Genomic DNA, 55,922 nt, shown 5'->3' with positions numbered 1-55,922 from the left:
AGCTGTCGAGCGGGTGCAACTACAGGACGAGCCTCGACACGCCGAGCGAGATTCCGCCCCTGTCGGCCTACCTGCCGCACATCGCCGAGGGCATCGCGGAGTCGGCGCGCAACGAGTTCCGCTGCCTCTCCGGTGAGGGCACGGGCAGCCAGCAGCTGCTGGCGTCGAACACGGCCATCATCCACGGCATCGGTCTCACGGCGGCGGACATCGCCAAGATGGCCGCGAAGGGCACGGGCCTCATTTGGTCGCCGCGCTCCAACATCTCCCTGTACGGCGAGACGGCCATGGTCACCGCCTACAAGCAGCTGGGTGTGAACATCGCGCTGGGCACGGACTGGCTGCAGTCGGGCTCGATGAACATCCTGCGCGAGCTGCGCTGCGCCAGCTACCTCAACGAGGTGCACTACTCGCGGACCTTCACCGACGAGGAGCTGTGGCGGATGGTCACGGCGAACGCCGCGGACCTGACGGAGACCTGGGAGAAGATTGGCCGCATCGCCCCCAAGAAGGTGGCGGATCTGGCCATCTTCAAGCTCAAGACCTTCGCCTACTCCCCGCACCGCGCCGTCATCGAGGCCCGGCCGGACGACGTGGTCCTCACCGTGCGCGGCGGCAAGCCGCTCTTCGGCGACAAGGCGGTCGTGGCCGCGCTGACCGTGGGCGCGACGGAGCCCTGTGAGGACCTTCCCATGTGCGGCAGTGCCAAGGCGGCGTGCGTGAAGTCCGAGACGGGCAAGACGCTGGCCGAGCTGAGGGAGGTCAACAAGAGCGCATACGAGCTGTTCTTCTGCGCCGATGTGACCCCGACGAACGAGCCCTCCTGCGAGCCGCAGCGCACGGCCACCGCCCCGGTGGCCGCCTCGCAGAATGGCTCCACCGTCTACAGCGGCATCCGCCGGCTCGCCGACTTCGATGGTGACGGCGTCGCCAACGCCGAGGACAACTGCCCCATCGTCTTCAACCCCATCCGCCCCCTGGACGACCGCAAGCAGGCGGATACCGACGGCGACGGCGTGGGTGATGCGTGCGACCCGTGCCCGCTGGAGGCCGGTGTCTCCACCTGCACCGCGCCCAACCCGGCGGACGAGGACGGTGATGGCAAGTTCAGCCCCGGTGACAACTGCCCCGGTGTGGCCAACCCGGAGCAGACGGACACGGATGGCGATGGCCGCGGTGACGCGTGCGACGCGTGCCCCAACGCCAACCCGAACGACGTGCTCTGCTCGGTCTCCCTCTACGACGTCAAGCGGCCGGTGTCCGGCGCCATCCCGCTCATGGGCTACACCGTCACCATTCCCAAGGCGGTGGTGACGGCCATCGCGGGCAACAGCTACTACGTCCAGATTCCCACGGCGGAGCTGACCTCCGGCCCGGACTGGTCCGGCGTCTACGTCTTCTCCTCGTCCTCCACCGCCGCCAAGCCCGCGGTGGGCGATCTCATCGAGATCAAGACGGCCCTGGTGAAGGACTACTTCGGGCAGCTCCAGCTCAACAACGTCACCTTCACGAAGCTGGGCACCGCCCCGCTGCCGGCGCCCGTCGCCGTCTCCCCCTCCGATGTGAACACGGGCGGCTCGCGCGCCGCGGCGCTCGAGAGCGTGCTGGTGGAGGTCACCAACGTCTTCGTGTCCAAGCAGGAGCCCACCCCGGGCACGGCCGACTACGCGCCCACGTACGAGTTCGTCGTGGACACCCGGGCGGATGGCACGGAGACGCAGGGCCTGCGGGTGAACGATCTCATGTACCGCCACCCCATGCCCGAGGTGGGCACGGAGTTCCGCCGCGTGCGCGGCATCCTCGAGTGGCGCAATGGCAACTCCAAGCTCGAGCCGCGCAGCGCGGACGATCTGCTCCTGCCTCCGCCGCCCCTGGCCTCCTTCGGGCTGCCCTCCACCCCGTTCATCCGGGTGAATCCCGCGTGTGACCCCAACGGGTGCTCGATCATCGGGCCGGCGAAGCTCCTGGTGTCGCTGCCGGCGGCCTACGGTGAGGACGTCGAGGTCACCGTCACCTCGTCCGACACGGCCAGCCTGCGGGTGGCTCAGAGCGGCAAGGTGATCATCCCCAAGGGGCAGCTCAGCGCCGAGGTGAAGCTCATCCCCGTGGCCATGGCGAGCAGTGTGACGCTGAAGGCCACGATGGGTGCCTCCTCGAAGGAGACCACGGTGCGCGTGCTGGGCGCCGCGGAGCAGCCCAGGCTCACCACGCTCGCCCCGGGCCGCATCGTCACCGCCGCGTCCAACGACGTGACGCTCCTGGCGACCCTGGATATCCCGGCTCCGGCGGGCACCACCCTCGAGCTCGAGGTGTTGCCCACGGAGCTCGGCACGATCGATCCAGTGACGGTGGGCACCGACAGCCTCCTGGTCCCCTTCACCTTCAAGACGTCCGCGGCGCCTGGCACCGGCCCGGGGACGCTCACCGCCCGGGTGGCGGGCACCACCGCGTCCCAGAGCTCCACCATCGAGCTGGCCACCGCCAGCCTCCCGGAGATCGTCAGCATCACCCCGAGCCCGGTCGCCGTCTTCCAGGGCACCACCCAGCCGTTCACGGTGACGCTCAGTGGGGCGGCTCCGGGAGACATGCTCGTGCGGCTGGTGGCGACGCCTCCCACGGCGGGAGCGGCCTTCGGGACGGTGCCCCTCACGGTGCCGGTGGCCTCGGGGGCCAGCACGGCCGTCTTCGACTTCACCGCGGATGCCACGGGCAGTGGCACGGGCACCATCAAGGCCTCGCTCGGCGCGAAGGAGGTCACCGCCAACGTGACGGTGCGTCTGCCCTTCCCGAGGATCGCCAGCATCACCCCCGCCCAGGCCAAGCTCGTTCCCAAGGCCTCGCGCACCTTCACCGTGACGCTCGACAAGGCGGCCGAGACCGACGGCTTCACCGTGCTGCTCGCCCTCACGCCTCCTGAGCTGGGCACCCTCAACGCGGCGACCGCGACCATCGCCTCGGGCGCCAAGACGGTGGATGTGACGTTCACCGCGGGCGAGCAGGAGGTGACGGGCAAGCTCGTGGCCTCCAACACCCTGGGCGCGGGCAGCTCGGCCACGGCCAACATCGAGGTCGCGGCGCTGCCTCCGCACGTGGTCATCAGCGAGATCTCCGCGCGCGGCGGCCCCACGAGCACCAGCCCGGACGAGCAACAGGACGAGTTCGTGGAGCTCTACAACCCGTCCAGTGAGCCCGTGGACCTGAGCGGCTGGAAGCTCCAGTACAAGAGCGCGGGCGGGACGACCTACGGCAGCTCGAACACCTACACCATCCCGGACGGCAAGAGCATCCCGGCGTATGGGTACTTCCTGCTCGCCAACGGGAACTACCGTGGCGCCGTCACCCCGGATGCGACCCACGCGCTCAACATGTCGGGCTCGGCGGGCGCCCTGCGCATCGGCAAGCCCGAGGTGGGCGCGTCGCTCGATGACCCGAACGCGGTGGATACGCTCGGCTACGGCTCCACCGCCGTGGGTTCCGAGACCAGGTACGGCCCCGCGCACCCGTCTCCGGGCGGCAGCCTCGAGCGCAAGGCGCTCGCCACCTCGACGGCCGCCACGATGGCCACGGGCGGCGCCGACGCGGCGAAGGGCAACGGCTACGACTCCAACGACAACTCGGTGGACTTCCTGCAGCGCACCACGCGCGATCCGCAGAACTCCTCGAGCCCGACCGAGCAGCCCTGACGGATGCCGGGCCCGTCCGCCTCCACCGGGGGGCGGGCGGGGCCGGTGAAGTCCCAACGCCCTCCGTGTCACGCAGTCCGGGTGACGCGGGGGGCGTTGCCGTTTCAGCGCGTGACGGTGCCTTCCACCAGCAGCTGCGCCAGCGCGGTGTGCATGCCGTCGTACGGCACCGACTCGCGGAACAGGTTCTGATGCAGCATCGCGCCGATGAAGGCGCCGATGATGCCGTGCGCGGCATGCTTCGCGTCCACGTCCTGGCGGAACTCCTTCGTCTGCTGCTGGCCGTGGAGGATGATGTTCTCCACCGCCGTGACGTAGATGCCCAGCTTCTCCCGGAGGGCCTCCGCCACCCGGTCGTTGTTCTCCGCCGACTCCGCCGCCACCATCCCGAAGAAGATGCCGTACTCGCGGTGGCTGCGCAGGAACTGATGCGTGCGCTCCATGAACGTCTTGAGCCGCACGCTCGCCGGAAACGTCTGCTGCTCGGTCAGCACCGGATCGAACTCGGCGTAGTAGCGCCCGTGCAGCTCGTCGATGGCCGCCAGCAGCAGATCCTCCTTCGTGGGGAAGTGCCAGTAGAGCGCCCCCGGCGTCATCCGGATGGCCTTGGCCAGCTGGGCCATCGTCGTCGCGAGGATTCCCCGTCGCGCGAACAACGTGATGGCCGCCTCCAGGATTTCCACTCGCGTCCGAGCCGCGCGCTCCTGCTTGATCTCCCGCTTCTCCGCTGCCTTACGCATCCAGTTAGATATCCTACCCAGGCTCGAGATGTGGCGTCACGTTCGTGTCACGCCAGGAGCGTCACCTTGACGATCTCCGGCGGGGCGGCCACCCGGAGCGGCGGGCCCCAGAAGCCCGTGCCGCGGCTGACGTAGATGTGGCTGTCGCCCTCGCGGAACAGGCCGGCGTCGTGCTCCCAGATGGCGGAGACCACCAGGTTGAAGGGGAAGAACTGCCCCCCGTGGGTGTGCCCGGACAGCTGCAGCCCCATGCCCGCCTTCAGCGCGTGCTCACGCCAGCCGGAGGGCTGGTGCGCCAGCAGCACCGCGGCTCGCGACGGGTCTCTCCCCGCCGTGGCCGCCGCCAGGTCATAGCTGCGCTCGCGCGGATAGCCCGAGCGGTGCGCGCCCCAGTCATCCACGCCCACCAGGTCGAACGAGGCCCCCGGCTCGCCGATGCGCACGTGGCGGTTGCGCAGCACCGTCACCCCCATGCGCGTGAGCGCCTCGGCCCACTCCTCGTCCCCCGAGTAGTACTCGTGGTTGCCCGTGACGAAGTACGTGCCGTGCCGCGAGCGCAGGTTGTTCAGCGCGCCCACCCCGTGCGCCAGCTGCGCCACCCGGCCGTCCACCAGGTCCCCCGTGATGCACACGAGGTCCCCCTTCAGGGCGTTGCACTGCGCCACCACCGCGTCCATGAAGCGGCGCTGGATGAGCGGCCCCACGTGCACGTCGCTGAGCTGGATGATGCTGAAGCCGTCCAGCGCCTTGGGCAGGCCGGGCAGCTTCACCGCCACCTCGTTCACCACCGGCGGGTGGAAGGCGCGCCACACGCCATAGCCGGCCATGCCTCCCGCGGCCGCCACCGCCACCCCCGCCGTCGTCCGGGCGAGGAACTGCCGCCGCGCTTCATCCACCACCGGCTCCACCACCGGGGCGGCCACGGGCGTCTCCTCCACGCGGCGGCGCTCCAGCCAGCCGGAGAGCGTGCGCAGGCCTCCCAGCGACAGCACCGCCAGCAGCAGGTAGGTGGCCACGCCCATCCAGAACCAGTTGAGCTGCGAGAGGACGGACGCCGTCTCCTGGGGCAGCAGGCGCGGCACGAACCACCAACTCGTCATGAGCGTGGCCAGCAGGCCCATCAGCACCACGCCCGCCCGCCGCCAGTGGGGGTGCTTCGCCGTGTCCCGGAAGAGCCGGCGGTACAGGTAGACGTGCCCCAGCACCACGATGAGGGACATGGTGCCGAAGAAGATGAGCGACTGAAGGGTGAAGCGCATGGTGGTCCCAATACTCACCGGCGCTCCGCGCGCCGCAACCCCATCGTACGTGAAGAAACGTGAAGCCGGGCCCTCACCCCACGAGCGTGCGGAGGGCCTCGGACAGCTCGGGGTGCTGGAAGCGGTAACCGGCCTCGAGCGCGCGCCGGGGCAGCACCCGCTGGCCTCCCAGCACCACCTCGGACATCTCCCCCAGCGCCGCCTTCAGCGCGAAGCCGGGCACCGGGAGCACCGCCGGCCGGTGCAGCGCCGCCCCCAGGGCCCGCGAGAAGTCCGCGTTCGTCACCGGCTCCGGCGCCGTCACGTTCACCGGGCCCGTCAGCTCCGGCTGCTCCAGCGCGAAGAGCAGCAGGCCCAGCGTGTCGTCGCGGTGCACCCAGCTCATGTACTGCTGCCCCGAGCCCATCTTCCCGCCCAGGCCCAGGCGGAAGGCGGGCAGCATCTGCTTCAGCGCGCCGCCCTCCGGGTGCAGCACCACGCCGATGCGCGCCACCACCGTGCGGATGTCCGCCGCGGCGGCCCGCTGCGCCTCGGCCTCCCAGTCCCGGCACACCCGAGCGAGGAAGTCCTCTCCGGGGGCGCTGCTCTCCGTGAGGGGCTCCGCGCCCCGGTCTCCCCCGTAGTAGCCGATGGCCGAGGCCGATACGAAGTGCCGCACCGTGCCCGCCGCCTGCATGGCCTCCACCAGCAGCCGCGTGCCCACCACCCGGCTGTCGTGGATGCGCCGGCGCGCGCTCTCCGTCCACCGCTGCGCCACCGGCTCGCCCGCCAGGTGCACCACCGCGCCGGCGCCCCCCAGCGCGTCCGGCGGCAGCGGCGTGGACGCGTCGAAGAAGGCGCCGCTCACTCCCGCCGGCAGCCCCTTCAACGCGCGCTCCACGTCGCGCGCCAGCACGTGCACGGCATGGCCCTTGTCCAACAGCCGCCGCACGAGCTGGGGACCGAGGAAGCCACTGGCTCCGGTGAGGGCGACCTTCACGGGTGCTCCTCCTCGGGAATCTCCCGGCCGAGCAGCCCACCGAGCGTCTGGAAGAAGGCCCTCTGGTCCTCGTCCCCCATGCGGCCGGAGTACCGGTAGACGAGCGCTCCGTTCCCATCCAACAGCAACACCGAGGACGTCTTGGTGGGCAGGTTCCACGGCGAGGCCCCCAGCGTTCCCTTCAGGTCCACCAGGATGGGAATGCCCCACTTCTTCTCCTCGTCGCGCACGTAGGACAACGCGATTCCCCGCGCGGGGAAGAAGTCGAACGACTCCAGGTTGGCCACCGCCACCACGAACGCCGCGTCCAGCAGCCCCATTTTCTGACCCTTCGAGAAGAGGGCCTCCTTCAAGGGCGAGTTGAGTGTCGTGGAGTGGCGATCCTCATAGAAGAGAATGACGGGTTTTCCCCGCCATCGGGAGATCGCCACTTCCTTTCCATTGGAGCCCCGCAAGGTTGCGTCCATCGGTCCAACCTGTGGCTCGGCGGCGCGCGATGGACTCGCGGCCAACAGAGCAGCCGTCAGCATGCCAGCAATCCGTGCAGTCATCGGGGCCTCCTGTGAACGAAGCTTGTACGAACCTTGAACATAACCTTGACAGAGCCTGGACACAAAGGTTACCTCCAGGACAGTCGTCATCCATCCGCCGGGAGGAAGGTTGTATGGGGCTCACGCCCTTCATCTCTGCAGCGCCCATGCCGGCTCCCTCGGTGGAGCAGGCGTGGCTGCAGTTGGTGCAGGCCCGGGTGGATGCGTCGCTGGCGGAGCTGTTGGAGCTGCCGGACGAGAGCAGGTTGGACATCCGTTGGACGGAAGCCCTGGGACACGTCCGCGAGTACGTGTCGCGCCCCGCCTGGAGGATGCGCCCGGCGCTGCTGCTGGCCGGCTACTGCCTGGCCCGGGGCTCGGCGTCCGTGCCGGCGGGGCTGTGGCGCTTCGCCGCGGGCGTGGAGCTGCTGCACGCCTTCGCGGCCGTCCATGACGACGCGACGGAGCAGTCGGTGCTGCGGCGCGGAGGGCTGACGCTGCACCACCTGCTGGGGCCGGGCGCCACGGGCCAGCACCTGTCCGTGGTGGTGGGGGATCATCTCTTCGCCCGCGCCATGGAGACGCTGCTGGGCTCGGAGCTGCCGGGCGCCACGCAGGCCAGCCAGTACTACCTGAAGCTGTGCCGCTACTCGGCGGTGGGCCGCTACGTGGAGCTGGAGCGCGGCGGCGAGTGCCTGGGCCCCGGGGGCGTGATGCGGGCCTGGCGGCTGGCGCGCATGCAGGTGGTGCGCGAGGGCCTGGCCCCGGCGCTGGTGTGCGGGGCGATGCTGGCGGGGGCGGACGCGGGGCTGCGGCTGCGGCTGGCGCGCGTGGGCTGCCACGTGGGGCTCGCCTACGAGCTGCGCGAGCAGGTGCTGGGCCTCTTCGAGGACGGCCGGGTGGGCGTCCGGGCCCCGCGGTGCGACTTCCTCCGGGGCCGGCGGACCTTCCCGGTGGCGGCGGCCTGGTCGCGGGCGTTGCCCGAGGTGCGCCGGGAGCTGGAGGCGCTGTGGGCCCTGCCCGTGGAGCGCAGGGACGAGCTCGCGCTCGGGCGGGTGCGGCGGCTGGTGGAGGAGGGCGGGGGGCGGAGCGCCACGGAGAATCTGGTGACACGGGCCTCGCACGGCGCGGTGCGCGCGCTGGCCGAGCTGCCCAACCCCAACGGTCTGCGCGAGCTGGTGCAGTCCCTCATCGGCCAGCTGGCCCACCGTATCGTCTGAGAGGAGCCGTACCGTGAGCCGTGGCAAACGACAGGCGGTGGTGGTGGGCGCGGGCGTGGGTGGGCTCGCGGCGGCGGCGCGGCTGGCCCACCAGGGCTTCGACGTGCAGCTGTTCGAGAAGACGGGCGGCCCCGGCGGGCGCTGCAACCGCCTGCAGGTGGACGGCTTCACCTGGGACATCGGCCCCACCATCGTCCTCATGCCCGAGGTGTTCCAGGAGACGTTCGCCTCGCTCGGCCGGCGCCTGGAGGACTACCTCACGCTGCTGCGGTGTGACCCGAACTACCGCATCCACTACCGCGACGGCTCGGCCATCACCTTCACCTCCGAGCTGTGCGCCATGGGGCGCGAGCTGGAGCGGATAGAGCCCGGCAGCTACGCGCGCTACCTGGCCTTCCTCGCGCAGGGCCGCACCCAGTACCGCACCAGCCTGGACCACCTGGTGGGCCGCAACTACGCGGGCATCTCCGACTACTTCGCGCCCTCGGTGCTCAAGAAGATCTTCCAGGTCCGCGCCCACCGCCGCATGTACGCGGACGTCAGCCGCTTCTTCCAGGACGAGCGGCTGCGCGCGGCGATGACCTTCCAGACGATGTACCTGGGCGTGTCGCCCTTCGCATCGCCCGCGGTGTACGGGCTGCTGCCCTTCACGGAGCTGGGCGTGGGCGTGTGGTTCCCCAAGGGAGGCCTGTACGCCATTCCCCTCGCGCTGGAGAAGGTGGCGCGCGAGGAGGGAGTGCGGCTGCACTACAACACGCCCGTCCAGCGCATCCTCACCGACGGCGCGCGCGCGGTGGGCGTGCGGCTCGAGGACGGGCAGGTGGTGAAGGCGGACGTGGTGCTCTGTAACGCGGATCTGCCCTACGCGTACGAGAAGCTGTTGGACCCGGGCGTCACCCGGCTCAAGCGCGCGAAGAAGCTGCGCTACACGTCCAGTGGCTACATGCTCTACCTGGGACTCAAGCGCCGGTACGAGGGGCTCCAGCACCACAACGTGGTGTTCGGCAGCGACTACAAGGGCTCGTTCGACGACATCTTCGAGCGCTTCCGCGTGCCCGAGGACCCGAGCTTCTACGTCAACGCTCCGGCGCACACGGATGAGAGCCTGGCGCCTCCGGGCAAGGACTCGCTCTACGTCCTGGTGCCGGTGCCTCATCAGCACCCGGGGTTGGACTGGAAGGTGGAGGGCCCGAAGGTGAGGGCCAAGGTGTTCCGGCGCCTGGCCGAGCTGGGCTACCCGGAGCTGGAGCGGGACATCGAGGTGGAGCGCGTCTACACGCCGGATGACTGGGCGGCCACCTTCAACCTGGCCCGGGGCAGTGCGTTCGGGCTGGCGCAGAACTTCTTCCAGATTGGCCCCTTCCGCCCCGCGAACCAGGATGCCCGGGTACGGAATCTGTTCTTCGTGGGGGCCTCCACCCAGCCGGGCACCGGTCTTCCCACGGTGCTCATCTCCGCGCGGCTGGTGGTGGAGCGTATCCTGGAGTGGTCGGGCGCGGCGCAAGTGGTGAAGGAGCCCGGAAGTGACGGGCGCGGAGCAATCGAGGAGGCGGCATGAAGAAGTCGGACAACATCCTGGTGACCCGTGGTTACGACATGGCGGAGCGCGTGACGCGTCATCACGCCAAGAGCTTCTTCTTCGCCTCGTTCATGCTCTTCGGGCTGCGGCGCAAGGCGGCCTTCGCGCTCTATGCCTACTGCCGGCGCCTGGACGACATGGTGGACGTGGCGGACGGCGCGGACCGGGGCGCGGTGCCCGAGGACCTGGGCGAGCGGTTGAGCCGCGCGCGCCGGGCGGTGGCCGAGCTCTTCGTGGACGTGCCGGAGCTGGGAGACCCGCGCATGCCTCCGCCCTCCACGCGCGCCAGTGGGGGCGATGGCCCGTGGGATCCGGCCGAGTTCGCCGCGCTCCAGGACGTCATCCGCCGCTTCCGCGTCCCCGAGCAGCCCATGCAGGACCTCATCTCCGGCATGGAGATGGACCTGACGAAGCGCCGCTACGAGAGCTGGGCCGAGCTGGACCTGTACTGCTACCGCGTGGCCGGCGTGGTGGGGCTGATGATGGCGCCCATGCTGGGGTGCTCGGCGGAGTGGGCGCTCGGGCCGGCGGCGGACCTGGGCCGCGCCATGCAGCTCACCAACATCCTCCGGGACGTGAAGGAGGACCTGGACCGCGACCGCGTCTACCTGCCGCGGGAGGAGCTGGAGGCCTTCGGCCTCACGGTGGACGACCTGCGCGCGGGCGTGGTGGATGACCGGTGGCGCGACTTCATGCGCTTCCAGATCGACCGGGCGCGCGCCTACTACGCGCGGGCGGCGGCGGGCATCCCCGCGCTCACCGGCTTCGGCTGCCAGCGCATGGTGAAGCTGATGGGCTCCATCTACGGGGACATCCTGCGCGTCATCGAGCAGAACGACTACGACGTCTTCAAGGGCCGGCTGTCGGTGCCGGGCAAGCGCAAGCTGGCGCTGGCCTCCACCATCCTGGTGCGGCCGGCGGCCGTGCTGCCCGCGCCGCCGACGCCCGAGGTGACGGTGCCTCTTCTTCCCAGGGGGGTCACCACGGGAGTGAGGTTATGAGCGACGACAAGGTACAGACGTTGAAGGTGAAGCGCTCCTCGCGCCTGTCGGGTTTCTACCGGCAGTCGCCGGAGCGCCGCCGGACGCGGCTGGTGGAGTCGCGCTGGCTGGCGCGCGAGCGCGTCTACCGGCCCGAGCGTGCGCGGGAGATCCTCGCCGAGGAGGCCCGTCGGAAGGGGACCGTGCGATGAAGACGATGCGTGTCGCGGTGGTGGGCGGCGGAATCGGGGGGCTGACGGCCGCCGGGCTCCTGGCGAAGGAGGGCCACGACGTCACGCTCTTCGAGGGAAGCCCCACCCTCGGAGGAAAGGCGCAGTGCGTGCGGGTGGACGGGCTCCGGCTGGACACCGGGCCCACGCTGCTCACGCTGCCGGACGTGGTCAAGGGGCTGTTCGAGCGCCTGGGCGGTGCGGACCTGTTGCCGCCCATCGCCGAGCTGGAGCCCCAGTGCACCTATCGCTTCGCGGACGGGTGCGGTTTCGTGGCGTACAAGGACGTCGAGCGCACGGCGCAGAGCGCGGGTGAGATGCGGCCCAGCGAGCGGCGCGGGGTGCACGGCTTCTATGAGGAGGCCGAGGCCATCTGGCGCGCCGCGGGCGAGCCGTACCTGGAGGCGCCCTTCGAGGGCCTGGCCGGCTTCATGACGCGGGTGGCGCGGCGGGGCGTGACGGCGATGGCCAAGGGGATGAAGCTGGCCACGCTGGATGAGCTGGCGCGGGCCCACTTCAAGACGGACCACATGCAGCAGTTCGTGGGCCGCTTCGCCACGTACGCGGGGGCCTCGCCCTACGAGGCGAGCGCGGCCTACGCCCTCATCCCCCACATCGAGCGCGCGTATGGCGTGCACCACGTACAGGGCGGCATCGGCGCGCTGGTGGATGGGCTGGGCGCGGCGGTGAAGCGCCAGGGCGTGAAGGTGCACCTCAACGTGCGGGTGGGCTACACGCGCGACGCGCGGGGTTACCGCGTGGGGCCGCCGGGCGGCGAGGAGCGCTTCGACTCGGTGGTGGTGAACGCGGATCCGCTGGACAAGCTGGGGCGGGGAAGCGAGCCGCTGTCGCTGTCGGGCTACGTGCTGCTGCTGGAGGTGGATGGCCGCCCCGCGCTGCCGCACCACACCGTGCTCTTCGGCCGGGACTACCGCCGCGAGTTCGACGAGCTCTTCGGGGGCCAGCTGGCCAATGATCCGACGGTGTACTTCTGCAACCCCTCGGCGACGGACCCGACGGTGGCACCGCCGGACAAGACGGGCCTCTTCGTCATGGTGAATGCCCCGGCGCTGCCGCGCGAGCCGGCCGCGTACGAGCGGGCGGCGGCCGCGTGGGAGCTGCAGGCCGAGCGGGTGAAGACGCAGATGTTCGACAAGCTGCTGGTGCACTACCCGGAGCTGCGCGGGCGCATGCGGGTGGTGGGGCAGCGCACGCCGGTGGACCTGGCGGCCCTGGGCGCGCCGGGCGGCTCCATCTACGGCTTCCTGCCGCACGGGAAGTTCGGCCCGTTCCGCCGTCCGCGCATCCGGGGCGGGACGCCGGGGCTCTTCTTCGCGGGCGGAGGCACGCACCCGGGCGGCGGGGTTCCGCTGGTGATGCTGTCCGGCCGCTTCGCCGCGGAGATGGCGTCCGAGCACCTGCGGAGGAGCGCATGAGGCGCATGGACTTCGCCGTCCCCGGCTCGCCGAAGGGGTATGCGTGGCGCGACGCGCTGCCGCCGCTGCCGGACACCCCGGGGGCGTACCGCTGGTTCTACGCCGACGTGACGGCGGGCGAGTACAGCGCGGTGTGCATCTTCATGGTGGGCTCGCTCTTCTCTCCGCGCTACTCGGCGGGGGTGAAGCGGGGCGCGCTGCCGTTGGAGCACTGCGCGGTGAACTTCGCGCTGTACCACCGGGGCACGGGCCGGCGCTGGGTGCTGAGCGAGTACCCGCACGCGGCGGTGCAGGTGCAGCGGGGAGGCCGGGCGCTGCGCGTCGGCGGCTCGCTGCTGGAGTACGGGCTGGACGGCGCGGTGCGCATGGAGGTGGACGAGCGGTGCGCGCCCTTCGGTGGGCCGCTGCGCGCGCGGCTGGAGCTGGAGCCCCAGGTGACGGCGGCGGAGGAGGTGCAGCTGGTGCCGGGGCTGCCGCACTACTGGCGGGCGCTGGCGCCGCGGGCGAAGGCTCGGCTGGAGGTGTCCTCCGAGGGCGTGGTGGCGGAGGGAATGGGCTACCACGACACCAACCATGGCGAGGAGCTGCTGGGCGCGCGGCTGCCGGGGTGGCACTGGGCGCGGGTGCACGGGCTGGAGGAGACGGTGGTGGACTACCACCTGCCGGGCGGGGTGGCGCCGCTGCGCGTGACGGCGGGCGCGCTGGGCACGAAGGCCGAGCGGAGGCCGCTGCTGGCCGAGGCGCGCGACACGAGCCTGACGGGCTGGGGCTTGCGCGTGCCGGCGAAGCTGTACGCGGGCAACGAGGCGGTGGGCGCGCCGAGGCTGTTGGAGTCCTCGCCCTTCTACGCGCGGGTGGAGGCGCGGCGGGACGGGCTGGACGTGATGGGGGAGGTGGCGGACTTCCGCCGTTTCCACTCGCCCTTCATCCGCTGGATGGCGCACTTCCGCACGCGCGTGGAGCGTGGGGCATGAATGCGCTGGTGGCCATGGGCCTGGGCTGGGTGGTGCTGGCGGGAGGCTTCAGCGCGGTGGCGCTGGGGCGCCTGTTGAGCCAGCGCCGCCGTGCGCCCGGGTCCACGCGGGTGCCGGTGCTGCTGCTGCGTCCGGTGGACGCGCCCACGGAGCGCGAGCTGGAGAACCTGGCGAGGCCCATCGACTACGCGGGGCCGCTGACGCACGTGGTGCTCTCGCCGCAGCGGCCGAGGCTGCCCCAGGACGTGCTGTGGCTGAAGAGCGACCCGGTGGCGCCGAACCGGAAGGTGGGGCACCTGCTGTACGCGCTGGAGAAGCTGCCGCGGGACGGGCGGGTGGTGCTGGTGGTGGACGCGGACGTGGCGGTGACGGGAGCGCTGGTGGAGGGCCTGGCGGCGCCGGTGGAGGCGGGAGCGGCGCTGAGCACGGCGGTGCCGACGCCGGTGGGCGAGCGGGCGCTGGCGGACCGGGCGGTGGCGGGGCTGCTGCGCCGTACGCACCACAGCTTCCGGGCGCTGCACGTGATGAGCGCGGGGGCCAAGGCGGTGTGCGGCAAGGCGCTCGGGTTGAGCGATCGGGCGATCGCGGAGCTCCGGCCGCTGGAGGACCACATCGGCGAGGACCTGGAGCTGTCCAAGCGGTTGCACGCGAAGGGGCTCGAGGTTGAGCTGTGCGAGGTGCCCGCGCTGGTGCCGATGGCGCCGGGCACGTGGAGCGCGGCGCTGGAGCGCTTCACGAGGTGGATGCAGGTGCTGAGCAGCCACCGGCCGGGGCTGTACCCGACGGTGCCGCTGCTCTTCACGCCGACGTGGCCGTTGCTGGCGCTCAGCCTTTTGATGGGCTCCATGTGGCTGTCGGCGGGAGTCGCGGGTCTCCTCATGGTGAGAACCCTGCTCTCCTGGCGCCTGACCGTGCTCACCACGCCCACTGCGCCTGCTTCCCCTCTCCCCTCGGGAGAGGGACGGGGTGAGGGTATCGGGTTCACCCCTCCGGCCCCGTTGCTGTGGGACTGGCTGCTCGGCGAGGCCCTGTTGCTCGCCGCGTTCATGACTTCTCTCGTGCGGCCGTCGCGGGTGACGTGGCGGGGCCGCACCTACGCGTTGTATTCCGGGGGCCGCATGTCGCCGGAGCTCGGTGGAGGCCGGGGATGACGTACGCACGCTTCCTGGGACTGTTCGTCGTCCTGCCGATTCTCTTCCAGCTGGTGCGCTACCGGCGCACGCTGACGCCACGGGGGCTGGCGCCCATGGGGCTGCTGATGGTGGTGGTCTACGCGGCGACGTCTCCGTGGGACAACCTGGCGGTGAAGTGGGGCCTGTGGGGCTTCAAGCCGGAGCTCATCTGGGGCATCAAGCTGGGCTACCTGCCGGTGGAGGAGTACCTCTTCTTCGGGCTGCAGACGCTGCTGGTGGGGCTGTGGGCGCGCGCGCGGCTGCTGCGGGTGCTCGAGTCTCCCGAGCCCCAGCGCCGTCCGGCCGAGGGCGCCGCGGTGCCCAAGCCTCGGCCGGCGGACGCCAAGGAGGTGGCGTCATGATGGAGTCGCGCTGGGCGTACATGATCCACCTGCTGTCGTGGGCGGTGCCCTTCATCGTGCTGCAGCTGGCGGTGCTGGTGCACCACTTCCGGAGCCGCACGGGGGCGGTGCTGTGGGCGGTGCTGCCACCGGCGCTGGTGGTGGGGACGTACCTGGCGGTGGCGGACCACCTGGCCATCCGCGTGGGCATCTGGAACTTCGGCGAGGGCAAGCACCTGGGCGTGTACGTGGCCGGGGTGCCGCTGGAGGAGATCCTCTTCTTCCTGCTGACGAGCGTGATGGTGTCGCTCGGGCTGACGCTCTTCACGGTCCTCCTTTCGCGGCGGGAGGCGCGGGTGCCGTGATACGCGCGGCGAAGGGAGGGCTCTTCGGGTGGGTGCTCGACGGGTACGTGGGGTGGAAGTTCCGGTCGGCGTTCCGGGGCCTGTGGGTGCGCGGGCAGCTGCCGGGAGGAGAGGGGGCGCGGCTGGTGTACGCGAACCACTCCAACTGGTGGGACGGCTTCGTGCTGCACCAGCTGGGGAAGGCGGCGGGCTGGGATGCGTACTGCGTGATGGAGGAGCAGAACCTGGAGCGCTACCGCTTCCTGTCGAGGCTGGGCGCCTTCAGCATCCGCCGGGGCGAGGCGGCCTCGTCGCTGGAGACGCTGCGCTACGCGCGTGAGCTGCTGCGCAAGCCGGGCGCCGCGGTGTGCATCTTCCCGGAGGGCGGACTGCGCCCCTTCGGGGTGCTGCCGTTGAAGCTGGAGCGCGGGGTGGAGCTGCTGGCGCGGGTGGGGCAGGTGGAGTGCGTGCCGCTGGCCATCCGCTATGTCTTCCTCGAGCACGAGCGGCCGGACGTGCTGGTGGAGGTGGGGACGCCGCACGGGGCGGGGGCGCTGGCGCGCTTCCAGTCGGAGCTGGAGGGAGCGGTGCGCCGGCTGGCGGAGGTGACGGGCCTGGAGGGCTTCACGCGGGTGGTGTCGGGGGGCATGGGCGTGGCGGAGCGCTGGGACGCGGTGCGGGGGAGGGCGCCCTCGGCATGACGCTGCTGCGCATCCGGACCATCGCCCGGCTGACGGGCATCCGCGAGGCCACGCTTCGGGCGTGGGAGCGGCGCTATGGCTTTCCGCGCCCGCACCGCAACGAGAGCAACTACCGCGTCTACTCGCGGGAAGAGGTGGAGAACGTCCGCCGGGTGGCGACGCTCATCTCCGACGGCCTGTCGGTGAGTGAGGCCATCGCCCAGGTGCGCACGGTGCCGGTGGCGGAGCTGCCGGTGCGCGAGCGGCTGGAGGAGCGCTTCTGGTCGGCGGTGATGGTGCTGGACGGGGACGCGGCGGACCGGGTGCTGGGCGAGGCGCAGGCGGCCCTGGCGGTGGAGCCCTACGTGGACACCGTGCTCATGCCGCTGCTGCGGGAGATGGGTCATCGGCTGGACATCGCGCGGGAGCACCTGGCCTCGGCGCTCATCCGCCAGCGGCTGCGGGCGCTGCTGCTGGCCGAGGATTCCCGGCCGGGGGGCCCCCGGGTGCTGCTGGCCTGTCCAGAACGTGACATGCACGAGGGCGGGTTGCTGGCACTGGGCCTGCATCTCAAGCGCAGGGGCTGGCAGGTGACGCTGTTGGGGGCGGACACTCCGGCCGAGGCGTTGCGCGGAGCGTGCGTGCAGGTGACTCCGGACGTGGTGGCGCTCTCGTGCGTGAGACGACGGGAGGCGGACGAGCTGCGCCAGGTGTTGCAGAGCGCGGTGGAGGCGTGTGCTCCGGCGATGGTAGTAGTAGGGGGGCCGGGCGCGCGTGAGCACCTGAAGGTCATTTTCAACGTGGGAGCACAGTACGCGGAGTCCACGGAGGAGCTGATGGCCCTCTGGCAGCAGGCGCGCGGCGCGTCGAACCGCACCTGAGGAGGTTGGGGGCGGAGGAGGAGTGGGATGGCCGAGCGCAGCTATAGAATCCACGTCGCCGCCGAGCTGTCGGGGGTGAGGGTGGAGCTGATTCGCGCGTGGGAGCGGCGCTACGGGGTGCTGGCGCCCCGGCGCACGCCGTCGGGCTACCGGGTGTACACGGACCGGGACGTGGCGCTGCTGCGGCGGCTCAAGCAGCTCACCGAGGAGGGCGTGTCCATCAGCGAGGCGGCGACGATGTTGCCGCAGCTGCAGGAGGAGCTGGACACGGCGCCGCCGGCGCCCGAGGCCACGCCGGAGCCAGGGGCCACGAGCCTGACGGCCTGGCGGGACGAGGTGCTGGGGGCGGCGGCGGCATTGGACCAGCGGCGGGTGTCGCGGGTGCTCGACGAGGTGCTGGCGTCGCTGACACCGCTGAAGGCCTACGAGCAGGTGCTGGTGCCGCTGCTGCGCGAGGTGGGCGAGCGCTGGCACGCGGGGGCGTTCTCGGTGGGGCAGGAGCACCTGGTGACGCAGGAGGTGCGGGCGCGGGTCATCAGCCTGCTGCACGCGGCGCCGGACACGGGGCGCAGGCGGGTGGTGCTGGCATGCTTTCCGGACGAGCAGCACGAGCTGGGCCTGTTGGGCGCGGCGCTGCGGATGCGGCATGGGGGGCTGTCGGTGACGCTGCTGGGCCAGCGGACGCCGGCGGCGGAGGTGGGCCGGGTGGCGCGCGAGCTGAAGGCGGAGCTCGTGGGGTTGTCGGCGGTGACGGACCACGGGGCGCAGGACTTCGAGGAGTCGCTGGCGCGCATCGTGGCGGGGGTGCCCAAGGAGACGCCCATCTGGGTGGGCGGAGCGGCGGCCCGGGTGCACCAGGAGGTCTGCGAGCGGCTCGGCGTGCACCTGTTCGACAGCGCGGACGACTGGCCACGGCTGTTGGGCGGGTGAATTCACCGCCGGTGCGGCTGCACCGGACCGGGTCACTCCCGCTATGCTGTCTGGACGATGAGCACGGCGAGAAGCACCCACAGGTGGAGCGGGTCTGTTCTCCTGGTGGTGCTGCTCTTCTGTCAGGTGGCGCGGGCTTCTGCTCCCGGGCCACAAGACGAGTCGATCCGTGCCCGGCTCAAGGCCTGTCTGCTCATGGGGGAGATGAAGTGTGTCGTCGAGCAGTACCTGCTGCTCAGGGACCTGGGCAGGATGCCGGGCTGGCTGGTGGCGTTCCAGAATGCCTTCGCCGTGGCGAACCGCCGCGCGGGTGAATGCGAGAAGGTGGCCAGGGCCATCCACGAGGGACTGCGCGAGCTCGCGCAGAAGCCGGTGTTCATCCGGTTCACCGTGGAAGGCTCACGAAAAAACCTGGGCTTCGATGTGCTCAAGGACGGAGTGCTGGTCAAGAATCTACAGATCTCGTCGACCGGGCATCATGTGGCGGTGCAGCTGGATGACAGGGTCATCGATGCCTATACAGGGCTGGCGGGTCTTCCCCTTCGCGAATACATCGCCAGGCTGAGCACGGACTCGGGCAGTCGTATCGTTCACGAAATCGTGGAGACACTGTGAGCGGCAAAGAGGTCGTCAAGACGGTTCCTCTCCCCGAGGAATGGCGTGGGCGGAGGGTGGGGCTGCTCGATGTGCTGGTCCGGGATCGCCAATGGGTGATGGAGCGGCATGCGTTGTGGTTCGTCACCGGCAGTGAGAGCGCTGATTCCATCCTTCCCTTCATTCATGGCTGGAGCGCTCATACCCATTTCAACGGGGGGTATGACCTGGCATGGCAGGAGTTCCTGGACTGGTACCACGACAGCCAGGGAGAGCCATTGCATCGAGATTGGTACGTCAAGCCTCTGCGAGACTGCCAGGGCGACCATGAGAAAGCCGCGTTGGTGCTGCTCGATCTGGTTGCCGGGTACGTGGAGCGTTTCGGTCTAGCTCCAAGAGGCAAGGCCGGGGCCCTGGACGGGAGAATCGCCGCGACCTACGGACCTCTTCCCAGGGAGTGGGGGGGGCGTCAGGTGGAACTGGTCGATGCGTTGCTCTGGCTCCGGCAGCGGATGCACGAAGGGCAGGACCTGTCTTTTCTCACGGGACAGGACACCGTCGAATCCCTCTATTGTTTCACCACGGGATGGATCCGGAACTCCGTCTTCAACCAGAGCAAGGACCTGACGGTGGAGCCCTTCCAGGACTGGCTCCGGGACGTCAAGAAGGAGGCCCCGGGCGAGGGCTGGCACGTCAAATACCTTCAGGACTGCCAGGGGGACCACCGGAAGGCGGCCCTGAAGTTCCTCGATTTCGCCGCCGAGTTCAGGGCCTCGCGCTGAGCCGTCCGCGGGCTCAGTGCACCCCGCTCATCATCCGCCGGATGGGGCGCACGAAGAGCGACAGCACCAGGCCCGCGGCGATGGCCACGGCGGCCACCGCGCCGAAGAGCTGGGGCAGGGGCATCGCCTCGAACTGCCCGGCCACCCGCCCGGCGATGAGGTTGCCCAGCGACATGGACATGAACCACACCCCCATCATCTGACCCACCGCCCGCTGGGGGGACAGCTTCGTCACCGTGCTCAGTCCCACCGGGCTGAGGCTCAGCTCCCCGAGCGTGTGCAGCAGATAGGTGAGCACCAGCCACAGCGGGCTCACCTGCTGGCCTCCCGCGGCCGCCAGTGACGCCGCCACCATCACCCCGAAGCCCGAGCCCAGCAGCACCAGGCCCAGCGAGAACTTGGCCGGGCTGGACGGCTCGAGCCCGCGCTTGTTGAGCCACACCCACAGCCACGCGAACACCGGCGCGAAGCTGATGATGAGCAGCGCGTTCACGGCCTGCAGGTAGCTCGCCGGCATCTGCCAGCCGAACACCGTTCGGTCCGTGAGCTCGCGGGCGAAGAGGTTGAGCGAGGAGCCCGCCTGCTCGAAGCCCGCCCAGAAGATGGCCGAGCAGATGAAGAGCACGCCGATGACGGACAGCCGCCGCTTCTCCGTGGCGTCCAGCCCACCCGCCGTGAACTGGAAGAGGAAGAAGGCGAGCGCCAGCGTCACGATGATGAGGCCGCCCGCGTTGGCCAGGCCCACCGCCGTCGTCAGGTCCACCACGCCGAGCAGCTGCAGCACCACCAGCAGCCCGCCCAACACCCCCACCACCGCGAGCCCCAGCGTGCGCGAGCCGCCGCCGCGCTCCGCCTGTCCGGGAGCCGGGGGCTCGCTCGGGAGCTTCTGCCCCACGTTGCCCAGGTGCTTGCCGCCCACCAGGTACTGGATGACGCCGAACACCATGCCCACGCCCGCGGCGCCGAAGCCGAGGTGCCAGTTCACCTTCTCCCCCAGGTAGCCCACCAGCAGCGGCGCGATGAAGGCGCCGATGTTGATGCCCATGTAGAAGATGGAGAAGCCCGCGTCCCGCCGGGCACCGCCCTCGGGGTAGAGGCCGCCCACCATGGTGCTGATGTTGGGCTTGAGCAGCCCCGTGCCCATGACGATGAGCAGCAGCCCCAGGAAGAAGAAGAGCGTCCCGGGCAGCGCCATGCTGAAGTGCCCCAGGGCGATGATGATGCCGCCATACAGCACCGCGCGCCGCTGGCCGATGAGCCGGTCCGCCAGCCACCCGCCCGGCATGGCGGTGAGGTACACACCCGAGGTGTACAGGCCGTAGATGGCCCCCGCCTTGCCCGTGTCGAAGCCCAGGCCGCCCTTCTCCACCGCCGCCGTCATGAAGAGGAAGAGCAGCGCCCGCATGCCGTAGTAGCTGAAGCGCTCCCACAGCTCCGTGAAGAAGAGCGTGGAGAGCCCGCGCGGGTGGCCGAAGAAGCCCCGCGGCTCCGGCACGGGAGCTCCTGTCGCGGCGAGGGGGACGGCCGATTCGCTGGCGGACGGCGTGGCGGGGGGCTGGTTCATTCCGGGCTCCTGGGCCCGGACTCTACCCGCGAAGGCGGATCCGCGCTCAGCCCTCCTTCGGGGCCGAGGCGACGGCGGCGAACCGGTCCCCGTACGGCGGCACCTCGCGGTAGTCGATGCGGCACACCAGCACCTGCGGCCGGCGCTCCGTGTCCGCGCGCTGGAGCACCTCGGGCAGCAGCTCCGCCAGCTGGCCCGGCCGCGTCACCTCGTACGCCCGCGCGCCCAGCGACTCGGAGAACTTCACCAGGTCCGGATCTCCCAGGCTGAAGTACGGGTCGTCCAGCTCGTACTCGCCCCCCGACTGGGCGTGCTCGCCGTGGTTCACCATCCCCAGGTAGTTGTCGTTGAGGACGATGTAGACGGCCCCCACCCCGTAGCGCACCGCCGTGACGAGCTCCGTGCCATTCATCAGGAACGAGCCGTCCCCGGTGAGGGCAATCGCCGTGTTCTCCGGCCTGCCCACCTTCCCGCCGATGACCGCGCCCATGGACCAGCCCATGGAGGACAGGCCGCACGGGTAGAAGACGCGGGCCGGCGGGGTGATGCGCAGACAGTGCGTGGCCCAGCCGGTGCAGTTGCCCATGTCCACGTACAGGTCCGTGTGGGCGCGCAGGTGCGGGTTGAGCTCCTCCATCACGTGCTGCGGCTTGAGCGGGCCGTCCTCGGGCAGCACGGGCGCGGCCGCGCGGTGGGCCAGGTTCAGCGCGTTGAGGTGCTGGCGGCGCTCGCGCACCTGCGCCTCGCTGCCCGGCGTGGCCCCGTGGCCGAACTCCACCAGCCCCGCCACCACCGAGCCCACGTCCGCCACGATGGGCAGGTTCACCTGCAGGAACTGGCCGATGACCGACGGCGTGGCATCCACCTGGATGACGGTGTGCGCCGCCTCGAAGAGCGAGGAGAAGCTCTTGCTGGCCCACTCGCCCAGGCGGCTGCCCAGCACCATCAACACGTCCACGCCCTCGCCCAGGTACTGCTCGGCGCGCTTGCTGCCGGCGATGCCCAGCACACCCAGCGAGAGGGGATCCTCCTCGGAGAACAGCCCCTTGCCGCGCAGGCTGGTGGCCACGGGGAGGCAATAGCGGCGCACGAACGCGGAGAACTCCGCGCCCCGGCTCTCCAGCGCCTCGCGCGCGCCCGAGCCCAGGTACACCAGCGGCCGCTTCGCGTGACGCAGCAACTCGAAGGCCGTGTACACCTCGGAGGCCGGCGCCGCGGGCAGGGTGCCCTTCCAGGAGCCCGGTGCCGTGGGCACGCACACCTTCGCCAGCTTCTGCCGGGCGATGTTGGTGGGCAGGCTCACGTGCACCGCGCCGTGCGGCAGCGCGTGCGCCGTCTTCAGCGCCCGCTCCATCAGCCGCGGAAAGCTCCTGGCGTCCACGATGGTGGTGCTCGAGGCCGTGCAGTGGCGGAACATCTCCGCGGTGTTGATGCCGCCCTCGTCGGTGCTCTCCTGGATGGCGCCCAGCCCGAAGCGCTCGGTGGACACCTGCCCGCTGATGGTCAGCACCGGCACTTGATCCAGATGCGCCGAGGCCACGCCCGTCATCGCGTTGGTGGCCCCGGGGCCGGCCGTCACCGCGCACACGCCCAGCTTGCCCGTGGCGCGCGCGTACCCGTCCGCCATGAAGGCCGAGCCGCCCTCGTGGCTGCCGATGATGAAGCGGATGCGCGACTGCCGCCGCAGCGCCTGCACCAGCGGCGCGATGTTGCCCCCGGGGATGCCGAACACCGCGTCCACCTGCTCGGCCTCCAGGTGCGCCAGCAGCGCCTCCGCCACCGTGAGATCCTCGAACGAGTGGAAGGAGCGCAGCGCCAGCCGCGTCTGGGGCTCCTCCTGCCGGGCGTGCGGCTCCGCTCCCTCCGCCTCCATCCTCCCGTCCCTCAGCGGGCTCATCCCCTGCGGGAACAGGGCGGAGGTGCTCTCTCCACGGAGGAGGGCACGGGTGAGGGCCTTGGCGAGGGCGGGCTGGGACACGGATTCCCCTTTCTTCATTCGACGTTCGGGGTGCGCGCTTCCCCAGAACAGCGGGTTTGTGGACCTCGAGGAAATCTCGGGTACTGAGATTTCGAGGAGCGCGTGCGCGCGACGCGGTGTGTCGGTTGCGCAAATTACCCCAGATTCTTCAGCGGGAAAACAAGTAAGTTAAAAGATTTCAATTCGGCTGGATTTTGGATGTGATAGGGGCGCGCGCCCCGCGTCCAACCCCTTGAATTTCCGAGTGGAAGAGAGTTCGGGCTAAGCTGGGCGTTCCCATTCCGGCAGAGCGGGGCGCGAGGGGCGCCTCCCACCGGGAACACGAGGCAAGTGATGCCTGTCCCACAAAACGTCGTCACGGACTACGGCTTCCGGGTGCACGCGCCCGGGTACATCACTCCGGCGGAGGCGCGGGCCTGGTTCGAGGATCTGCGCTCGCGGGTGGTAGCCCTGAACGGGAAGCCCTTCGGGTTGCTGGTGGATTCGCGATCACAGAAGGCCAACCCGCCGGACACCCAGGAGCTCATCAAGGAGTCGATGGTGTGGCTGCGTGGCCACGGCATGGAGCGCTCCGTGGTGGTGTTGGACAGCACGGTGGCGTTGATTCAAATCCTCCGGCTGGCGAAGGCCACGGGCGTGTACGCCTATGAGCGCTACCTGGACGCGCTGAAGGATCCGGAGTGGGAGACGAAGGCGGTGGATTGGATCGCCCGGGGCATTGATCCGGATCTGCCGCAGCCGGCGCAGAAGCAGGCGCGCTGAGCGCGGAGGCGAGATGGCGCGCTATCGGTATCCCTGCACCGGCCCGGTGGAGACGGAGGGCTTCGAGCATTTCGTGGCGGAGCAGCTGGGCCCCGCGAGGGCGAACCTGAAGGCCTTCGCGGGGGAGCTGGGCGGGCGTTTGGGTGCGGGACACCTGGCGCTGGTGAACTCGGGCAGCTCGGCGAACCTGGCGGCGGCGCTCGCGTTGGCGGAGCGCACGGGCCCCGGGGCGCACGCGGTGACGGCGGGCTTCACCTTTCCCACGACGGTGTCGTCGCTGCGCACCGCGGGCTTCGCGGTGACGGTGGTGGACACGGAGCCGGGCGGCTTCTGCATCGACCCGGAGGCGGTGCGGCGCGCGTTGCGGCCGGAGACGCGGGTGGTGTGCGTGACGCACTTCCTGGGCTTCCCGGCGGCGCTGGAGGCGCTGCTCGAGCTGGCGCGGGAGCGGGACCTGCTGGTGCTGCAGGACGCGTGCGAGACGATGGACCTGCGCATCGGCGGGAAGCCGGCGCACGCGTACGGGACGTTGGCGACGTGGAGCTTCTACCATCCGCACCACCTGTCCTCGTTCGGAGGGGGCGCGGTGGTGTGCCCGGACGCGAGCTGGCAGCGGGTGGTGGAGTCGGTGACGCACTGGGGCCGCGAGTGCACCTGTCACTATGACCCGGGTGCGTGCACGGCGCCGCCGGGCATCCACCACAACTTCCACTACGTGCGCATGGGGCACAACCTGGAGATGTCCGAGCTGAACGCATGCTTCGGGCGCTTCCAACTGCGCAAATGGGAGGCGCACGAGGCGAAGCGGCGCGCGCACTACGCCACGCTGTACGAGGCGCTGCGGGACGAGCGGGGCCTGACGGTGTACGCGGCGCCGGAGGACAACGGCTCGCCCTTCGTGTTCCCGTTCTCGGTGAAGCAGGGGAGCGCGGCGGGGCTGGCCGAGCGGCTGATGGGGCGCGGGGTGGAGGTGCGCACGTTGATGGGCGGAGCCATCACCCGGCAGCCGGCGTGGAAGGACCTGCCGCACGACGGGCTGGCGAACTGCACGGCGCTGGCGGAGGCGTCGCTCTTCGTGGGCATCCACCAGACGCTGGCGGAGGAGGACGTGGCGGCGGTGGCGCGCATCATCGCCGAGGAGTCGCGGCGGTGAGCTGGAGGCGGGCGCTGGCGCTGGCCTCGGCGCGGCCGCTGGACTTCACGATTCAGTACCCGCCCTCGCGGGAGTACTTCCGTGAGCGCTTCACGTCACCGGCTGGAGCGGGCGTGACGCTGGAGACGCTGAAGCGGGTGCTGCTGTACGTGCACGTGCCCTTCTGCGAGGCGAAGTGCTTCTACTGCAACTTCGCGGTGGATCTGCGGAAGGGCGCGGCGGTGCACGCGCGCTACGTGGACGCGCTGTGCGCGCAGCTCGAGCGGTTGGACGCGGCGCTGCCGTCGGGGTGCACGGTGCCGGGCATCGACATTGGCGGAGGGACGCCGACGCTGCTGGCGCCGGAGTGGCTCGAGCGGGTGCTGGAGGCGTTGCGCCCGTGGAGACGGCGGTGCGAGGTGGCGTGGCCGGTGTCCATCGAGACGACGCCGCGGGTGGCGGCGACGGACGGGGAGCGGCTGGCGGTGCTGAAGGCGGGTGGGGTGGATCGGGTGTCGATGGGGCTGCAGAGCACGAATGACGAGACGCTGGCGCAGGTGAACCGGCGTGCGCAGCGGAGCCTGGGCGAGCGGGCGGTGGAGGCGCTGGCGGCGGTGGGCTTCCGCCGGGTGAACGTGGACCTGGTGTTCGGGCTGCCGGGGCAGACGCGGGAGCACTGGTGGCAGGACCTCGAGCGGGTGACGGCGCTGCCGGTGGACTCGGTGACGACGTACGACTGCCTGTACCGGGGAGCGGGGCGCGCGATGCCGAAGCTGACGGCGGTGCGGCCCACGCCGGGGGATTACGGGACGCTGTACGACCTGGCGTATGAGCACCTGACGGCGAACGGCTTCCACGCGCCCTATGGCTCGGTGAACTTCTCGCGGCACGCGGGGGAGACGGGGACGTCGCCGTACTTCGAGGGGCGGCTGTTGGACGGGCTGCCGTACGTGGGCGCGGGCAACTACGCATCGAGCCTGGTGGGCTCGCGCTGGTGGTTCGCGCCGTACGAGGTGGACGCGTACGTGAGGGCGGTGGAGGGCGGGGCGGTGCTGCCGGAGGAGGACGGGTACACGCTGCCGGACGCGGAACGGTGCGCGAAGTACGTGCTGCTCTCGTTGAACTTCGGGCTCATCGACCCGGCGCGCTTCCGGGCCTTCGCGGGCGTGGAGCTGGAGACGCTGTACGGGCCGCAGTTGGAGCACGCGCGGGCGGTGGGCTGGCTGCGGGAGGAGGGCGGGGTGTACGGGGTGGAGCCGGGCCGGTTCCGCGAGCTGCCGTGGATCCGCGCGCTCTTCTACGCGCCGGGAGCGGTGGAGTGGTTGTCCGAACGCACACCCTTGCCGGAAGCGTTGCGGACCACGGGTTGAGCCCGCGTAGTCTCGGGCATCATGAAAGCCTTGCACCGCAAAGATCTCTTCGGCTGGTCCGTGTTTGACGAGGCGCGCAACCTCGACTTCCACAGCGTCCTGTGGGTGCGCCCCGAGGGCAACGTGGTCATCGACCCGCTCCCTCAGTCCACGCACGATGCCGCGCACCTGCGCTCGCTCGGTGGCGTGGCCTGGGTGGTGGTGACCAACTCGGAGCATGTGCGCAACACCCGCGAGCTGGTCTCCACCTTCGGCGCGAAGGTGGCCGGTCCCCGCGCCGAGGCGGACACCTTTCCTCTCGAGTGCGACCGGTGGCTCGTCACGGGGGATGAGCTCGTCCCCGGGCTGATGGCGATGGAACTGCACGGCTCCAAGACGCCCGGCGAGCTGGCTCTGCTCCTCGAGGACACCACGCTGGTGACGGGAGACCTGATTCGCGGCCACATGGGTGGCCGGCTCAACCTCCTGCCGGACGCGAAGCTGAAGGACCGGGACCGGGCCCGGGCCTCGGTGCGTGAGCTGCTCACGGCATGGCCGCGCATCGACACGGTGCTGGTGGGGGATGGCTGGCCTGTATTCCGCGGCGGGCGCGCGGCCCTGGAGGAGCTCGATCGAGCGTTACAAGGGTGAGGTGCGCGGAGTGCCGAGCAACTCCAGCGTGCGCACCGCGACATCGACGAGCGTCTGCGAGCACGGGTAGCAGCCCCCGCCGCAGCACTGGGGCCATTCGCCCTCGGGGTCTCGCAGGAGCGGATGGACGCAGCCACGGTAGGTGAGGGGCAACCCGAGCTCGTCACATGCCTGCCGCAGCGCGTCCTGTACGTGCGGGTCTCTCACGTCGGTCACCCCATGGGTGTAACCGCCCGCTACCTCACCCGCAAGGAGCCCCGGGCCGCCCTCCCAGCAGGACGGCGTGCCGTGGCCCGGTGGCACGCATCGAGCCAGGGACAGCGGTCAGACCTGCCCCTCGAGGGAGACCGGTTGCGGCTCGGCTCGAGGTCCCTCCACCTCCCGCACCGCCGGCCACAGGTAGCCTCCCAGGCTCACCAGCGCCATGAGCAGGCCGGAGAGCACGCAGAGCAGCGCCATGCCCGCTCCCGGGCCCGTGCCCACCCAGCCGCCAAACAGCCCCGTCAGGCCTCCACCCTCCTTCATGCCCGGCTCCAGGACGTGGTCCGCCAACGGGCCGGCCAGCAGGGGCGCGAGCGGCACCGCCAGCCACGCCACCAGCCTCCTCGCCGTGAACACCCGGCCTTGGATGTCCGGCGCCACCTGCGCCTGCCAGAGCGTCTGGTTGCAGGTGCTGCTCACCGCGGCCACCAGCCCGAGCACGAACATCGCCGTGCCCCATGCCGGAAGGCTCCGTCCCATCCCCAGCAGCACCTGGCCGAACAGCCCCGCGATGAGCCAACTCATCAGCACCCCGTGCACCCGGCGCCGAGGTCCTCCCCATGCGCTCATGAGCACCCCACCCACCACTCCGCCCAGCGCGCCCATGGACTGTACCGTGCCGAAGACGAGCCCATCGTGCCCCGTGCGCAACAGCAGCAGCGGCGCCAGCACCGTGAAGCCCATTCCCACCACCATGTTGCCCGCGAACACCACCAGCTGCAGCCCCAGCAGGCCCGGCCGCGCCACGATGTAGCGGAAGCCGTAGAGCGACTCCTCCAGCATGCTCCCCCGTGCCCGCCGTCCCTCGGCGCTGGCCCGCGGTGCGGGCACGTGCACCCTCAGTATCGTGCCCACCGCCACCAGGAAGGTGAGCACGTCCAGCACCAGCAGTCCCCGCAGGTGGATCAGCGGCATCAGCGCCCCCGCCAGCAGCGGCGCCAGCACGCCCGGCCCCGCCTCCACCAGCGACATCATCCCGTTGGCCCGCCCGTGCTGCTCCTTCGGCACCATCGTGCTCACCGCCGCGGACCAGGCGGGCCACTGCAGGCTCTGGAAGGCCCCCATCACCGCGTTCACCACGTACAGGTGCCACGTCTCCAGCCATCCCAGGGACTGCAGCACCAGCATCGTCACCGTGCCCAACCCCGCCCCCAGGTCGCTCGCCACCATCAGCCACTTGCGGTCGTAGCGGTCCACCAGCACCCCGGCCAGCGGAGACAACAGCAGCAGCGGCGCCATGTAGCAGGACTGCGTCAGCCCCAGCGCCGTGGCGCTCCCCGTCCGCTCGTACACCCACAGGGTCACGCCAAACGCAGTCATCTGCGTGGCGAGCACCGACACCACCTGGCCCAGCCACACCGTCGTGAAGCCCGCCATGCCGCTCAGTTTCGGAGTCCGCTCAGACACGCTGTTGCCTCGCCGCTCGCATGCCACGAGCGCTACCGGTGGCTCACCTGGAGCGCTGGCGCGGGCGCACTCTACAAGCACGGTGCAGCACGGGCCAGCCCACCCGGCTCCCACGAGGCGTTCGACGGTGCGGGGGGCTCACACCGCGTAACACGCCTTGCGCGCCACCCAGCGGACCACGTCCATCGCGCTGAGCACTCCCACCACCTTGCCTTCGGCGGACACCACCAGCACACGGTGGACTTTCGCGGACGCCATCACCGCCGCCGCCTGGGGCACCGTCGTTCCCTCATGCACCACCACGGGCGAGGCGTTCATCAACTCGGAGGCCGTGGCTCCGGCGCGCTCGGGGTGCAGCCTCGGCGTGTCCTCCTCTTCCTCCGAGGTCCGCAGCAGGTCCGCCCGGCTCACCACTCCCACCAGGCGCTCGTCCTCGTCCAGCACCGGCACGCCGCTCACCTTGCGCGTGGCGAACAGCTCCGCCAGCTCCTCGGCGATCACCTCCTCGTCGACGCAGTAGACGTCCTGCGTCATCAGCTCGTGCACGCGGGTGTGCTCGAGCAGCGGGGGCAGCAGTGGATCGTAGGCTTCGCTCGGTGGGGGGGCGGACGGCCTCACCTGGGGATGGCACTGGAGGCGCTCGGGCCCGGCCACTCCCCGCTGGATGTGCTCCAGGTGTGGGCAGCCTTCGCACGTGTCCAGCTCCACCACGTGGTGGGAGTCCGGACACTTCACCGTCCAGCGGATCTCCTCCTCGTTCTCGCCGAACCCGGTCGACACCCGGTGGATGGACAAGCAGTTTCCTTCCGTTTCGCGCAGTTCCTTCATGGGCAGCCTCCCCCCGGCCATTCCAGGCGCAAGACTTGCGCCTCCAGATGGGCCAGGGAGGGAGTGGAGCAAGCCGCGCGCCACCGGCTCGCGGGAGTAACCTGGGCGCCCCTCGTTCTGGAGTCGCTCGATGATGTCGTTGGACCGTCGTGCAGTCGTCACCTGTCTGCTTGCCCTGAACCTGGCGTGTGCCACGGCCCGCCCCGCTCCCACCGGCGCGGAGGCTCCCCGGCTGCTGTCCTGGTCCCAACAGCTCGAGGTGCGCGAGGCCTGGCTGAAGAAGCGCCACGCGCTGCTCCTGCCGATGATGCGTCAGCACGGCGTGGGCATGTGGATCATCGTGAACGAGGAGTTCCACGATGATCCGCTCACCCAGTACGTGGCGCCGCCGCGGCCCTACGCGGGGCTGCGCGACGTCTTCGTCTTCATCGACGCGGGCGAGCAGGGGCTGAAGAAGTACGCGCTCCCGGCCTACGAGGAGGAGAACCTCACCCGTTTCTTCGATGTGCCGGAGCAGACGCGGGTCTACAAGCAGGTGCTGGGGGAGCTCGAGAAGCAGTACAAGCCGGCCACCATCGCGCTGGGAATCGGCGGCAGGCGCGCGGTGACGCACAGCCTGACGCGGGATGCGTACACGTACCTCGTCGAGGCGCTGGGGCCCGAGGCGGAGGCACGCTTCGTCAGCGCGGCGCCGCTCATCGAGGAGTACCTGGACACGCGCATCCCCGAGGAGCTGGAGCACTACCGCACGCTGGTGGCGCTCACGGAGCGGATGGTGAAGCGGGCCTTCTCGCCGGAGGTGGTGAAGCCCGGCGTCACGACGGTGGGGGACGTGCGCCGCTGGCTGTATGACGAATTGGGGCGGCACGGCGTGGGCACCTGGTTCCAGCCGGACCTGCGGGTGCAGCGCAAGGGGCAGGACGGTGGCTCGTCGCGGGGCTTCCTCGCGGTGGCGAGGGAGGACGTGGTCATCCAGCGGGGAGACCTGCTGCACGTGGACTTCGGCGTCAGCTACCTGGGCCTGCACAGCGACTGGCAGAAGATGGCCTACGTGCTGCGCGAGGGCGAGCAGGACGCGCCCGAGGGCCTGAAGCGGGTGCTGGCCAACACGAACACGCTGCAGGACGCGATGGTGAGGGAGTCGCGTCCGGGGCGCTCGTCCGGCGAGGTGTACGAGGCGGTGATGGCCGCGATGAAGGAGAAGGGAATCGTGGCCCAGGTGTACTCACACCCGCTGGGCAACCAGGGGCACGCGCTGGGCGCCTCCATCGACTTCCGCTCGGCCAGCCGCAAGGACGAGCCGAAGAAGCTGCGCGAGGGCTCGTACATCTCCATCGAGCTCAACACGCGCGGCCCGGTGCCCGAGTGGGACGGCCAGGAGGTGTTCGCGATGCAGGAGGACCCCGCGTACCTCACCCCCGAGGGCTGGCGCTTCTTCGTCCCCCGGCAGGAGGCGTACTACCTCATTCCGTAGCCGCCTCCCGCTCGCACCGCCTCAGCGCGCGTAGATGCGCTTGTGGTCGCGCGTGCCCTGGTAGCGGAAGCCCTCGCCGGGCACGTCCTCGGCGGGCTTGTCGTCCAGCCTCTCGCGCGCCGCCATGATGGCCTCGTACTCGGGGATGCTCAGCGCGCGCCGCTTCTCCAGCAGCGTCTCCAGGCCCAGCGCCTTCACCCGCGCCTGGGCCTCGGGCTGCACCACCGCGCTGAAGAACTCCGCGCACGAGCCACTGCCGTACGAGAACAGGCCCACCCGCTTGCCCGTGAGGTCCTCGCGCGAGCACGACAGCAGGCTCGCCAGCGCCAGGTACATGGAGCCCGTGTAGATGTTGCCCACCTGCGAGGGCAGCACGAGGCTCGGGCCCACCAGCCGGTCGAAGCTCGCGTCCGGCTCCTTGTCCCCGTCCAGCGCGCGCACGTGCCGGTGCGCCTTGCGCGACATCTTCCCGTACGGCACGTGGTACACGAGCGCCGCGAAGCGATCGCTGTACATGCCCTCGCCCCCCGCGTCCCCGGCCGCCTCCTGGTAGGCCCTGTACGCCCCCTCCAGCGCGTCCAGGTAGCACTGCACCGAGTAGTGCCCGTCCACCACCGCGTCCTTCGAGTAGAGCGGACGCCAGAAGTCCATCACGTCCTTGGCGTACGCGCCCGTCTTCCCGGCCTCGAAGGCCAGCAGCTTCGGCTTGTCGGACACGAGCAGGGCCACCGCGCCCGCGCCCTGCGTGGGCTCACCCGGCGTGCCCACGCCATAGCGCGCGATGTCCGAGCAGATGATGAGCGCCTTCTTCCCCTTGGCGCTGCCCGAGCGCACCCAGTCCATGGCCAGCAGCAGCGCCGCGGTGCCGCCGTAGCAGGCGTGCTTCGTCTCGAAGACGCGGCAGCGCGTGGACAGTCCCAGCAGGCCCTGCACGTACGAGGACACCGGCTTGGAGTGGTCCACCGCCGTCTCGGTGCCCACCACCAGCATGCCCACGTCGTCCGCGGTGCACCCGGCCGCCTCCATCGCCATGCGCGCCGCGCGCGCCGCCAGCGTCACCGTGTCCTCTTCCACCTGCGGCACGGCCATCCGCGTCACGCCCAGCCCGTCCACGTACTTGCCCGGCGCCACTCCGCGCGCCTTGGCCAGCTCCGCCAACTCCACGTACGTGGGCGGTACCGCGATACCAAGGCTCTCCAGTCCTGCCTGCATCCAGCACTCCTTCAATTCTTCAGTGGGGGGACACTGAAAGTGGGGGGGGGGAACAGTCTGACCCATCGGCCGGGTGCGTTTCCACCCCCCGCCGGCTCCTTGGTCCCGGGGACAAGGTGGGCGCATGTGGGGCCCCATCCAGGAAGGCACCGGGGGTATGAAGGGGTCCGTGCCCGAGATCGATCGCCTCAGTCCCACGCGCCGGCCGGAGGAGCGGCCCGTCATGTACCAGCGCTGGCGCCACCTGCTCTTCCTGCACTGGGCGCTGCCGCCGGAGGTGATGGCGCCGCTGCTGCCGCCGGGCCTGACGCTGGACACCTTCGATGGCAAGGCGTGGGTGGGACTGGTGCCCTTCACCATGCGCGGGGTGCGTCCCCGGGGCCTGCCCGCGGTGGGCTTCCTGTCGGATTTCCACGAGACCAACGTGCGCACGTACGTGCACTTCCAGGGGAAGGACCCGGGTGTCTGGTTCTTCAGCCTGGAGGCGGCCAACGCCATCGCGGTGCGGCTCGCGCGGGCGTGGTTCAAGCTGCCCTACCAGTACGCGCGCATGGAGCTCACCCGGGGCGGGGAAGGGGAGCCCATCGCCTACCGCTCCGAGCGCCTGTGGCCCGGGCCCACGCCCGCCACCTGCGCCGTGCGCTGCACGCCCCGGGGGCCGGCCGCGCCGTCGACTCCGGGCACGCTCCAGCACTTCCTCGTCGAGCGTTACTTCCTCTACTCCACCGCCCGGGGCTCGCTCTTCCGCGGCCAGGTGCACCACCCGCCCTACCAGGTGCGCGGTGCCGACGTGGAGGGCCTGGACGAGTCACTGCTGGCCGCCGCCGGCATTTCCCGCCCCGCCGAGCCGCCGATGGCGCTCTTCTCGGAGGGCGTCGACGTGGACGTGTTCCGCCTCCGGCGCGTCCAATCCCTCTCAGGGCGGTGACGTTCAGCAGGCGCCGCAGTCGGCGGCGCAGCTCTTCGCGGTGGTGCCGGTGCCGCAGCTCTCCGTGGCCTGGCACGTGCCGTCGCCGCAGCTGTAGAAGTCCGAGGGCTTCATGCGCGTGGTGACGGGCCGGTAGGTGACACCGTTGTAGCTGCACGAGGTGTAGAAGGTGTTGGTCGCGTCGCGGGTGCAGTAGGTGGAGCAGCTGCCCACGTACGTCATGGGCGTGCACTGCGAGGCATTGGGCGAGCCGGCCATGCCACACACGCGCGGGCTGCTCTGGCTGCTCGTCAGCGTCAGGCCATCGTTGCCGCCGAAGACGCCCGTGCTCCCGTCGAAGAGGTTGCCGAAGAAGCACGCCTCCTGGGTGCTGTAGTCCGCCAGCTCCTGCGTCGTATAGGTGATGGTGTTGCCGGCCCCGTCCAGCCCCAGCAGCGAGATGGTGACGTGGATGCCGAACTTGTTGGCGTGCGCCGCCATGCACGCCGACACCACCTGCAGCTCCGCCGTGGTGGCCGCCGAGCCGCTGGCCCAGCTCGGGGCGAGTCCCAGCAGGCCGTTCCACGTATAGGTGGTGCCCCCTCCCGTGTACGTGCGCGTCTGGCCCGCGGGCACCGCGCACGTCACCACGTACTTCATCACCTCGTTGCGCACCGTCGGGTCGCCCTGGAACCAGCTGTCGAAGCTGCTCGTCGACAAGCCATTGAGGCTCAGCCCGTTGAGGCTCAAGCCATTGAGGCTCAGCCCGTTGCCCACGATGACTTCCTGGGCCGTGCACCCCCACTCCTCCTGCCCGCCCGTTTCTTCTGGCCACCCCTCCGCTGGTCCGCAGCCCACCGCGCAGGACAGCACCAGTGCCAGAAACTCCCAACCGCTGCGCCGAGACTCGAAGGTCTTCAACAGCATGGTCCACCCCCTGGGAACGGATGACGCGGGAGATGTCGCTCTGCCTGTCACTCCCCCTCGTGGAGTCCTTCGGAATTCCAGCCCGACAAGCTGAACTCCACGTCATCAGTGTGATTACCGGGAGCGATGAAATAAAGGATACCCCCGCGAAAACAGTCTAATCGGTCAAAATTGAGACACCCGAAACGTCGGTTCCGGGCAACCGACCCACGTGCGGCGTCGGGCAGTGAAAGGCATTTCACGTCCCGTCGGGGAGACGTGCGAGGACGACGCGAGGCGCGCGAGGCCTCACGTCGTCTGGGATTGAGAGGGGAAGGGGAGTTGCGGCCTGAGTCAGCCGGCCAGCGGCAGGGAGCAGGCGCGCGCGGCCGAGGGGGTGACGCCGAAACCGCTCGCGTCGCGCACCACCCAGCCGGCGATGTCCGCCAGGGGTCCACCGGTGATGTCGAGGCCCTCGGGGCCGCGCCGTGCATCCACCTGGCCCACGTGGACGCAGGCGTGGACGCTCACGCGCGTGCCGGCCGCGAGCTTCTGCGCGCGCTGGTGCAGCTCGCGCGCCTTCTCCAGCAGCTCGCGCGCATCCGCGTGCGGGGGCTCGTCGAGCGGGCACACGCCCAGCAGCGCCATGCCCGTCTGCACGGCGAGCACGAAGCCCGCCGCGCGCAGCTCCTGCTCCAGCCCGTCGAGCACCTCGGAGACGGCGGCATACGCGGCGTCGTCCTCGGCACCGTCCTCGAGCACCACCTCGGCGTGCAGGGCGAAGGCGCGCACGCTGCGGCCCTGCGCCGTCATCTTGCCGGGGCTCGCCGGGTCCACCGCCTCGCGCAGCGCGGCGCGGAAGGAGGCCACGTCCGGGTAGCGCCGCTCCGCCTCCTTCTCCAGGCAGCGCAGCACCACCGCGTCCACCGCGGGCGCCACGGGCACTTCCGTGCTCGGCCTCGGGGCCGGCGCCTCCAGGTGCATCCGCTCCACCTCCAACCGGTCCTCGGATTGGAAGGGGTAGTGGCCCGTCAACATCTGGTACAGCAGCACGCCCAGCGCGTAGATGTCCGTGCCGGGCCCGATGTGGCCGCTGCGGAACTGCTCGGGCGCCATGGCCTGCGAGGTGCCCAGCCGCTGGCCCGCCACCGTCAGCCCCTCCTGCCCCGGCTCCGGGTGGATGAACTTGGCGATGCCGAAGTCCAACAGCTTCACCACCGGCGGCTCGCCCTCGGACACCACCGCCACGTTGCTCGCCTTGAGGTCGCGGTGCACCACGCCCGCCTGGTGCGCCGCCTCCAGCGCCGCGCACACCGGCTCCAGGTACGCCAGCGCCCGCTCCGGCGACAGCCGCCCGCGCTCCTGCAACAACTGGCTGAGCGTGCGCCCCGGCAGCAGCTCCATCACGTAGTACGGGCTGCCGTCCTGCAGCATGCCGAAGTCGTACACGTCCACGATGTGCGGGTGGCGTATCTGATTGACGACGCGCGCCTCGCGCACGAAGCGCTGCAGCATCTCGCCCTGATCCGTCAGGTGCGGATGCAACACCTTCACCGCGGCGCGCCGGCCCAGAATCCGATGTTCAGCTTCGTACACCGCGCCATGGCCGCCCGAGGCGAGCACCGCCTTGAGCATGTACTCACCGGCGAGGGCACCCGGAGCGAGCTGCACGCGGGCGGGATGCTCTCGGGGCGGCGTCCGCTCGGTGCGGGGGAGGATGTGAAAAGTGCTGTCCGTGTCCGCCATTGCTTCAAGTTTACCACCCCCGCACGAGGGACTCAGGAGGGGGGTCCCCCTCTGTCGAGCGCAGGGCACTTGGGTTGCCCTCGTGCAACGAGGTGTCCACTGGTGGATGGATGGGCTCTCGGGACACCGGGAGGGTGAGGTGCCCCGAGCCCCGACTCTGCGGGATACTCGCTCGGCTGACGAACCACTCCTGCCCCCGGGAAGAGCATGGCCATGAAGATGGTGGACGATCTCACGATGTGCGGAGGGCCCGCGAAGCCGCTCCAGTCCTCGGAGAGCGCGTGCCTCATCCTCACCAGCACGACGACGCCGGCGGCGATCGGAAAGGTGTTCCGCATCGAGTCCGCGGAGCACGTGCTGGGACGGGGAGCGGACGCGGGCTTTCAGATCAACGACCATGGTGTGTCGCGCCGGCACGCGCGCATCACCCGGGCGCCCGAGGGCAGCTTCCACCTGGAGGATCTGGGCTCCACCAACGGCACCTACCTCAATGGCGTGCGCATCGCGTCCGCCGAGCTGCACGAGGGGGACCGGGTGCAGATCGGCACCGTGACGGTGCTGCGCTTCTCCATGCGAGAGCTGGTGGAGCAGGGCGAGGAGCAGCTGCGCCAGGCCCTGAGCGCGGCGCGCGTGGGCATCTGGGATTGGAACGCCGTCACCGGCGCGGTGACGTGGAGCGAGCAGGTGGACCGGCTGCTGAGCCTGCCGGTGGGCTCGCTGTCGGGGCGCCCCACGGACCTGTCCGAGGTGGTGCACCCGGGAGACCTGCAGCGCGTGCGCGAGGCGCTGGCCACGGCGCTCGCCCAGCGCGTCCACCTGGACGTGGAGTGCCGCATCGAGCTGACGGGCGCGCGCGGCCGGTGGCTGTCCTGCAAGGGTGACGTGCTGTGCGACGAGACGGGCACCCCGGTGCGTATTACGGGCACGGTGATGGACATCACCGAGCGCAAGGTGGCCGAGCAGGAGCTGCGCCGCCAGGCGCTCATCTTCGAGAGCCTGTGCGAGGGCGTCGTCGTCACGGACCGGGCCGGGCGCATCATCGACTGGAACGCGAGCGCGGAGAAGATGTTCGGCCGGGGCAAGGCCGAGGCGCTCGGGCAGACGCTCTTCTCGCTGCTGCACCCGGGCGTGGAGGACAAGCGCACGGGCGAGGTGCTCGCGGCGCTGGAGCGCGACGGCCGGTGGACGGGGGAGATGGACTTCAAGCGGGCCGACGGCACGCAGAGCTACTGCGAGTCCGTGGTGGCGCCGCTGCGGGACGCGGAGGGCAGGACCATCGCCCACATCATGGTCCACCGCGACACCACAGAGCGCCGCCTGCTCCAGTCGCGGCTGCAGATGGCGGACCGGCTGGCCTCGGTGGGCACGCTGGGCGCGGGCGTGGCGCACGAAATCAACAACCCGCTGGCGTACATGCTCGTCAACCTGCACCTCATCTCCGAGGGGTTGGACAGGCTGAGGAGCTCGCCGGTGGCGGAGACGGTGGAGCCGCTGCACCAGGTCATCCGCGAGACGGTGGAGGGCGCCGAGCGCATCGCCTCCATCGTGAGGGATTTGAAGACGTTCGCCCGGGGCCAGCAGGAGGACCGGCTGGGCCCGGTGGAGGTGAGCAAGGCGGTGGAGCTGGCGTGCAAGATGGCGGACAACGTCATCAAGCACCGCGCGCGGCTGGTGACGCAGTTCGAGCCGGTGCCCTCGGTGCAGGGCAACGAGTCGAGGCTGTGCCAGGTGTTCCTCAACCTGCTGCTCAACGCGGCGCACGCCATTCCCGAGGGGGATGCGAAGGACCATGAGATTCGCGTCGTCATCCGCGAGAGCGGCACGGGCGAGGTGGTGGTGGAGGTGCGCGACACGGGCGTGGGCATGTCGCAGGAGGTGCAGGCGCGCATCTTCGATCCCTTCTTCACCACCAAGCCGGTGGGCGAGGGCACGGGGCTGGGGCTGTCCATCTGCCACGGCATCATCGACTCCATGGGCGGGCGCATCGCGGTGGAGAGCCAGCCGGGCAAGGGGAGCACCTTCCGCGTGAGCCTGGGCGTGGCCGGTGTGCCGGCCGAGGTGCGGGTCGAGCCCGCGCCCGTGCCCACCGCGGGCCGCGCGCGCATCCTGGTGGTGGATGACGAGCCCTATGTGACGCGGGCGCTCCAGCGCTCGCTGTCGCCGGACCACGAGGTGGCCACCGTCAACGGCGCCCGGGCCGCGCTCAAGCTGATGGACCAGGGCAACCGCTTCGACCTCATCCTCTGCGACGTGATGATGCCGGGGATGACGGGCATGGACCTGTATGCCGAGCTGAACCGCTCCACGCCGGACCAGGCCCAGCGCGTGGTCTTCATGACGGGTGGCGCCTTCACCCCCAGGGCGTTGAGCTTCCTGCAGGAAGTGTCCAACCCGAAGCTCAGCAAGCCGTTGGATCTGCGCCAGCTGAGAGCGTTGGTGAGCCGCTCCGCGCAGTCGCCGGCCTCGGCCGCGACACCGTCGGCGGGCGCACCGGTGGCCGTGCTCCAGGGAGGCGTGAGATGAGTGAGCGGCAGTCCGGGCGCGCCGCGGCCGCCCCCGTGCTCGTTCCGGACGAGTCCTCTTCTCCCTCGCTCCACCCGGTGCCTGCCGTGGCGCCGGTGCCCACTCCCCCCGAGCTGACGGCTCGTGCGCTGGTGGCCGGAGGACTCATCGGCGCCGTGGTGGCCGTCACCAACGTCTACACGGGCCTGAAGACGGGCTTCTGGGAGTCGGGGTGCGTGCTGTCCTCGCTGCTGGCCTTCGGTGGCCTGTCGGCGATGGCCCGGCGCGGCCCTCCGGTCTCCCCGCTCGAGACGAACCTCTCCCAGACGGCCGCCGTCTCCGTGGGCGCGGTGCCCGCCACCGCCGGACTGCTGGGCGCGGTGCCCGCGCTCGCGATGCTGGGCACGCAGCCGCCCGGCTGGGCCGTGGCGCTGTGGGGCGTGGGCCTGGGGACGCTCGGGGTGCTGTTCGCCTTCGCGCTGCGCAGGCGCCTGCTCGAGGACGAGGCCCTGCCGTTTCCCACCGGCGCCGCCACCGCGGAGCTCATCTCCACGCTGCACTCCACCGGCTCGGCCTACGCGGAGCGCGTCCGGGGCCTGTGGGTGAGTGGCCTCGCCTCCATGGGGCTCACCCTGTCGAGGGATGCGTTGAAGCTCGTGCCCCAGGCGTCGATGCTGCCCGGGTCGCTGACGCTGGGGGGGCTGGGCGCCAACACCCTGATGCTGGGCATCGGCTGGCAGCCGATGATGCTGGGCATCGGCGTGCTGGTGGGCCCGCAGACGGGGCTGAGCATCCTGCTGGGCTCGGCGCTCGCGTGGGCCGGACTGGCGCCCTGGCTGGTGAGCACGGGTGTGGTGGAGGTGGTGAAGGGCCAGGAGTTTCCCGCGCTCCTCGGCTGGCTGCTGTGGCCCGGTGTCGGGCTGATGGTGGGCGCGGCGGCCACGTCGCTCCTGTCCCAGGTGGGGGCCTTGCCCTCGGTGATGCGGGATTTGCGCAAGCTGGGGCAGGACGGCGCGGGCTGGGAGTCCACGGCCGGCCGGTGGGTGGCGAGGGCGGTGCTCCCGGCCATCGTGCTCACCGGGGTGATGGCGTGGTTCGCCTTCCAGTTGAGCCCGCTGTACTTCCTGCTCGCGCTGCTGCTGACGTTCCCGCTGTGCGCGGTGTGCGCGCGGGCGACGGGCCAGACGGACATCGCGCCCATGAGCCCCGTGGGACAGCTCGCGCAGGTGGGTTTCGGCCTGGGCGTGCCGGGACATCCCGGCCTCAACGTCGCGGCCGGTGGTGTGGTGTCGGGCGCCGCGTCGCATACCAGCGTCAGCCTGTGGTCGCTCCAGGCCGGGCGCCTGCTCGGGGCCAGCGCCTCGCGCCAGCTGCTCGTGCAGCTTCCGGGGCTGCTGCTGGGCGCCGCCGTGGCCATCCCCACCTACGCGCTGCTGGTGTCCGCGCACGGGCTGGCTTCCGAGACGCTGCCCATGCCCACGGCACAGCAATTCAAGGCCGTGGCGGAGTTGGCCTCCAAGGGGCTGGGAGAGCTTCCGCGCTCCTCCGCGCTGGCCACGGGCCTGGGCTTCCTCGCGGGCGTGCTGCTGACGGTGGGCGCTCGCGGACGGCTGGCGAAGCTGTTGCCCTCGGCGGCCGCCATGGGCATCGGCTTCGTCGTGCCGGCCTATTACGCGGTGACGCTGTGCCTCGGGGCCCTGCTGGCCGCCGCGGTGGCCCGCTTCCGTCCCTCCGCCACGCAGACGGTGCAGTCGGCGGGCGCGGGTGCCATCATCGGCGAGTCCCTCTTGAGCGTCCTCATCGCGGCGCTCGTCGCCGCCGGTCTCATCCAGCAGGGGTGAGCGCGGCTCAGGGTTGGGCGTCCTCCACCATGGGCTGCGCGGAGGGCGCCGCCGCGCACGTGTAGCGCCACCGGTTCGACTTGCGCGCGTACACGCCTCCCACGCCGGGGGCGCACTCCATCAACAGGCGCGTCCCCATCTCCTCCTGGTGCGAGACGGTGTACGCGGTGCTCGTCTGGAAGGTGCCCGCGATGCGCAGCCCGGACTTGTCGTCGGGTTGGATGGCGGCCCAGCCCTTGGTCCACTCGAGGAAGCGCGGCGGGTGCTGGGTGAGCCAGGCCTGCGCGTCCTCGCTCAGCATCTGCGGCGTGTTGAGGCCGAGCAGGTCCACCACGAAGGCGTTGCCGAAGAAGCGCGAGGCGCCCGCGTCGAGCACCCACACCACGTCCCCGGGCGAGGCGTGCGAGAGGAAGAGGCCCTCCTGCACCTGCAGGTCGTCGATGTTGTGCGCGTCGTTCTCCAGCCGCGCCAGCCGGGGCGCCAGTCCCGTGGCCATCACGAGGGGCAGCACCGCCACGGCCAGCGCGGGGATCCGGGGGCCGTGGCTCGCCAGACGCCGCCGCAGCCACCCGCCCAGCAGCACTGGCAGGGCCGCCAGCAGGAAGGGCAAGGCGGGCAGCACGTAGCGCTGGGCATAGAAGCTCTCCACCTGGCCCATGCGCCGCAGCGCCAGCGAGGTGGAGCAGAACGCCAGCGCCACCGCCACGAGCCCGGCCGTCAGCCGCTCCGTGTTGCTCGCGGACTGGCGGCGCCACACGGTCCACACGGCCAGCGCCCCCAGCACCAGCAGCACGGGCCAGGGCCAGGAGACCTCCGGCAGCAGCTCGGAGTAGCCCACCCGATGCGAGTGCAGCAGGGCGGGGAGCAGCGGGGCGCGCGAGGAGGTGACCTTGGCGTAGAACGTCGCCGGCAGTGGCCGGCCGGAGGCATACAGGTTCCACGCGGCCCACGCGCCGCCGCCGAGCATGAGCCCCAGCGCCGCCTCGAGCCAGCGCCTCACCACGGGCCTCCACCCGGGCTGGGGGCGCACCACGAGCGGCAGGAGCACCAGGAAGACACCCACCTCGGGGCGGGCGAGCGGACCGAGCGCTCCGCACAGCGCATACAGCCAGGGGCGCTGACTTCGCAGCACGAGCACGAAGCCCACCGCCGCGAGCGTGGCCAGCGGCACCTCCATGCCGGAGATGCTGGCCGCCACCAGGTGCGGGCTCACCAGCACCACCAGGGCCGCGCTCACGGCCACGAGCCGGCCCGCGCCCCGCAGCACCGCGTACAGGCCGGCCGCGGTGAGCGCATGCAGCAGGAAGCCCAGCAGCTTGGTGACGAGCACCGCCCGCCCCGCGCTCGCCCCGCCGAGGTGCGCCACCGACAGCACGAAGGCCCACAGCGGGGACGTCTCCCCGGTGGCCGGCACGCCGGGGTTGTAGCTGAGCCAGTCCCCCCGGGCCACGCTGCGCGCGTAGACGGCGTGGATCCACGCGTCATCGAGTGGAAAGCCGCGCGCCTGCCAGTACTCGGGCGCGAGCGCGAAGGTGAGCGCCAGCACCGCCACCCCACAGCCCACTCCGGCCAGCCAGCCAAGGCGCCTTCCCGGAGTCGTGGAGTCGGGGACGGAGGGAGTCGGGGCGGAGGGGTCGCTGCTCATGGCAAGGGCGCGACTCTACCTCATGGGGCGTGGACGGCACGGACCTTCCACCGGGCTTCCAGGCGAGCGCCCCGCTGGTTCGCGGCCTCACGCCTCGGGGGGGCGGCGCGCGCTCTCCAGGCTGTGCTTCAGCCGCTCCCTCATGACGTTGGGGATGGTCTCGGCCCGGCGCAGGGCCTCCTCCAGGATGCGCACGGCCTCCTTCCAGCGGCCCCGCTGTCGCAAGGCCCGCCCCCTCAGTTCCAGCACCTCCAGGGGCTCCTGCTCCACCGAGAACTCGTTGGAGCGCGCCAGCAGTGCCTCCCACTCCGCGTCGGTGGCGTCGCGCGTGGCCAGCTCCACCGCGTCGAACATGACCTCTTCCGAGGGGCTGAACTCCGCGCCGCTCTGCTTCAACGTCTGGCGGATCTCCTTCAGCAGCACGCGCGTCTTCTCGTCCTGTCCGAGGTAGGCCAGGGCCCGGGCCTGGAGCAGCAGCGCCCAGGGCCTCGGGGCCATCTCCGGGTGGTGCCGCTCCAGCTCGATGGCGCGGATGATGTGCGGGGCCGCCGCCTCCACGTTCCCCGCCTGGTGGAGCAGCTCGCCCATGTTGTGCTCGGCGAAGTACTCCCAGCCCACCATGCCCAGCTCGCGCCCCAGGTGCAGGAAGCGCTCCTGGTCCTGCATCGCCCCCTGGACGTCGTTGCGCGCCACCCACAGGTTGCGCCGGTTGTTGATGGCGCTGCCCAGGTGCAGCCGGTCCCCGCGCTCGCTGCACTCGGCGATGACCTCCTCGAGGATGTGCTCCGCCTCGTCGATGTGGCCGATGTTGGGGAGGATGACGCCCAGCAGCAGCTGCGCCACCACCAGCGACTCGTAGCCGGCATCTCCCAGCTTCCGCGCCCGCTCGGCCGCCTCCCGCAGCGGCTCGCAGCACTCCACCCACTGGCCGTTGCGGAACTGCGCGCGCCCCAGGCCCAGCAGCAGCCGCAGCTGCAACAGCGGCGATTGCAGCTTCCGGGCGAAGGCCAGCTCCTGCGCCGCGTACACCCGAGCCTCCGAGCGCGCGTAGTCGTTGATCCAATCGTAGGCCATGGCCTCGTCCAGCAGCAGGTCCACCTCGTCGAAGACCGCCTCCAGCTGCCGGGCCAGCTCGCGCGCCGCGGCGAAGTCCGCCAGCGAGTCCTCGTAGCGCCCCACGCGGTAGCGCATGAGGCCCCGTCCCCGGAGCACCGTGAGGCGCCGCCGCCGGTCATCGGCCTCCAGCAGCTCGAGCGCGCGCGTATAGGTGGACTCGGCCTCGATATAGGCGTGGCGCCCCCGCGCGGACTCGGCCAGGTCGATGTAGAGCGCGGCGGCCTCGTCGCGCAGGCCGGCGGCGGCGGCGTGCAGGGCCAGGCGGGGCAGGCGCTGGCGCTCGGCGGCCCCGGCCTTGCTCTGGTAGTAGCGGAACGCGGCGCGGTGGATGCGTGCCCGGTCCGCTTCCGGCAGCGAGCGCTCCACCGTGGCGCGCAGCAGCTCGTTGCGGAAGCTGAGGCCCTCCTGGCGGTGGCTCACCAGCAGGCCCAGATCCAACAGCCGGCGCGTGGCATGGCGGGGATCCAACGGGAAGTCCGCCGCGCCGCCGTCCTCCTCCAGCGCGTGCACCACGCCCTCGGCCTCGGCGGCGGTGAAGTCCGGGCCGAGCAGCGCGCACAACCGCGCATGCGCCGCGAGCTCCACCGGGAGCGCGCCCAACTCGCGGTCCGCCAGCCAGTCCACCAGCCGCAGCTCCGGCATCCGGTCCAGCTCGTCCGTGGCCAGGTACCAGCTGCCGCCATTCGCGCGCTGACGCACGAGGCCCTGGCGCTTGAGGCCCCGCACCAGCTCCACGAGGAAGAGGGGGACGCGCTGGGCACGCTCGGAGATGTACTCGAGCGCGGCGGCGGGGATGTTCTCCGCGGGGCGCAGCAGGGTGCGGCACAGCTCCACGGCGCTGGGCGGCGACAGGGGGCCGAGCGGCAGCACGTGCCTGCGGGCGGCGCGCGTACCCCAGGAGGGGCGCAGGCGCTCGAAGCCGGGGCGCGCCAGCACGCACACCCAGAGGGGCAGGCGGGACTCGGCGAGCGCGGCGTACTCCAGCGCGTCCAGGGCCGTCTCCTCGGCGTACTGGGCGTCGTCGAGGATGAGGCACAGGGGCCGGCGGCGGGCGCGCGCGGCCAGCAGTTCACCGGCGGCGCGCATGGCCAGCGAGCGGAGGGCGCCAGGGGCCGCGGCCCAGTTCTGCAGTCCGGCGGCGCCCGGGGCCATCCATCCGAGGGTGGAGGCCACGCCGGGCCACAGCTCGGTGGCCAGCGGGGGCCCCAGCAGCTCGAAGCACGCGGCGCGGCCCTCGTGGTCGGAGCCCGTCAGCTCGGCGTCGCCGCGGAAGTCGTAGAGGGCGCCGCGCAGCAGCATGCGCAGGGTGCCCTCGGGATCGCCCTGCACCGGCTCGCGGGCGCGCCACGTGGTCACCCGCGCGTTGGGCAGGCCCACCTGCAGCTGCTGGGCGAGCGCGGCGCTCAGGTGTGTCTTGCCGTGGCCCCGGTCCCCCAGCACGGTGACGAGCGTGGGCGCTCCCTCCACCAGCGCCATGCCCGCGCTCTCCATCAGCTCGGCCAGCTCGCTGCCCCGGCCCACCAGCACGCCACTGCCATGCTGGAGGATGGTGACGTCCTCGCGGCCCAGGCTCGCCGGCGCGCGCCGGAAGACGCCGTCGCGGCCCGTCACCGGCTCGCACGGCAGGTCCGGCAGGGCCTCGGCCGCCGCGGTGGTGAGCAGCAGGGTGGAGGGATCTTCGTCGGTGGGGTAGCGATCCTTGCGCGCGAAGATGGGGCCGAGGTAGCGCGCGGGGCCACCGGGGCGGCGCTGCACCGTCACCGTGGCCACGTCCACCAGCGCTGCGGGCGCGAGGTTCTGCGCGGCGAGGCCCTCGGCGGCCTGCCGGGCGCGCTGCACGGGATTCTCCCCCGCGTCCGGATCGAAGACACCGGCGAAGCGGGTGCCCTCGTGGGAGGCCATCTGCCCGCCGAAGCTGGCGAGCGCCTTCTGCACGGTGACGGGGTTGGCGCCCGAGCGGAAGAAGAGCACCGCCACCGAGCGGCGCACGGGCGCGGGCGGCGTGGGCGCGGCCTTCTCGCGCGCGTGGGGCACCGGGGTGGAGGGCTTCCCGGTGCTGGCCAGGGCCTCCTGGAGCGCGAGGCGCAGGGCGGCCACGGAGTCATGGCGGCGCTCGCGCTCCTTGGTGAGGCAGCGCAGCACCACCTGCTCGAGCGCCGCGGGCACGGGCACCAGCTCCGAGGGGCGCAGGGGCCGGCGCGCGAGGTGGGCGTGGATGACGTCGGCCGGAGTGCCGAAGAAGGGCGGGCGGCCGGTGAGCATCTCGTAGAAGAGGATGCCCAGGGAGTAGATGTCCGAGCGGATGTCCAGGCCGGACTGGCCCGAGCACTGCTCCGGGGACATGTACTCGACGGTGCCCGCGAAGGAGTCGCCGATGGGAGGCGTGGGCTCGTCGGCGGAGGAGAGGGCCGGCGTGCTCACGGAGCGCGCGAGGCCGAAGTCGAAGAAGCCGGCGGAGCGCGCGGCCTCATCGAGGAAGACGTTCTCCGGCTTGAGGTCCCCGTGGAGGTAGCCGTGGCCGTGCACCACCGCGAGCGCGTCCAGCAGGGCCAGCGCGCGCGAGGAGAGCTCGGCGAGCGGCATGGGGCCGGCGACCTGCGCCATGCGCTGCGCGAGGGTGGGCCAGGGGATGAACTGCATGACGAGGTAGGGGGCGCCCGTGGGGAGGGTGCCCGTGTCATGCACGGCGGGGACGGTGGGAGGGCCGATGACGCGCAGCACCTCGGTCTCGCGGGCGAGCTGCGCGCGGGCGAGGGGGACTTCCGGGTGGGCCACCTTGATGGCCACGCGCAGGCCGTCTCGCTCGCGCCAGGCGGAGTAGAGCGTGCCGAAGCCACCGCGCGCGACTTCCTCCTCCAGCCGGTAGCCGGAGAGGACGAGGGACGGCGACGGCCGGCCACGCCCCGGGGAGGGGGCGTTGGTCGGGGTGGCTCCTCGAGGACAGTGCGCATGGGTCCCCTCCCAACGCTGCCCGCATGTCACACAACGCGGCACGTCCCCAATCTACCGCAACCCGGCCGGCTTTCGCCGCTTCCGGGCCGAAATCAGGGGAGTCCCCAGGGTTGGAAGCAACCCACCTGGCGGGGTGGCTTCACTCCCAGGAAATCTCGTACTCGCTATCGAGGGGCCCCGTCGCCCAGGAGCGGACCCTCACGCCGCGGACGTTCGCGGAGAGGAAGAGCGCCAGCAGCCCGCCCTCCATGTTGGGCCGGGGGAGGAGGTCGTGCTTGTAGGTGAGGATGCCGCTCGCCGGTCCCGTCATCCGCGTGGTGAGCTGCTCCATGCTCGTGGCCACCACCTGGAGACTCGCGCGCAGGCTGTTGAACAGCCGCTTCGGGTTCTGCTGAACCAGCGACATCATCAGCTTGCCGGACGCGGAGGTGAGGAAGTTCGCCGCGGTCTGCTGGCCCAACTGCCGGAGCGCCCCCTCGAAGTCACCCGTCTCCGCGCTCAGGAGGCGTGCCGCCGCGTAGATGAGGGTGACGAACTTGCTCAGTGGATGGCTGAAGACGTCCACGAACTTCGGCTCCCCCTCCACTTCCTGGCAGTGCCGCACTTCGGCCTCGCTCTTCGTCCAGCGCACGACCTCCAGGATGGAGTTGAAGAGGAGCCCTCGCGAAGTGTCCGACTCCTTGATGAAGGAGCGCTGGTGCTTCAGCTCTTCCGGCGAGCCGAGCCGTAGCGTGTCCGGGGTGACGGCCAGGGTCTGCGTGCTCATACGTGACCTCGCGCTCGGGCCCCGCACTCGTTGACGTCAATGAGTGGTGTGGGGGGAGGTGTGATGCTCGTTGATGTCAACGAGTGAGGCGGAGGAGGCGCCGGCTCGTTGCCCTCCCATCCCTGTGTCGTGGCGCACCACCGCAGGTAACGCCCTTTTCTTTGGCTCCGTTTGTCCCCTGACTCCGCCCGTTGTGGGGCCCGCGCTTCAGCATGACGTCACAGGTTGGGGGGCTCGGACTCACTTATCGGTTCCAAACCACCGAGGAGGGCTTTGCTGTCTCAAAAACAGGCTTCTGCCGCTCTGACGGGTTGGCCTGTTTGTATGACCTGGGCGGTTGGGCAGGGCTTTCCTTCTTGTGTTGGCTGTGCTACCTGTTTGGTCGTCAGCTCAATCCACAGCAGGCGTTTCTGGAGGTGCCATCGTGCCGAGCGAATCTCTTTCGTGTCGGAAGTGGAGTCGTGTTTCCGTGGGAGTCGTCCGTCTCCCGCCGGGCTTGTTTGCAGTGCTCTCTCTCGTGTTGCTGTGCCCCCTGGCATGCGCCAGCGGTACGCCGCTCCCGGCGTATGCCACTACCCGGGACGCGCTCGCGGAACTGGACGAGTTCGGTGCCCTGCTGCTGAAAGCCGGGCTCTCCGCGGAACTACTGCCCAAGGGGCGGGACTTGTCCCCGGAGCACGCCAGGCAGCTCCGGCTTCACTTCCACCTCTTTCCGCCCAAGGCATCGGAATACGCCCCGTGGCTGGTGGCGGACGTGCTGCTGCTCGATGTGGTGCTCAAGAATGAGGCTGTTTCCCGGGCGGAACTGGGCCGCCGTGTCCAGGAGTTCCAGCCGCTCGTGGTGCTGCGGCCCGATGGCTACCTGGCCTTTGCGCTCAGTGGCAGGGAACTGCAGTGCGTGGGCCCCGTGGGCGTCCAGGACGGGGCGTATCGGGCGGGCTCCTTCGAGGTGGGTACCTTCTACAGGAAGGACGAGACGGACAACTGGCAGCCCGTGTCCGTCCCTGGTTCCACCGTCGCGCGCTAGGCACTCCTCTCCCGCTTCCACTCTCTCTCATGTCCGAATCGAAGAAGCCCGATGGTCCCGGGCCCGGCAAGTCCTTCGCGGTCGGCGACTTCCGCTACGCGATTGTCCGCCACCTCGTCGAGCACCCCGACTACGACACCCTGCTGCTCGCCACGCGAGAGCCGCTGCAGGGTGGCCCGGTGAAGCTCGTCGTTCTCAAGCCCATCGTCATGGAGCACGGGCGCGAGGCCCGGCACCGGGCACTGGAGGAGGTGAGTCTTTCCAAGTCCCTGCGCCACCCCAACATCGCCACCGTGTACGGGTACGTGGTGGACGGAGAATTGCCCTACATCGTGATGGAACACCTGCGCGGGTGCTTCCTGCTCACCCTCATGGACGCGGCCTGGTTGGTGGGTCGCAAGTTGAGTCCCGACTTCGCCGCCTACGTCGCCGCCGAGGTAGCCGACGCACTCGACTACGCGCACCGCTGCGAGGACGAGGACGGCAACCTCCTCAAGCTCGTCCACCGCGCCGTTGGCCCCATGCGCATCCGCCTGGGGGACAATGGCCGCGTCAAGCTCACCAATTTCGGCGCGGCCTATTCGGAGTTGCTCGGTCGCATTCCCACCCGCCATGGGTTGCTCCGGGGAGACCCGGCCTACATCGCCCCGGAAATCCTCCTGGGTTTCCTCAAGCCGAAGGCCCGCCAGCGCGACCCACTCACCCCCCACCGGCTGGACGGCAGGGCCGACATCTTCTCGCTCGGCCTGGTGTTGCTCGAGATGTTGCTCGCCCGCTACCCGTTGGACCCGCCCGACAGGTTGTGGGAGGACCTCGACGAGCGATTCCCTCCCGAGGTGCGCGCCGAGCGCTCCTCGCTGCTCCCCCTGGAGACGTTGGCCAATCGCGTGCTGCACTTCGGTCCGGAAGAAGTGGAGCACGCGGCGAAGGATCTGCCCGCCGCCTTGCAGAAGATCGTGGCCCGGGCGTTGCGGCAGAACCCCACCGAGCGCTACCCCTCAGCGGACGACATGCGTTACGACCTGCGGGACTTCCTGCATGCCCGCCATGGCCGGCCCTATGGAGCGAAGGAGGCGGAAGCGGAGCTGAGCGACATCCTCAAGGAGGCCTCGGACCTGCGCAAGCTGACCGCCCACCCGGACGTGGAGAAGGGCGTGCTGCCCCTGCCACCGGACTTGAAGGGCGACGAGCCCGGCGGCGTTCACTGAGGTGCACCGTGGGCAGCTTCAACAAGATGAACGTCTCACTCGCGAGGCACGTGGGGGCAGTGGCCCGTGAGGCACGTGCCCGCGCGGGGCTGACGCAGGCGGAGGTCGCCGAGCGCGTCGAGCTGGCGACGGAGGTGTACGCGCGCCTCGAGCGCGGCAAGATGCTCCCGAGCGTGCCCTCCCTGCTGCGGCTGTGCCGCGCTCTGGGCGTGGATGCCAACTCCCTGTTGGGGCTCGTCGCCGGCACGCCGCCGCAGTGGCTCGCGTCGGCCGCGCCTCCGTCCGACGATCCACCCGCCCTCCGCCGTCTGCTGCGCTCCGTGCGCCGGTTGGGGGTGGCTCAAGTCCATGCGCTCACCCTCGTGGCCCGCTTCATGGACCCGGCCCGCACGACACGGGGCAACCGCGAACTGGACAAGGCCGCACGCTGAAGGAGCGATGATGCCCACGGCATTGCAACGCCACCTCGGAAAGGTGGCCAGGGACACCCGGCTGCGCCTGGGCCTCACCCAGGCCCAGATGGCCAGACGCGCCAGCCTCGCTCCCATCGTCTACGGTCGCATCGAGCGCGCTCGGATGATGCCCAGCGTGTCCACGCTGCTGCGGCTGTGCGGCGCGCTGGAACTGGATGCGAACACGCTCCTGGGCTTCTCCTCACGGGAGCCGCCCTCCTGGCTCACTCCTCCGGAAGATGCCGCCGATGGCACCCCGGAGGTGCGCCAGTTGCGCCGCGCGATTCGCACGTTGACGGAGCGGCAGCTCGCCGCGCTCGCCACCGTGGCGCGCTCCATGGTGGCCCCTCCACGCAAGCGGGCGCCGCGCGGCGGGTGAGACAACCCATGCAACTCGAACACCTGCAGAAGTCTCTCGGTGATGTATGCCGCATGGCCCGCGAGCGGCTGGGGCTGACCCAGGCCCAGGTGGCCAGGCAGGTCTGCCTCGCCACCGAGGTCTACGGCCGCATCGAGCGCGGCGGCCTGTTGCCGTCCGTGCCCACACTGCGCAAGCTGGCCCTCGCCCTCGGAATCTCCGCCGACGTGTTGCTGGAATTGAGCCGCACGGAGGTGGCTCCTTCCCTGGCGGTGCCTCCTCCCGAGGGCGGCCTGTCGCCCGAGCTGCGGCAGCTCGTCCGCATGCTGCGCGGGTGGAGCCCCGGGGAGGTGAAGCGGCTGATTCGCGTGGCGAAGGTGCTGGAGAGTCCCGCGGGGGAGTAGGCCCCCTGCCGTGCTAGCCTCGCGAGCCCCGAGGACGTCCCGCTCCCATGCATGCTCCGCCCTTCAAGCCTCCCCAGCCAGGTGACAGGGTGGGGGACTACCGTGTGGACGAGAAGCTGGGCGACGGTGGCTTCGGCTTCGTCTACAGGGTGGAGCGCGCGGGCCGCTTCTACGCCATGAAGGTCATCCGCGCCCGCGAGCTGGAGGGCTGGGGCCAGCGGGAAATCACCATTCTCCGGCACGTGGTGCACGACAACGTCGTCCGCTTCCGGGCGTGCGACAGGTGGCCGGACCCGGACCATGGCTACCTGTGCTTCATCATGGACCTCGTCGTGGGCCGGACGCTCGAGCAGTGGGCGTTGGAGGAGAACCCCACGGCGCGCCAGGTGGTGCGCGTCCTGCTCGAGGTGGCGCTCGCGCTCGCGGAGATTCTCGAGCAGGGAGTGCTTCACCGGGACTTGAAGCGGGAGAACATCCTCATCCGCGACTCGGACGGGCGGCCCGTCCTCGTGGACTTCGGAATCGGCTACCTGGCGGGAGAGCCCACCCTCACCGGCGAGCGCTCCCTGCCTGGGACGGACGAGTACCGCACCCCCGAATTCGTCCGCCATGAGCAGGACAACACCCCGGGCAAGGCGGGTTACCGGCCCGGCGTGGGCGACGAGCTGTGGGCGCTGGGTGTCACCCTCTACTGGCTCCTCACCGACGTGCTGCCCTTCGGCCACCGCGCCGAAGGGGGCCTCTACGACAGGATTCTCCACCAGAGGCCCGTTGCGCCGCATGCGCTCAACCCGCGCGTGCCCCTGGCGCTGAGTGCCGTGTGCATGCGCATGTTGGAGAAGCGCCGGGGGGCGCGCTTTTCCGGCTACGGGGAGCTGTGCGGTGCGCTGGACGCCGCTCTCGCCTCGGCGGACGAGCGCTGGGACGTGCCGCTGATGGACCCGGACGCGCCGGACGCGACGCCCACGGTGAAGGTGCCCGGCATGGGGCCCCCGGCGGGCGAGGAGCAGGCGGGCCTCGTCTGGAAGGCGGACCGTCCCCGGCGTGGGCGCAAGGCCGCCCGCGAGCCGCGGCCGGTGCCGGAGCGCGGCGGCCCCCCCGCTGTCCCCGAGCCCCCGTCGGCGAAGCTGGCCGAGCCGCCTGCCCCCGCGAAGGTGGCGCGGGGTGCGGTCTCGCCAGCCGAGGCCCTCGTGGCGGTGTTGGCGGAAGTGGCGCCGCGACACGCCTGGGAGGGCCTGCCGCCCCCGGTGCCCGAGTCCGCTCCGCCGGCGCCTGGAGTCCCTTCCGCCGCGGCGGTGGCAATCCTCCGCCCCGCGGCGCTCCTCGTGGTGGCGGTGGGGGCGCTGGCCCTGGCGGGCGTCGGCGCATGGGTGGTGCATACGCGCCCGGCACCCGGCTCTCCTTCCACGGTGCGGCCGGTGGCCCTGGCTTCACCACGTGTCGAGTCCCCGCGAGAGGGCCCTCCCGCGCGGGCCTGTGCCGTCCGTGAAGTGGCGGGTTTCCAGGAGTGGCCTGAAGCTGGGGGGGGCGCGGCCTTCTCCCTGCCCCCCACCCCCGCGTCCGTACTCGCCACCATGCTTCGCAAGGAAGACTCCCGCTCGAGGCCCGAAGAGACGCCCGCTGCTCTGCCGCAGCGCAAGGGCATACGCGCCCGTTTCATGGAGAAGTGCGTCGGCGCGGCCTGCTGCGCCGTCCTCGGCGCCTGCACCGGCGCCCCGGTGCGCCCCTCGCCCCAGCCCGAGGCGTGCTCCTCCAAGGCCCTGGCCACCATGAAGGAGTTGGAGATCGACATTGGCGACGAAGCGGCCGGCACCTTCCCCGTCGTCGGAAGCGCCAAGCCCGTCCCCGTACAGGAGTCCACGACGTTCGCCCTGCAGGACGACCTGGGGAAGCTGAAGGCGGGCACCGTCCTGTCCGGACGACTCATCTTTGGGCAGGACCGCGTCTATGGGCGCTTCACGCAGGCCAGGCAGGCCAGGTCGAAGGGCGGACAGACCTACCCCGTCTGTTTGGAGCTCCAGTACCGAGGACAACGGGGCACCGGATATATGCGTGACAGCGGGCCTGCCTCCCCTGTGGTCGGGTCCGTGGCAGAGGTCCAGGCCGTGGACCGCTTCGAGTAGAGACGTACGTGGGCCCGGCAGGCAGCAGGTCGGGCATTTCGAGCACGGAGGTGTGGTAGAGGCCCATCCTCCCAGGCTGATTTCCGCGCCTTCCTGGAGGTTGACCGTCCGTGCTCCCCGCATCTCCTGTCGGCCTCCTGGCGCTGGCGCTCGTGTCCACTCCCGCCAGCGTGTCCGCGGCCACGGCCGTGGATGAGTGCGAGTCGCAGAGCCCGCGTATCGAGCTGTCCGCCTTCCCCCCGGGCAAGTCACCCGGGGTGTGTATCGGCCCGGGCTTGACCATCACCTTCCGCTTCGACTCGCCGCTCCAGCGGGAGTCCCTGAAGCTCGAGGACCGGGGCTGGTTCGTGGACTGGGCCGTGGGGCAGCAGACCGTCACGCTGGTTCCCCGCGACAACCTGGTTTCTGGCAGACGGAGCGACGTGACGGTGTGCTTCACGGACGAGGCCGCACCGCCATGCACCACCCTCACGCTCCTCGTGCATCCCGGTCTCGGCATGCAGGAGGTGAAGGTGCTGCGTCAGGCACGCTCGGTGACCGACTTCCAGCAGGTGGCGGAGGAGTCCGAGGCCGACGCCCAACAATGCCGGGAGGAACTGCGACAACTCCGCGCCGAGCGCGTCGTGCCGGACGGGCTGCGGGGCGCCATCGCCTCCGGCCTCGTGGACCGCAAGCGGGGCATTGCCCTCAAGGAACTGACGTGGGACGTGAAGGAGAAAGAGGGCAATGCTCTCATCCATGCCGCCGTGACGAGCTACCGCGCCAAGGAGCGGGTGGCGGTGGAGGTGTACCTCACGAATCCTGGCTCGGTGCCGTGGACGGCGGCGGGCGCGGTCCTGCGCGGCTCCAATGGCGAGGTGTTGAAGCCGCTCCCGCTCTGGGCGTCCGAGCCCATCCTGCCTGCCGTGCCTGGAGAGGAGGGCAAGCGGGGCCGCGTCGTGGTGGAACTGCTGGCCACGGAGAAGCAGGCGCGGGGCACGTACACGCTCGTCCTCTGGGACGCGGATCGCCAGCGCACGGTCACCCTCGGCAACGTGACGTTTCCTCAGTAGATGTCGCCTGTCGTGCGCGCTGGGCTCGTCCGTGGCTCTGGCTCGTTTTGCCAGTGCTCTCTCCTGGAGGGGCAGGGGAGGATCAGGCTTCTTCGTCAGGCAGGAGCGTGAGCAGCAGCTCGTCGTCGGGGCCGAGCGGGCGCCACCCGGGCGGTGGAGGTGTGGCGAGGAACGCTGTCCTGACCTGCCTGGCACGCTCCTTATGGGTCACCGGGGTATCGGCAATCCATGAGCCGAGCGCCTTTGCAACCTTGAAGCGGTTGCCGTCGTCCAGCACGGCCGGCCAGCCGTCGGGAAGACATACGGCCAGTTCGCGCACAAGCACATCGCGCACAAAGCGAGTGAGCTGTTTGCGCTGCTCCGCCTCGGCGAGCAACCCGCTCAACACCTGCGCTCCGACGACATCGTCTGGACCAAGCTCCTCGGCCAGAGCCACAAGCGAGGCGGTGGGGCGCGCCTCGGCGAAGGCCGTGAGTGAATCGTAACCCCGTTCGCGGACCCGCTCATACAGGCGCGCCACCCAGTTACCTTGAAAAGGATGTCTGTCGCTCATGACCCCCTCCAAGGCGAACGTTCAGACTTCCTCGTCGGGCAGGAGCGTGAGCAGTAGCTCGTCGTCGGGACCGAGCGGACGCCAGCCGGGAGGTGGTGGCGTGGCGCGGAGCGCCGCCCTGGCTTGTTCGACGCGCTTCTGATGCGTCTCTGGCGTGTAGGCGGACCATCGGCCAATCGCCATGGCGATCTCGAAACGGTTTGTATCGTCCAGCACAGCCGGCCAACCACCGGGGAGACCTTCGGCAAGCTCGCGCACGAGAACATCGCGCACCAAGCGTGTGACTTGCTTACGGCGCTCCGCCTCGGCAAGCAACCCGCTGAACACTTGCACTGCGGCGACATCATCCTTACCAAGCTCCTCGGCCAACAAATACAGCGGGACGGCAGGACGCGCCTCGGCGAAGGCCGTGAGCGAGTCGTAACCGCGCTCGCGGACCCGCTCATACAGACGCACCTTGATGTTGCCCTGCCACGCACGTCCGTCGCGCATCGTCCTCTCCAGCGGAAACGTTCAGACTTCCTCGTCGGGCAGGAGCGTGAGCAGTAGCTCGTCGTCGGGGCCGATCGGGCGCCACCCGGGCGGGGGCGGCGTGGCGCGGAGCGCTGCTTTGGCCTGCGTGACGCGCTCTTCATGGGTTTCTGGGGTGAAGGAGGACCAGAAACCGAGGGCTTTGGCAACCTTGAAGCGGTTGGCGTCGTCCATCACGGTCGGCCAGCCGTCGGGGAGACATTGGTACAGTTCACGCACGAATTGACTGCGTACCAAACGCGTGACCCGGCGAGTTCGCTCTGCTTCGGCCACCAGCCCTTTGAACACCTGCACTCCAGCGACGTCGTCCGGACCAAGCTCCTCGGCCAGAGCCACCAGCGAGGCGGTGGGGCGCGCCTCGGCGAAGGCCGTGAATGAGTCGTAACCCCGTTCGCGGACCCGCTCATACAGGCGCGCCACCCAGTTACCTCGAAAAGGATGTCTGTCGCTCATGGCCCTCTCCACGGGGAACGTTCAGGCTTCCTCGTCGGGCAGGAGCGTGAGCAGCAGCTCGTTGTCGGGAGCGAGCGGGTGCCAGCCGGGCGGCGGTGGTGTGGCTCGGAACTCTGCCATGACCTGATCGACGCGCTCTCGGTGGGTTTCTGGGGTATAGGCAAACCAGGAGCCGAGCGCCTCCGCGACCTTGAAACGGTTGGCGTCGTCCATCACAGTCGGCCAGCCTTCTGGGAGGTTCTCGGCGAGTTCTCGTACGAGCACATCGCGCACCAAGCGCGTGACTTGTTGGCGCCGCTCTGCCTCGGCAAGCAATCCACTGAACACCTGCACCGCAGCGACGTCGTCCTTGCCAAGCTCATCGGCCAGCACGTACAGCGGCACGGCAGGGCGTGCGTCGGCGAAGGCGGTGAGCGAATCGTAACCGCGCTCGCGGACCCGCTCGTACAGACGCACCTTGATGTCGCCCTGCCACGCACGTCCGTCGCTCATCGTCCTCTCCAGTGGATGCAGTTCAGACTTCCTCATCGGGCAGGAGCGTGAGCAGTAGTTCGTCGTCGGGGCCGAGCGGGCGCCACCCGGGCGGTGGATGTTTGGCGAGGAACGCTGTCCTGACCTGCCTGGCGCGCTCCTTATGAGTTTCGGGGGTAAAGGCAATCCACGAGCCAATCGCCTCGGCAACCTTGAAACGGTTGGCGTCGTCCAGCACAGCGGGCCAGCCGCCGGGGAGGCACTCGTACAGTTCACGCACGAGTTGACTGCGCACCAAACGCGTGACCCGGCGAGTTCGCTCTGCTTCGGCTACCAGTCCTTTGAATACCTGCACTCCAGCGACGTCGTCCGGGCCAAGTTCCTCGGCCAGAGCCACCAGCGAGGCGGTGGGGCGTGCCTCGGCGAAGGCCGTGAGTGAATCGTAACCCCGTTCGCGGACCCGCTCATACAGGCGCGCCACCCAGTTACCTTGAAAAGGATGTCTGTCGCTCATGACCCCCTCCAAGGGGAACTTTCAGACTTCCTCGTCGGGCAGGAGCGTGAGCAATAGCTCGTCGTCGGGACCAAGCGGGCGCCAGCCGGGCGGTGGTGGCTTGGCGAGGAGCGCTGCGCTGACCTGTCTTGCTCTGTCCTGATGCGTATCGGGGGTGTAGGTAATCCACGCGCTGAGCGCCTTGGCGACTTGGAAACGGTTGGCGTCATTCAACACGGCTGGCCAGCCATTGGGCAGACCTTCGGACAGCTCGCGCACAATCTGCGCGCGCACCAGACGTGTGACTCGACGACTCCGCTCCGCCTCGGCGACCAACCCGCTAAATACCTGTACTGCGGCGATGTCATCCTTGCCAAGCTCCTCGGCCAGCGCTAGCAGCGAGGCGGTGGGGCGCGCCTCGGCGAAAGCGGTGAGCGAAGCGTAACCGCGCTCGCGCACCCGCT

At 70.6% G+C, this 55,922-nt stretch carries 51 protein-coding genes (1 of these 51 running past the window's edge); 30 read left to right on the top strand and 21 right to left on the bottom strand.

The features are described 5' to 3' along the window. Nucleotides 1-3,683: the 3' portion of a lamin tail domain-containing protein gene (locus tag AC16DP_RS44480; protein WP_329734948.1), read on the top strand. The gene continues 982 nt to the left of window position 1, outside the view; 3,683 of the gene's 4,665 nt are visible here — the last part of the coding sequence; its start codon lies off the left edge, out of view; the stop codon is at nucleotides 3,681-3,683. A gap of 104 nt (nucleotides 3,684-3,787) precedes the next feature. On the opposite strand, the gene AC16DP_RS44475 is transcribed toward AC16DP_RS44480, so the two are convergent. The 4 genes from AC16DP_RS44475 to AC16DP_RS44460 all read right to left on the bottom strand — a co-directional run bounded on the left by AC16DP_RS44475 (nucleotide 3,788) and on the right by AC16DP_RS44460 (nucleotide 7,092). Beyond that, nucleotides 3,788-4,423 (bottom strand): TetR/AcrR family transcriptional regulator, encoded by a 636-nt coding sequence (locus AC16DP_RS44475; protein ID WP_329734947.1) that lies wholly within the window; start codon nucleotides 4,421-4,423, stop codon nucleotides 3,788-3,790. 47 nt (nucleotides 4,424-4,470) lie between these two features. Beyond that, complete coding sequence (locus AC16DP_RS44470) at nucleotides 4,471-5,682, bottom strand: metallophosphoesterase (RefSeq protein ID WP_329734946.1); 1,212 nt, start codon at nucleotides 5,680-5,682, stop codon at nucleotides 4,471-4,473. Between the two features lie 73 nt (nucleotides 5,683-5,755). Next, nucleotides 5,756-6,661 carry a TIGR01777 family oxidoreductase gene (locus tag AC16DP_RS44465; protein ID WP_329734945.1) on the bottom strand — a complete coding sequence of 302 codons (906 nt, stop codon included), beginning with the start codon at nucleotides 6,659-6,661 and terminating at the stop codon, nucleotides 5,756-5,758. Continuing rightward, the gene (locus tag AC16DP_RS44460; protein ID WP_329734944.1) at nucleotides 6,658-7,092 is read right to left on the bottom strand and encodes a hypothetical protein; all 435 of its coding nucleotides are present in this window, start codon (nucleotides 7,090-7,092) and stop codon (nucleotides 6,658-6,660) included. Before AC16DP_RS44460 ends, AC16DP_RS44465 begins: the two co-directional genes overlap by 4 nt. Nucleotides 7,093-7,325: 233 nt before the next feature. Here AC16DP_RS44460 and AC16DP_RS44455 point away from each other — a divergent pair, with 233 nt between their 5' ends. From AC16DP_RS44455 to AC16DP_RS44390, 14 genes are read left to right on the top strand one after another with little or no spacing between them, the layout of a single operon-like run. Then, the gene (locus AC16DP_RS44455) at nucleotides 7,326-8,411 is read left to right on the top strand and encodes a polyprenyl synthetase family protein (RefSeq protein WP_483957072.1); all 1,086 of its coding nucleotides are present in this window, start codon (nucleotides 7,326-7,328) and stop codon (nucleotides 8,409-8,411) included. A gap of 13 nt (nucleotides 8,412-8,424) precedes the next feature. Beyond that, complete coding sequence (locus tag AC16DP_RS44450) at nucleotides 8,425-9,969, top strand: phytoene desaturase family protein (protein ID WP_329734942.1); 1,545 nt, start codon at nucleotides 8,425-8,427, stop codon at nucleotides 9,967-9,969. Beyond that, on the top strand, nucleotides 9,966-10,991 hold the full coding sequence (locus AC16DP_RS44445) for a phytoene/squalene synthase family protein (protein WP_329734941.1): 1,026 nt from the start codon (nucleotides 9,966-9,968) through the stop codon (nucleotides 10,989-10,991). Before AC16DP_RS44450 ends, AC16DP_RS44445 begins: the two co-directional genes overlap by 4 nt. Then, entirely contained in the window at nucleotides 10,988-11,182 is a 195-nt protein-coding gene (locus AC16DP_RS44440; RefSeq protein WP_329734940.1) for a hypothetical protein, read from the top strand. The genes AC16DP_RS44445 and AC16DP_RS44440 overlap by 4 nt, the downstream gene beginning before the upstream one ends. Continuing rightward, the gene (locus AC16DP_RS44435; protein WP_329734939.1) at nucleotides 11,179-12,636 is read left to right on the top strand and encodes a phytoene desaturase family protein; all 1,458 of its coding nucleotides are present in this window, start codon (nucleotides 11,179-11,181) and stop codon (nucleotides 12,634-12,636) included. The genes AC16DP_RS44440 and AC16DP_RS44435 overlap by 4 nt, the downstream gene beginning before the upstream one ends. Continuing rightward, entirely contained in the window at nucleotides 12,633-13,610 is a 978-nt protein-coding gene (locus tag AC16DP_RS44430) for a carotenoid 1,2-hydratase (protein WP_329734938.1), read from the top strand. The genes AC16DP_RS44435 and AC16DP_RS44430 overlap by 4 nt, the downstream gene beginning before the upstream one ends. Next, on the top strand, nucleotides 13,607-14,761 hold the full coding sequence (locus AC16DP_RS44425) for a glycosyltransferase family 2 protein (RefSeq protein WP_329734937.1): 1,155 nt from the start codon (nucleotides 13,607-13,609) through the stop codon (nucleotides 14,759-14,761). The genes AC16DP_RS44430 and AC16DP_RS44425 overlap by 4 nt, the downstream gene beginning before the upstream one ends. Further along, nucleotides 14,758-15,144: a lycopene cyclase domain-containing protein gene (locus AC16DP_RS44420; RefSeq protein WP_329734936.1), complete on the top strand. Its 387-nt coding sequence runs from the start codon at nucleotides 14,758-14,760 to the stop codon at nucleotides 15,142-15,144. Before AC16DP_RS44425 ends, AC16DP_RS44420 begins: the two co-directional genes overlap by 4 nt. Beyond that, nucleotides 15,141-15,488, top strand: a complete 348-nt coding sequence (locus AC16DP_RS44415) for a lycopene cyclase domain-containing protein (RefSeq protein ID WP_329734935.1) — start codon at nucleotides 15,141-15,143, stop codon at nucleotides 15,486-15,488. The genes AC16DP_RS44420 and AC16DP_RS44415 overlap by 4 nt, the downstream gene beginning before the upstream one ends. Then, nucleotides 15,485-16,168, top strand: coding sequence for a lysophospholipid acyltransferase family protein (locus tag AC16DP_RS44410; protein ID WP_329734934.1), 684 nt, complete (start codon nucleotides 15,485-15,487; stop codon nucleotides 16,166-16,168). Before AC16DP_RS44415 ends, AC16DP_RS44410 begins: the two co-directional genes overlap by 4 nt. Next, a complete protein-coding gene (locus AC16DP_RS44405; RefSeq protein ID WP_329734933.1) occupies nucleotides 16,165-17,028 on the top strand; it encodes a MerR family transcriptional regulator in 864 nt (287 codons plus the stop codon). The genes AC16DP_RS44410 and AC16DP_RS44405 overlap by 4 nt, the downstream gene beginning before the upstream one ends. A gap of 27 nt (nucleotides 17,029-17,055) precedes the next feature. Continuing rightward, nucleotides 17,056-17,958, top strand: a complete 903-nt coding sequence (locus tag AC16DP_RS44400; RefSeq protein WP_329734932.1) for a MerR family transcriptional regulator — start codon at nucleotides 17,056-17,058, stop codon at nucleotides 17,956-17,958. A 57-nt stretch (nucleotides 17,959-18,015) separates the two neighbouring features. Then, on the top strand, nucleotides 18,016-18,573 hold the full coding sequence (locus AC16DP_RS44395) for a hypothetical protein (RefSeq protein WP_329734931.1): 558 nt from the start codon (nucleotides 18,016-18,018) through the stop codon (nucleotides 18,571-18,573). A 56-nt stretch (nucleotides 18,574-18,629) separates the two neighbouring features. Further along, the gene (locus AC16DP_RS44390) at nucleotides 18,630-19,334 is read left to right on the top strand and encodes a hypothetical protein (RefSeq protein WP_329734930.1); all 705 of its coding nucleotides are present in this window, start codon (nucleotides 18,630-18,632) and stop codon (nucleotides 19,332-19,334) included. A 13-nt stretch (nucleotides 19,335-19,347) separates the two neighbouring features. Here the strand turns inward: AC16DP_RS44390 and AC16DP_RS44385 are convergent, their stop codons facing one another. After that, nucleotides 19,348-20,898 carry a peptide MFS transporter gene (locus AC16DP_RS44385; protein ID WP_329734929.1) on the bottom strand — a complete coding sequence of 517 codons (1,551 nt, stop codon included), beginning with the start codon at nucleotides 20,896-20,898 and terminating at the stop codon, nucleotides 19,348-19,350. A gap of 46 nt (nucleotides 20,899-20,944) precedes the next feature. Next, complete coding sequence (locus AC16DP_RS44380) at nucleotides 20,945-22,876, bottom strand: thiamine pyrophosphate-binding protein (protein WP_329734928.1); 1,932 nt, start codon at nucleotides 22,874-22,876, stop codon at nucleotides 20,945-20,947. Nucleotides 22,877-23,209: 333 nt separating this feature from the next. Between AC16DP_RS44380 and AC16DP_RS44375 the strand changes: the two genes are divergently transcribed. Genes AC16DP_RS44375 through AC16DP_RS44360 form a run of 4 tightly spaced genes read left to right on the top strand, consistent with a single transcriptional unit; the run spans nucleotide 23,210 to nucleotide 26,770 of the window. Then, on the top strand, nucleotides 23,210-23,638 hold the full coding sequence (locus AC16DP_RS44375) for a hypothetical protein (RefSeq protein WP_329734927.1): 429 nt from the start codon (nucleotides 23,210-23,212) through the stop codon (nucleotides 23,636-23,638). A gap of 13 nt (nucleotides 23,639-23,651) precedes the next feature. Beyond that, entirely contained in the window at nucleotides 23,652-24,791 is a 1,140-nt protein-coding gene (locus AC16DP_RS44370) for a DegT/DnrJ/EryC1/StrS family aminotransferase (protein ID WP_329734926.1), read from the top strand. Further along, on the top strand, nucleotides 24,788-26,140 hold the full coding sequence (locus tag AC16DP_RS44365) for a coproporphyrinogen-III oxidase family protein (protein ID WP_329734925.1): 1,353 nt from the start codon (nucleotides 24,788-24,790) through the stop codon (nucleotides 26,138-26,140). The genes AC16DP_RS44370 and AC16DP_RS44365 overlap by 4 nt, the downstream gene beginning before the upstream one ends. A gap of 21 nt (nucleotides 26,141-26,161) precedes the next feature. Then, nucleotides 26,162-26,770 (top strand): MBL fold metallo-hydrolase, encoded by a 609-nt coding sequence (locus AC16DP_RS44360; RefSeq protein WP_329734924.1) that lies wholly within the window; start codon nucleotides 26,162-26,164, stop codon nucleotides 26,768-26,770. Here AC16DP_RS44360 and AC16DP_RS44355 read toward each other — a convergent pair. The 3 genes from AC16DP_RS44355 to AC16DP_RS44345 form a co-directional block, all read right to left on the bottom strand. Continuing rightward, entirely contained in the window at nucleotides 26,759-26,986 is a 228-nt protein-coding gene (locus AC16DP_RS44355; protein ID WP_329734923.1) for a hypothetical protein, read from the bottom strand. The genes AC16DP_RS44360 and AC16DP_RS44355 overlap by 12 nt on opposite strands. Before the next feature lie 108 nt (nucleotides 26,987-27,094). After that, complete coding sequence (locus AC16DP_RS44350) at nucleotides 27,095-28,438, bottom strand: MFS transporter (RefSeq protein ID WP_329734922.1); 1,344 nt, start codon at nucleotides 28,436-28,438, stop codon at nucleotides 27,095-27,097. Nucleotides 28,439-28,576: 138 nt separating this feature from the next. After that, nucleotides 28,577-29,266 (bottom strand): CBS domain-containing protein, encoded by a 690-nt coding sequence (locus AC16DP_RS44345; protein WP_329734921.1) that lies wholly within the window; start codon nucleotides 29,264-29,266, stop codon nucleotides 28,577-28,579. 133 nt (nucleotides 29,267-29,399) lie between these two features. Here AC16DP_RS44345 and AC16DP_RS44340 point away from each other — a divergent pair, with 133 nt between their 5' ends. Then, complete coding sequence (locus tag AC16DP_RS44340; protein ID WP_329734956.1) at nucleotides 29,400-30,740, top strand: M24 family metallopeptidase; 1,341 nt, start codon at nucleotides 29,400-29,402, stop codon at nucleotides 30,738-30,740. Nucleotides 30,741-30,761: 21 nt separating this feature from the next. Here AC16DP_RS44340 and AC16DP_RS44335 read toward each other — a convergent pair whose 3' ends face one another. Further along, nucleotides 30,762-31,952 (bottom strand): hydroxymethylglutaryl-CoA synthase, encoded by a 1,191-nt coding sequence (locus tag AC16DP_RS44335; RefSeq protein ID WP_483957071.1) that lies wholly within the window; start codon nucleotides 31,950-31,952, stop codon nucleotides 30,762-30,764. 157 nt (nucleotides 31,953-32,109) lie between these two features. Here AC16DP_RS44335 and AC16DP_RS44330 point away from each other — a divergent pair, with 157 nt between their 5' ends. Further along, nucleotides 32,110-32,880: a YqjF family protein gene (locus tag AC16DP_RS44330; protein WP_329734919.1), complete on the top strand. Its 771-nt coding sequence runs from the start codon at nucleotides 32,110-32,112 to the stop codon at nucleotides 32,878-32,880. 3 nt (nucleotides 32,881-32,883) lie between these two features. Here AC16DP_RS44330 and AC16DP_RS44325 read toward each other — a convergent pair whose 3' ends face one another. Further along, entirely contained in the window at nucleotides 32,884-33,786 is a 903-nt protein-coding gene (locus AC16DP_RS44325) for a hypothetical protein (protein WP_329734918.1), read from the bottom strand. Between the two features lie 333 nt (nucleotides 33,787-34,119). Next, complete coding sequence (locus AC16DP_RS44320) at nucleotides 34,120-35,511, bottom strand: serine/threonine-protein kinase (RefSeq protein ID WP_414640817.1); 1,392 nt, start codon at nucleotides 35,509-35,511, stop codon at nucleotides 34,120-34,122. A gap of 207 nt (nucleotides 35,512-35,718) precedes the next feature. Here AC16DP_RS44320 and AC16DP_RS44315 point away from each other — a divergent pair, with 207 nt between their 5' ends. Together AC16DP_RS44315 and AC16DP_RS44310 are read left to right on the top strand one after the other, a co-directional pair. Further along, complete coding sequence (locus tag AC16DP_RS44315) at nucleotides 35,719-38,034, top strand: serine histidine kinase EspA (protein ID WP_329734917.1); 2,316 nt, start codon at nucleotides 35,719-35,721, stop codon at nucleotides 38,032-38,034. Next, nucleotides 38,031-39,854 (top strand): OPT family oligopeptide transporter, encoded by a 1,824-nt coding sequence (locus AC16DP_RS44310; RefSeq protein WP_329734916.1) that lies wholly within the window; start codon nucleotides 38,031-38,033, stop codon nucleotides 39,852-39,854. Before AC16DP_RS44315 ends, AC16DP_RS44310 begins: the two co-directional genes overlap by 4 nt. Before the next feature lie 7 nt (nucleotides 39,855-39,861). Here the strand turns inward: AC16DP_RS44310 and AC16DP_RS44305 are convergent, their stop codons facing one another. From AC16DP_RS44305 to AC16DP_RS44295, 3 genes are all read right to left on the bottom strand, one after another. Continuing rightward, complete coding sequence (locus AC16DP_RS44305) at nucleotides 39,862-41,499, bottom strand: hypothetical protein (RefSeq protein WP_329734915.1); 1,638 nt, start codon at nucleotides 41,497-41,499, stop codon at nucleotides 39,862-39,864. Nucleotides 41,500-41,586: 87 nt separating this feature from the next. Then, on the bottom strand, nucleotides 41,587-45,597 hold the full coding sequence (locus tag AC16DP_RS44300) for a protein kinase domain-containing protein (protein ID WP_329734914.1): 4,011 nt from the start codon (nucleotides 45,595-45,597) through the stop codon (nucleotides 41,587-41,589). 109 nt (nucleotides 45,598-45,706) lie between these two features. Continuing rightward, nucleotides 45,707-46,333: a TIGR02265 family protein gene (locus tag AC16DP_RS44295; RefSeq protein WP_329734913.1), complete on the bottom strand. Its 627-nt coding sequence runs from the start codon at nucleotides 46,331-46,333 to the stop codon at nucleotides 45,707-45,709. 469 nt (nucleotides 46,334-46,802) lie between these two features. Between AC16DP_RS44295 and AC16DP_RS44290 the strand changes: the two genes are divergently transcribed. The 7 genes from AC16DP_RS44290 to AC16DP_RS44260 all read left to right on the top strand — a co-directional run bounded on the left by AC16DP_RS44290 (nucleotide 46,803) and on the right by AC16DP_RS44260 (nucleotide 52,957). Next, entirely contained in the window at nucleotides 46,803-47,360 is a 558-nt protein-coding gene (locus AC16DP_RS44290) for a hypothetical protein (RefSeq protein WP_329734912.1), read from the top strand. A gap of 29 nt (nucleotides 47,361-47,389) precedes the next feature. Further along, nucleotides 47,390-48,568: a protein kinase domain-containing protein gene (locus AC16DP_RS44285; RefSeq protein WP_329734911.1), complete on the top strand. Its 1,179-nt coding sequence runs from the start codon at nucleotides 47,390-47,392 to the stop codon at nucleotides 48,566-48,568. 8 nt (nucleotides 48,569-48,576) lie between these two features. After that, nucleotides 48,577-48,999 (top strand): helix-turn-helix transcriptional regulator, encoded by a 423-nt coding sequence (locus AC16DP_RS44280; protein ID WP_329734910.1) that lies wholly within the window; start codon nucleotides 48,577-48,579, stop codon nucleotides 48,997-48,999. Nucleotides 49,000-49,006: 7 nt separating this feature from the next. Further along, the gene (locus tag AC16DP_RS44275; protein WP_329734909.1) at nucleotides 49,007-49,399 is read left to right on the top strand and encodes a helix-turn-helix domain-containing protein; all 393 of its coding nucleotides are present in this window, start codon (nucleotides 49,007-49,009) and stop codon (nucleotides 49,397-49,399) included. 8 nt (nucleotides 49,400-49,407) lie between these two features. Then, nucleotides 49,408-49,782, top strand: coding sequence for a helix-turn-helix domain-containing protein (locus tag AC16DP_RS44270; RefSeq protein WP_329734908.1), 375 nt, complete (start codon nucleotides 49,408-49,410; stop codon nucleotides 49,780-49,782). Nucleotides 49,783-49,829: 47 nt separating this feature from the next. Further along, a complete protein-coding gene (locus AC16DP_RS44265; protein WP_329734907.1) occupies nucleotides 49,830-51,905 on the top strand; it encodes a serine/threonine protein kinase in 2,076 nt (691 codons plus the stop codon). Between the two features lie 110 nt (nucleotides 51,906-52,015). Continuing rightward, nucleotides 52,016-52,957 (top strand): DUF2381 family protein, encoded by a 942-nt coding sequence (locus AC16DP_RS44260; RefSeq protein ID WP_329734906.1) that lies wholly within the window; start codon nucleotides 52,016-52,018, stop codon nucleotides 52,955-52,957. An 82-nt stretch (nucleotides 52,958-53,039) separates the two neighbouring features. Here AC16DP_RS44260 and AC16DP_RS44255 read toward each other — a convergent pair whose 3' ends face one another. From AC16DP_RS44255 to AC16DP_RS44230, 6 genes are all read right to left on the bottom strand, one after another. Then, on the bottom strand, nucleotides 53,040-53,510 hold the full coding sequence (locus AC16DP_RS44255) for an NUDIX hydrolase (RefSeq protein WP_329734905.1): 471 nt from the start codon (nucleotides 53,508-53,510) through the stop codon (nucleotides 53,040-53,042). 21 nt (nucleotides 53,511-53,531) lie between these two features. Then, complete coding sequence (locus tag AC16DP_RS44250) at nucleotides 53,532-54,002, bottom strand: NUDIX hydrolase (protein ID WP_329734904.1); 471 nt, start codon at nucleotides 54,000-54,002, stop codon at nucleotides 53,532-53,534. A 21-nt stretch (nucleotides 54,003-54,023) separates the two neighbouring features. After that, nucleotides 54,024-54,494 (bottom strand): NUDIX hydrolase, encoded by a 471-nt coding sequence (locus AC16DP_RS44245; protein ID WP_329734903.1) that lies wholly within the window; start codon nucleotides 54,492-54,494, stop codon nucleotides 54,024-54,026. A 21-nt stretch (nucleotides 54,495-54,515) separates the two neighbouring features. After that, nucleotides 54,516-54,986 carry an NUDIX hydrolase gene (locus AC16DP_RS44240; RefSeq protein ID WP_329734902.1) on the bottom strand — a complete coding sequence of 157 codons (471 nt, stop codon included), beginning with the start codon at nucleotides 54,984-54,986 and terminating at the stop codon, nucleotides 54,516-54,518. Between the two features lie 22 nt (nucleotides 54,987-55,008). Next, entirely contained in the window at nucleotides 55,009-55,479 is a 471-nt protein-coding gene (locus AC16DP_RS44235; RefSeq protein ID WP_329734901.1) for an NUDIX hydrolase, read from the bottom strand. A 21-nt stretch (nucleotides 55,480-55,500) separates the two neighbouring features. Beyond that, a partial coding sequence (locus tag AC16DP_RS44230) for an NUDIX hydrolase (RefSeq protein WP_483957070.1) occupies nucleotides 55,501-55,922 on the bottom strand: 422 nt, incomplete at its 5' end.

The organism is Archangium sp. (genome assembly GCF_057119385.1).
The sequence above is the reverse complement of the archived record's forward strand: the minus strand, read 5'-3'. Positions and strand labels throughout refer to the sequence as shown.

What these genes read in the sequence shown, in the direction of transcription:
- AC16DP_RS44475 (WP_329734947.1), bottom strand. Translation starts at nt 4,423, where the DNA reads ATGCGTAAGGCAGCGGAGAAGCGGGAGATCAAGCAGGAGCGCGCGGCT.
- AC16DP_RS44470 (WP_329734946.1), bottom strand. Translation starts at nt 5,682, where the DNA reads ATGCGCTTCACCCTTCAGTCGCTCATCTTCTTCGGCACCATGTCCCTC.
- AC16DP_RS44455 (WP_483957072.1), top strand. Translation starts at nt 7,326, where the DNA reads ATGGGGCTCACGCCCTTCATCTCTGCAGCGCCCATGCCGGCTCCCTCG.
- AC16DP_RS44445 (WP_329734941.1), top strand. Translation starts at nt 9,966, where the DNA reads ATGAAGAAGTCGGACAACATCCTGGTGACCCGTGGTTACGACATGGCG.
- AC16DP_RS44440 (WP_329734940.1), top strand. Translation starts at nt 10,988, where the DNA reads ATGAGCGACGACAAGGTACAGACGTTGAAGGTGAAGCGCTCCTCGCGC.
- AC16DP_RS44435 (WP_329734939.1), top strand. Translation starts at nt 11,179, where the DNA reads ATGAAGACGATGCGTGTCGCGGTGGTGGGCGGCGGAATCGGGGGGCTG.
- AC16DP_RS44430 (WP_329734938.1), top strand. Translation starts at nt 12,633, where the DNA reads ATGAGGCGCATGGACTTCGCCGTCCCCGGCTCGCCGAAGGGGTATGCG.
- AC16DP_RS44425 (WP_329734937.1), top strand. Translation starts at nt 13,607, where the DNA reads ATGAATGCGCTGGTGGCCATGGGCCTGGGCTGGGTGGTGCTGGCGGGA.
- AC16DP_RS44420 (WP_329734936.1), top strand. Translation starts at nt 14,758, where the DNA reads ATGACGTACGCACGCTTCCTGGGACTGTTCGTCGTCCTGCCGATTCTC.
- AC16DP_RS44415 (WP_329734935.1), top strand. Translation starts at nt 15,141, where the DNA reads ATGATGGAGTCGCGCTGGGCGTACATGATCCACCTGCTGTCGTGGGCG.
- AC16DP_RS44405 (WP_329734933.1), top strand. Translation starts at nt 16,165, where the DNA reads ATGACGCTGCTGCGCATCCGGACCATCGCCCGGCTGACGGGCATCCGC.
- AC16DP_RS44400 (WP_329734932.1), top strand. Translation starts at nt 17,056, where the DNA reads ATGGCCGAGCGCAGCTATAGAATCCACGTCGCCGCCGAGCTGTCGGGG.
- AC16DP_RS44395 (WP_329734931.1), top strand. Translation starts at nt 18,016, where the DNA reads ATGAGCACGGCGAGAAGCACCCACAGGTGGAGCGGGTCTGTTCTCCTG.
- AC16DP_RS44385 (WP_329734929.1), bottom strand. Translation starts at nt 20,898, where the DNA reads ATGAACCAGCCCCCCGCCACGCCGTCCGCCAGCGAATCGGCCGTCCCC.
- AC16DP_RS44375 (WP_329734927.1), top strand. Translation starts at nt 23,210, where the DNA reads ATGCCTGTCCCACAAAACGTCGTCACGGACTACGGCTTCCGGGTGCAC.
- AC16DP_RS44370 (WP_329734926.1), top strand. Translation starts at nt 23,652, where the DNA reads ATGGCGCGCTATCGGTATCCCTGCACCGGCCCGGTGGAGACGGAGGGC.
- AC16DP_RS44360 (WP_329734924.1), top strand. Translation starts at nt 26,162, where the DNA reads ATGAAAGCCTTGCACCGCAAAGATCTCTTCGGCTGGTCCGTGTTTGAC.
- AC16DP_RS44345 (WP_329734921.1), bottom strand. Translation starts at nt 29,266, where the DNA reads ATGAAGGAACTGCGCGAAACGGAAGGAAACTGCTTGTCCATCCACCGG.
- AC16DP_RS44340 (WP_329734956.1), top strand. Translation starts at nt 29,400, where the DNA reads ATGTCGTTGGACCGTCGTGCAGTCGTCACCTGTCTGCTTGCCCTGAAC.
- AC16DP_RS44335 (WP_483957071.1), bottom strand. Translation starts at nt 31,952, where the DNA reads ATGCAGGCAGGACTGGAGAGCCTTGGTATCGCGGTACCGCCCACGTAC.
- AC16DP_RS44330 (WP_329734919.1), top strand. Translation starts at nt 32,110, where the DNA reads ATGAAGGGGTCCGTGCCCGAGATCGATCGCCTCAGTCCCACGCGCCGG.
- AC16DP_RS44325 (WP_329734918.1), bottom strand. Translation starts at nt 33,786, where the DNA reads ATGCTGTTGAAGACCTTCGAGTCTCGGCGCAGCGGTTGGGAGTTTCTG.
- AC16DP_RS44320 (WP_414640817.1), bottom strand. Translation starts at nt 35,511, where the DNA reads ATGGCGGACACGGACAGCACTTTTCACATCCTCCCCCGCACCGAGCGG.
- AC16DP_RS44315 (WP_329734917.1), top strand. Translation starts at nt 35,719, where the DNA reads ATGGCCATGAAGATGGTGGACGATCTCACGATGTGCGGAGGGCCCGCG.
- AC16DP_RS44310 (WP_329734916.1), top strand. Translation starts at nt 38,031, where the DNA reads ATGAGTGAGCGGCAGTCCGGGCGCGCCGCGGCCGCCCCCGTGCTCGTT.
- AC16DP_RS44305 (WP_329734915.1), bottom strand. Translation starts at nt 41,499, where the DNA reads ATGAGCAGCGACCCCTCCGCCCCGACTCCCTCCGTCCCCGACTCCACG.
- AC16DP_RS44295 (WP_329734913.1), bottom strand. Translation starts at nt 46,333, where the DNA reads ATGAGCACGCAGACCCTGGCCGTCACCCCGGACACGCTACGGCTCGGC.
- AC16DP_RS44285 (WP_329734911.1), top strand. Translation starts at nt 47,390, where the DNA reads ATGTCCGAATCGAAGAAGCCCGATGGTCCCGGGCCCGGCAAGTCCTTC.
- AC16DP_RS44275 (WP_329734909.1), top strand. Translation starts at nt 49,007, where the DNA reads ATGATGCCCACGGCATTGCAACGCCACCTCGGAAAGGTGGCCAGGGAC.
- AC16DP_RS44270 (WP_329734908.1), top strand. Translation starts at nt 49,408, where the DNA reads ATGCAACTCGAACACCTGCAGAAGTCTCTCGGTGATGTATGCCGCATG.
- AC16DP_RS44265 (WP_329734907.1), top strand. Translation starts at nt 49,830, where the DNA reads ATGCATGCTCCGCCCTTCAAGCCTCCCCAGCCAGGTGACAGGGTGGGG.
- AC16DP_RS44255 (WP_329734905.1), bottom strand. Translation starts at nt 53,510, where the DNA reads ATGAGCGACAGACATCCTTTTCAAGGTAACTGGGTGGCGCGCCTGTAT.
- AC16DP_RS44250 (WP_329734904.1), bottom strand. Translation starts at nt 54,002, where the DNA reads ATGCGCGACGGACGTGCGTGGCAGGGCAACATCAAGGTGCGTCTGTAT.
- AC16DP_RS44245 (WP_329734903.1), bottom strand. Translation starts at nt 54,494, where the DNA reads ATGAGCGACAGACATCCTTTTCGAGGTAACTGGGTGGCGCGCCTGTAT.
- AC16DP_RS44240 (WP_329734902.1), bottom strand. Translation starts at nt 54,986, where the DNA reads ATGAGCGACGGACGTGCGTGGCAGGGCGACATCAAGGTGCGTCTGTAC.
- AC16DP_RS44235 (WP_329734901.1), bottom strand. Translation starts at nt 55,479, where the DNA reads ATGAGCGACAGACATCCTTTTCAAGGTAACTGGGTGGCGCGCCTGTAT.